General features: G+C 73.3%; 50 protein-coding genes and 1 pseudogene (1 of these 51 only partly in view). 25 read left to right on the forward strand and 26 right to left on the reverse strand.

All coding sequences use genetic code 11. From position 1 onward, the window contains the following. Positions 1–1346, forward strand: a pseudogene (locus A949_RS0127450) (hypothetical protein); the annotation flags it as partial. A 34-nt stretch (positions 1347–1380) separates the two neighbouring features. On the opposite strand, the gene A949_RS0127455 reads toward A949_RS0127450, so the two are convergent. Beyond that, a complete protein-coding gene (locus A949_RS0127455; RefSeq protein WP_019359264.1) occupies positions 1381–2973 on the reverse strand; it encodes a CocE/NonD family hydrolase in 1593 nt (530 codons plus the stop codon). A 239-nt stretch (positions 2974–3212) separates the two neighbouring features. Between A949_RS0127455 and A949_RS0127460 the strand changes: the two genes are divergently transcribed. The 4 genes from A949_RS0127460 (at position 3213) to A949_RS0127475 (ending at position 7884) form a co-directional block, all read left to right on the forward strand. After that, on the forward strand, positions 3213–4055 hold the full coding sequence (locus A949_RS0127460; protein WP_019359265.1) for a nitrilase-related carbon-nitrogen hydrolase: 843 nt from the start codon (positions 3213–3215) through the stop codon (positions 4053–4055). Further along, a complete protein-coding gene (locus A949_RS34775) occupies positions 4052–5413 on the forward strand; it encodes an aminotransferase class III-fold pyridoxal phosphate-dependent enzyme (protein WP_019359266.1) in 1362 nt (453 codons plus the stop codon). The genes A949_RS0127460 and A949_RS34775 overlap by 4 nt, the downstream gene beginning before the upstream one ends. Beyond that, a complete protein-coding gene (hydA, locus tag A949_RS0127470; protein WP_019359267.1) occupies positions 5410–6810 on the forward strand; it encodes a dihydropyrimidinase in 1401 nt (466 codons plus the stop codon). Before A949_RS34775 ends, hydA begins: the two co-directional genes overlap by 4 nt. Before the next feature lie 63 nt (positions 6811–6873). Next, positions 6874–7884: a TIGR03842 family LLM class F420-dependent oxidoreductase gene (locus A949_RS0127475; RefSeq protein ID WP_019359268.1), complete on the forward strand. Its 1011-nt coding sequence runs from the start codon at positions 6874–6876 to the stop codon at positions 7882–7884. Here the strand turns inward: A949_RS0127475 and A949_RS34780 are convergent. Both A949_RS34780 and A949_RS0127485 read right to left on the reverse strand, forming a co-directional pair. Continuing rightward, positions 7851–8222: a GNAT family N-acetyltransferase gene (locus A949_RS34780; RefSeq protein WP_019359269.1), complete on the reverse strand. Its 372-nt coding sequence runs from the start codon at positions 8220–8222 to the stop codon at positions 7851–7853. The two genes, A949_RS0127475 and A949_RS34780, sit on opposite strands and share 34 nt — an antisense overlap. A 92-nt stretch (positions 8223–8314) precedes the next feature. Continuing rightward, positions 8315–8917, reverse strand: coding sequence for a DsbA family protein (locus A949_RS0127485; RefSeq protein WP_019359270.1), 603 nt, complete (start codon positions 8915–8917; stop codon positions 8315–8317). Positions 8918–9130: 213 nt separating this feature from the next. Between A949_RS0127485 and A949_RS0127490 the strand changes: the two genes are divergently transcribed. Continuing rightward, a complete protein-coding gene (locus tag A949_RS0127490) occupies positions 9131–10000 on the forward strand; it encodes an NAD(P)H-binding protein (protein WP_237735921.1) in 870 nt (289 codons plus the stop codon). Continuing rightward, positions 9997–10413, forward strand: a complete 417-nt coding sequence (locus A949_RS36845; protein ID WP_158687642.1) for a DUF3237 family protein — start codon at positions 9997–9999, stop codon at positions 10411–10413. Before A949_RS0127490 ends, A949_RS36845 begins: the two co-directional genes overlap by 4 nt. A 34-nt stretch (positions 10414–10447) precedes the next feature. Here the strand turns inward: A949_RS36845 and A949_RS0127505 are convergent, their stop codons facing one another. The 4 genes from A949_RS0127505 to A949_RS0127520 all read right to left on the reverse strand — a co-directional run bounded on the left by A949_RS0127505 (position 10448) and on the right by A949_RS0127520 (position 13487). Continuing rightward, positions 10448–11503, reverse strand: a complete 1056-nt coding sequence (locus A949_RS0127505) for a lipoate--protein ligase family protein (protein WP_019359273.1) — start codon at positions 11501–11503, stop codon at positions 10448–10450. A gap of 51 nt (positions 11504–11554) precedes the next feature. Beyond that, entirely contained in the window at positions 11555–12022 is a 468-nt protein-coding gene (locus A949_RS0127510; RefSeq protein ID WP_019359274.1) for a hypothetical protein, read from the reverse strand. 46 nt (positions 12023–12068) lie between these two features. Further along, the gene (locus A949_RS0127515; protein WP_019359275.1) at positions 12069–12608 is read right to left on the reverse strand and encodes a COG4315 family predicted lipoprotein; all 540 of its coding nucleotides are present in this window, start codon (positions 12606–12608) and stop codon (positions 12069–12071) included. A 120-nt stretch (positions 12609–12728) separates the two neighbouring features. Further along, positions 12729–13487, reverse strand: coding sequence for an SDR family NAD(P)-dependent oxidoreductase (locus A949_RS0127520; protein ID WP_019359276.1), 759 nt, complete (start codon positions 13485–13487; stop codon positions 12729–12731). A gap of 231 nt (positions 13488–13718) precedes the next feature. Here A949_RS0127520 and A949_RS0127525 point away from each other — a divergent pair, with 231 nt between their 5' ends. Beyond that, a complete protein-coding gene (locus tag A949_RS0127525; protein WP_019359277.1) occupies positions 13719–14411 on the forward strand; it encodes a B3/B4 domain-containing protein in 693 nt (230 codons plus the stop codon). A gap of 43 nt (positions 14412–14454) precedes the next feature. Here A949_RS0127525 and A949_RS0127530 read toward each other — a convergent pair whose 3' ends face one another. Continuing rightward, positions 14455–15237 carry an SIR2 family NAD-dependent protein deacylase gene (locus A949_RS0127530; RefSeq protein WP_019359278.1) on the reverse strand — a complete coding sequence of 261 codons (783 nt, stop codon included), beginning with the start codon at positions 15235–15237 and terminating at the stop codon, positions 14455–14457. A gap of 52 nt (positions 15238–15289) precedes the next feature. Between A949_RS0127530 and A949_RS0127535 the strand changes: the two genes are divergently transcribed. From A949_RS0127535 to A949_RS0127545, 3 genes are all read left to right on the forward strand, one after another. Beyond that, entirely contained in the window at positions 15290–16129 is an 840-nt protein-coding gene (locus A949_RS0127535) for an inositol monophosphatase family protein (RefSeq protein WP_019359279.1), read from the forward strand. A 35-nt stretch (positions 16130–16164) separates the two neighbouring features. Beyond that, positions 16165–17595, forward strand: a complete 1431-nt coding sequence (locus tag A949_RS0127540; protein WP_019359280.1) for a phytoene desaturase family protein — start codon at positions 16165–16167, stop codon at positions 17593–17595. 177 nt (positions 17596–17772) lie between these two features. Next, positions 17773–18906, forward strand: coding sequence for a glycerate kinase (locus A949_RS0127545; RefSeq protein ID WP_175488511.1), 1134 nt, complete (start codon positions 17773–17775; stop codon positions 18904–18906). A gap of 525 nt (positions 18907–19431) precedes the next feature. Here the strand turns inward: A949_RS0127545 and pssA are convergent. The 10 genes from pssA to A949_RS0127595 all read right to left on the reverse strand — a co-directional run bounded on the left by pssA (position 19432) and on the right by A949_RS0127595 (position 32145). Beyond that, positions 19432–20352: a CDP-diacylglycerol--serine O-phosphatidyltransferase gene (gene pssA, locus A949_RS0127550; RefSeq protein ID WP_019359282.1), complete on the reverse strand. Its 921-nt coding sequence runs from the start codon at positions 20350–20352 to the stop codon at positions 19432–19434. Then, entirely contained in the window at positions 20339–21031 is a 693-nt protein-coding gene (locus A949_RS0127555) for a phosphatidylserine decarboxylase (RefSeq protein ID WP_019359283.1), read from the reverse strand. The genes pssA and A949_RS0127555 overlap by 14 nt, the downstream gene beginning before the upstream one ends. A 170-nt stretch (positions 21032–21201) precedes the next feature. Further along, positions 21202–22416, reverse strand: a complete 1215-nt coding sequence (locus A949_RS0127560) for an acyl-CoA dehydrogenase family protein (protein WP_019359284.1) — start codon at positions 22414–22416, stop codon at positions 21202–21204. Position 22417: 1 nt separating this feature from the next. After that, positions 22418–22942, reverse strand: a complete 525-nt coding sequence (locus A949_RS0127565) for a MaoC family dehydratase (protein WP_019359285.1) — start codon at positions 22940–22942, stop codon at positions 22418–22420. A 3-nt stretch (positions 22943–22945) separates the two neighbouring features. Further along, complete coding sequence (locus tag A949_RS0127570; protein ID WP_019359286.1) at positions 22946–23917, reverse strand: HpcH/HpaI aldolase/citrate lyase family protein; 972 nt, start codon at positions 23915–23917, stop codon at positions 22946–22948. Continuing rightward, positions 23914–26013 carry a protein meaA gene (locus A949_RS34790; RefSeq protein ID WP_051019659.1) on the reverse strand — a complete coding sequence of 700 codons (2100 nt, stop codon included), beginning with the start codon at positions 26011–26013 and terminating at the stop codon, positions 23914–23916. The genes A949_RS0127570 and A949_RS34790 overlap by 4 nt, the downstream gene beginning before the upstream one ends. 10 nt (positions 26014–26023) lie before the next feature. After that, positions 26024–27397: a crotonyl-CoA carboxylase/reductase gene (gene ccrA / locus A949_RS0127580; RefSeq protein WP_019359288.1), complete on the reverse strand. Its 1374-nt coding sequence runs from the start codon at positions 27395–27397 to the stop codon at positions 26024–26026. Between the two features lie 314 nt (positions 27398–27711). Continuing rightward, the gene (locus tag A949_RS0127585) at positions 27712–29235 is read right to left on the reverse strand and encodes an amino acid permease (RefSeq protein ID WP_051019660.1); all 1524 of its coding nucleotides are present in this window, start codon (positions 29233–29235) and stop codon (positions 27712–27714) included. A 232-nt stretch (positions 29236–29467) separates the two neighbouring features. Next, the gene (locus tag A949_RS0127590) at positions 29468–30259 is read right to left on the reverse strand and encodes a TetR family transcriptional regulator (RefSeq protein WP_051019665.1); all 792 of its coding nucleotides are present in this window, start codon (positions 30257–30259) and stop codon (positions 29468–29470) included. A gap of 101 nt (positions 30260–30360) precedes the next feature. Next, entirely contained in the window at positions 30361–32145 is a 1785-nt protein-coding gene (locus A949_RS0127595; RefSeq protein ID WP_019359291.1) for a 3-hydroxyacyl-CoA dehydrogenase family protein, read from the reverse strand. Between the two features lie 359 nt (positions 32146–32504). Between A949_RS0127595 and A949_RS0127600 the strand changes: the two genes are divergently transcribed. Further along, positions 32505–33089 carry a HEAT repeat domain-containing protein gene (locus A949_RS0127600; protein ID WP_019359292.1) on the forward strand — a complete coding sequence of 195 codons (585 nt, stop codon included), beginning with the start codon at positions 32505–32507 and terminating at the stop codon, positions 33087–33089. Between the two features lie 101 nt (positions 33090–33190). Here A949_RS0127600 and A949_RS0127605 read toward each other — a convergent pair whose 3' ends face one another. Beyond that, positions 33191–33775 carry a GNAT family N-acetyltransferase gene (locus A949_RS0127605; RefSeq protein ID WP_019359293.1) on the reverse strand — a complete coding sequence of 195 codons (585 nt, stop codon included), beginning with the start codon at positions 33773–33775 and terminating at the stop codon, positions 33191–33193. A 115-nt stretch (positions 33776–33890) separates the two neighbouring features. Here A949_RS0127605 and A949_RS0127610 point away from each other — a divergent pair, with 115 nt between their 5' ends. Next, positions 33891–34445, forward strand: a complete 555-nt coding sequence (locus A949_RS0127610) for a pyridoxamine 5'-phosphate oxidase family protein (RefSeq protein ID WP_019359294.1) — start codon at positions 33891–33893, stop codon at positions 34443–34445. A gap of 96 nt (positions 34446–34541) precedes the next feature. Here A949_RS0127610 and A949_RS0127615 read toward each other — a convergent pair whose 3' ends face one another. Both A949_RS0127615 and A949_RS0127620 read right to left on the reverse strand, forming a co-directional pair. Continuing rightward, positions 34542–34940, reverse strand: coding sequence for a RidA family protein (locus tag A949_RS0127615; protein WP_019359295.1), 399 nt, complete (start codon positions 34938–34940; stop codon positions 34542–34544). A gap of 12 nt (positions 34941–34952) precedes the next feature. Beyond that, a complete protein-coding gene (locus A949_RS0127620; RefSeq protein WP_019359296.1) occupies positions 34953–36080 on the reverse strand; it encodes an Rv2578c family radical SAM protein in 1128 nt (375 codons plus the stop codon). 172 nt (positions 36081–36252) lie between these two features. Between A949_RS0127620 and A949_RS0127625 the strand changes: the two genes are divergently transcribed. From A949_RS0127625 to A949_RS0127655, 7 genes are all read left to right on the forward strand, one after another. Then, positions 36253–36705: an SRPBCC family protein gene (locus A949_RS0127625; RefSeq protein WP_019359297.1), complete on the forward strand. Its 453-nt coding sequence runs from the start codon at positions 36253–36255 to the stop codon at positions 36703–36705. 324 nt (positions 36706–37029) lie between these two features. Further along, positions 37030–39747, forward strand: a complete 2718-nt coding sequence (locus A949_RS0127630) for an MFS transporter (protein ID WP_019359298.1) — start codon at positions 37030–37032, stop codon at positions 39745–39747. Positions 39748–39974: 227 nt separating this feature from the next. After that, positions 39975–40670, forward strand: coding sequence for a hypothetical protein (locus A949_RS0127635; protein ID WP_019359299.1), 696 nt, complete (start codon positions 39975–39977; stop codon positions 40668–40670). Positions 40671–40744: 74 nt separating this feature from the next. Beyond that, a complete protein-coding gene (locus tag A949_RS0127640) occupies positions 40745–41578 on the forward strand; it encodes a M55 family metallopeptidase (protein WP_019359300.1) in 834 nt (277 codons plus the stop codon). A gap of 25 nt (positions 41579–41603) precedes the next feature. Next, positions 41604–43049, forward strand: a complete 1446-nt coding sequence (locus tag A949_RS0127645) for a M20/M25/M40 family metallo-hydrolase (protein WP_237735925.1) — start codon at positions 41604–41606, stop codon at positions 43047–43049. 5 nt (positions 43050–43054) lie between these two features. Further along, on the forward strand, positions 43055–45079 hold the full coding sequence (locus A949_RS0127650; RefSeq protein WP_019359302.1) for a S9 family peptidase: 2025 nt from the start codon (positions 43055–43057) through the stop codon (positions 45077–45079). Further along, complete coding sequence (locus A949_RS0127655; protein ID WP_019359303.1) at positions 45076–45609, forward strand: DinB family protein; 534 nt, start codon at positions 45076–45078, stop codon at positions 45607–45609. The genes A949_RS0127650 and A949_RS0127655 overlap by 4 nt, the downstream gene beginning before the upstream one ends. A 155-nt stretch (positions 45610–45764) precedes the next feature. Here the strand turns inward: A949_RS0127655 and A949_RS0127660 are convergent, their stop codons facing one another. Further along, the gene (locus tag A949_RS0127660) at positions 45765–46709 is read right to left on the reverse strand and encodes an aminoglycoside phosphotransferase family protein (protein WP_019359304.1); all 945 of its coding nucleotides are present in this window, start codon (positions 46707–46709) and stop codon (positions 45765–45767) included. Positions 46710–46979: 270 nt separating this feature from the next. On the opposite strand from A949_RS0127660, the gene A949_RS0127665 reads away from it, so the two are divergent. After that, a complete protein-coding gene (locus A949_RS0127665) occupies positions 46980–47672 on the forward strand; it encodes a 4'-phosphopantetheinyl transferase family protein (protein ID WP_037707929.1) in 693 nt (230 codons plus the stop codon). Here A949_RS0127665 and A949_RS0127670 read toward each other — a convergent pair. After that, positions 47650–48912, reverse strand: coding sequence for an MFS transporter (locus A949_RS0127670; protein WP_019359306.1), 1263 nt, complete (start codon positions 48910–48912; stop codon positions 47650–47652). The genes A949_RS0127665 and A949_RS0127670 overlap by 23 nt on opposite strands. 26 nt (positions 48913–48938) lie before the next feature. Between A949_RS0127670 and A949_RS0127675 the strand changes: the two genes are divergently transcribed. Both A949_RS0127675 and A949_RS0127680 read left to right on the forward strand, forming a co-directional pair. After that, positions 48939–49796, forward strand: a complete 858-nt coding sequence (locus A949_RS0127675; RefSeq protein ID WP_237735922.1) for an AraC family transcriptional regulator — start codon at positions 48939–48941, stop codon at positions 49794–49796. A gap of 379 nt (positions 49797–50175) precedes the next feature. After that, positions 50176–52188: a DUF5107 domain-containing protein gene (locus A949_RS0127680; RefSeq protein WP_019359308.1), complete on the forward strand. Its 2013-nt coding sequence runs from the start codon at positions 50176–50178 to the stop codon at positions 52186–52188. A 78-nt stretch (positions 52189–52266) separates the two neighbouring features. On the opposite strand, the gene A949_RS0127685 is transcribed toward A949_RS0127680, so the two are convergent. The 3 genes from A949_RS0127685 to A949_RS34795 form a co-directional block, all read right to left on the reverse strand. Beyond that, on the reverse strand, positions 52267–52629 hold the full coding sequence (locus tag A949_RS0127685; RefSeq protein ID WP_019359309.1) for a VOC family protein: 363 nt from the start codon (positions 52627–52629) through the stop codon (positions 52267–52269). A gap of 94 nt (positions 52630–52723) precedes the next feature. After that, positions 52724–53533: a methyltransferase domain-containing protein gene (locus tag A949_RS0127690; protein WP_019359310.1), complete on the reverse strand. Its 810-nt coding sequence runs from the start codon at positions 53531–53533 to the stop codon at positions 52724–52726. A gap of 69 nt (positions 53534–53602) precedes the next feature. Then, on the reverse strand, positions 53603–54130 hold the full coding sequence (locus tag A949_RS34795) for a CBS domain-containing protein (RefSeq protein ID WP_019359311.1): 528 nt from the start codon (positions 54128–54130) through the stop codon (positions 53603–53605). Between the two features lie 537 nt (positions 54131–54667). On the opposite strand from A949_RS34795, the gene A949_RS0127700 reads away from it, so the two are divergent. Together A949_RS0127700 and A949_RS34805 are read left to right on the forward strand one after the other, a co-directional pair. Continuing rightward, a complete protein-coding gene (locus tag A949_RS0127700) occupies positions 54668–55954 on the forward strand; it encodes an aminotransferase class I/II-fold pyridoxal phosphate-dependent enzyme (protein ID WP_019359312.1) in 1287 nt (428 codons plus the stop codon). A gap of 351 nt (positions 55955–56305) precedes the next feature. Beyond that, on the forward strand, positions 56306–56586 hold the start of the coding sequence (locus A949_RS34805; protein ID WP_051019666.1) for an MBL fold metallo-hydrolase. Its footprint extends 754 nt past the window's final position; 281 of the gene's 1035 nt are visible here — the first part of the coding sequence; it begins with the start codon at positions 56306–56308; its stop codon lies off the right edge, out of view.

Raw genomic sequence — 56586 nt, forward strand, 5'->3', positions numbered from 1 at the left:
CGGCGCCGCCCGCCCCGGCCGTGCCGGACGCCGCGCCGCCGCAGGAGCACGCCACGAGGACGCACGGCACCGGCCCCGCGGCGGCCCCCGCTTCCGGTGTCCCCCGCGCTTCCGACGCCGCCCCCGATGACCCCGAGGGCGCCGGAGCCGACGGAAGTCCCGAAGCTGCCGAAGGCGCCCGCGCGCCGGGGGACATCGGGCCGCACCAGGACGCCGCGGTGCCCGGGAGCGGGGGAGCGGCCGCGGAGGGTGGCGAAGCCGCCTCCGGGACCGGGACGCCGCCCCCGGCGCCCGGCGAGGAGCAGATGCAGGGCATGCCGACCGTCACGGGGCCGCCGACGGCGCCCGCCGGCCCACATCCTCCGCACGGCGGCGCGCCCGCGGAGCCCGGCCCGCCCGCCACGCCGCCGTACGCCGTGCCCGTCCCGGCCGCGGTCCGGCCCGGGCGCGCGCACGGGCGCGGCATGCTGCTGGGGGCGCTCGGTGTGGTGCTGGCGCTGGTGTCCGGTCTCGGCACCTTCGTCGCGCTGCGCGTGTACGACGGCGGCGGGGACACCGAGCGGGAGCAGCCGGATGCCGCGGCGGAGGCGTCCCCCGGTGACGGGCCGCGGACTCCGTCGCCGGAGGACATCGGCAGCCCGGCTCCGGGCGGCGCGCTGCCCAAGGGGTATCTGGGCGCCTGGCAGGGCAGCGTCCAGGACGCCGACGGCTCCACCATCACCCGCCGGTTCGAGATCCGGCAGGGCGAGCAGGGCGAGGTCGTGGCCAGGACCGTCAACATCCGGGCCGACATGATGTGCGAGGGCGAGGCGACACTGGTGGCCTTCGAGGGCGCCGACAGGGGGCTGCGGATCACCAGCCGGATCACCGGCAGCCATCCCGCTTCCACGTCCTGCTCCCCCTACCAGGAGCAGACGCTGCGGCTGCGCACCGACGACACCCTCTCCTGGATCTATCCGAGCGGGTCGCTCTCGGCGAAGCTGCGCAGGGTGGGCGACCCCGCGGCTCCCGTGCCCCGCGGCATGGCGGGCGAGTGGCAGGGGACCACGGCGCAGGGCGAGGAGCGCACTCTCACCCTGCGCCGCGGCCGGGTCGGGACCGCCACCGTACGGCTGGCCGGGGAGCACGCGGGCGTGCCCTGCGTGTGGGAGAACACCCTCGGCGGTGCGGAGGAGGACACCCTGACGTACGGGCCGGACCGGGTGGACGGGGCCTCGGGTCCCGGGTGCGCGGCGTCGGCCGAGTCGCTGCGGATCACCGCGGTCGGCGACGACGCGATCCGGGTGGCCCCGGTCGGGGAGCCCGGCGGGGCGGGGCGCCTCTACCGCCGGGCCGGTTCGGACTGAGCCCCGCGGGGGCCGACCGGCCGGGCCCGGGCGGTCAGCGCCCGCCGCCCGTCGGCACCGTCAGCCGCGAGGGGTCGTGTGCGGGTGAGGTGAACTCCAGCCGGGCGCCGTCCGGGTTGTACTCGGCGTACAGCGGGTCGACCGTGTCGACGACGACGGCGAGCCGGTGGCCCCGGGGGACGTCGTACGCCGTGGAGAACAGTTCCAGATCCACCGGGAACGGCTTTCCGGGGGTGCGGTCGTGGAACGTGTAGGGCGCGTGGGTGATCAGCTTGCCGGTGCCCAGCGGGCCGACGTCGTAGAGGTAGGCGTAGTAGGTGCCGTTCGCGCTGGTGCTGGTCACGGTCGTGTGCAGGGTCGGGGTGCCGCGCACCGCGGTTTTCCCCGGGTAGCGCTCCGACTGCCATACGGCGGCCCGGGAGCGCGGCAGCAGCGGTACGTACACCAGGGGCGGCAGCTTGAGGAACTGGTCGAGGACCCCGGTGAGCAGTACCGTGCCGCCGTCGGCGCCGGAGTTCTTTCCGGTGGCCGGCTTCCTCGTCCCGTCGAGCGGGACGGTGCGGCTGCCGGTGGAGACCTCCCGCCAGCTTCCGAAGCCCTCGTAGCCGCCGCCGGAGCGGGACTTGAGCTGCACGGGGGCTTCGGTGGCGATGCCGTTGCGCTCGCCCTTCAGATAGCGGTCGAACCAGCGCCTGGCGTGCGACCAGGTGTCGTTGGGGAGTCCGAGCAGACCGGTCGCCTCGGCGGTGGCGTGGTCGCCGGGGCGGAACTCCAGCCGCTTGGGGCCGCGCAGCTTCTCGTAGAAGTCGGCGTACTGGTTCGGCGGGAAGATCGAGTCGTTCCAGGCGTTGCCGAGCATGATGGCGGCGCCGTTGTCGTTGATCCGGTCGAGATAGGTCGCGGGGGAGCGCTTCTTCCCCCAGGCGATCATCTCGTCCTCCTTGTCCAGGTCGGAGGAGAGGAAGTCAGCGAGGATCTCCCGCAGTTCGGCGCTGGGGCGGCCGGTGAGTCCGCCCGAGGCGCCGAGCAGCCCGGCCGCCTGGAGGTGCTGGGTGCGGCCGCTGTAGATGGCGCCGATCAGGTCGGCCCAGCCGCTGAGCGCGGTGACCGCCTTGATCCGCGGGTCGTGCCCGGCCGCCAGCAGGCTGATGCCGGCGCCGTAGGAGACTCCGCCCATGCCGACGCGGTCCTCGTCGGCCGGGGTGTGGGCCAGCGCCCAGTCGATGACGCGGGAGGCGTCGGCGATGTCCTTCGGTCCGCCGGTCTCGATCCGGCCGCCGGACTGCCAGAAGCCGCGCGAGTTGTAGGTGACCACCACATAGCCGGAGTCGGCGAGCTTGCGGGCCTGCGCGAAGTACTCGATCTGCGGGGTGGCCCAACTGGTGGGCAGCACGATCAGCGGGTACTGCCGGGTGCTTCCGGCGGAGGCGTCCGCGGGGAGGAGCACGTTGGCCTTGAGGGTGATGCCGCCGGCGCCCTCGATGTCGACGAACTCCGGCAGGGCGGCGGCCGCCGGGGTCCGCGCGGGCTGTGCGGCGGCGGTGGGCGCGGCGGCCAGCCCGGTGGCGGCGAGCGTTCCGGCGAGGAGGGCCGAGGCGGTACGCACGGAGGTGGGGGAGGGACGCATGCACTGCTCCAGATGTCGTGGGCGACCCGGGTGGGGGAAAGTGACTGGAGAGTAGGCGGGTTGGGCTACCGGGGGTAACCCGTCAGTAGGTTACGGACGGGTAAAGAGGTCGGGTGCTCGCCGCTCCGTACGGGTTCTTGCCAGCCGGGCAGAGGGGACTTACGGTCTCAACCTCACGTATATCTACGCGTGTCGAACAGGCTGCCGCCCCGAGAGAACACCTCGTGAAGGAGCTGCTCATGCCCGACCTCGTACGTGCCGCACTCGTGCAGGCGACCTGGACAGGCGACACCGAGTCGATGATCGCCAAGCACGAGGAGCACGCCCGGGAGGCCGCCCGCCGCGGTGCGCGGATCATCGGCTTCCAGGAGGTCTTCAACGCGCCCTACTTCTGCCAGGTCCAGGACCCCGAGCACTACCGCTGGGCCGAGCCGGTACCGGACGGGCCCACCACCCGGCGGATGTGCCGGCTGGCGCGGGAGACCGGCATGGTGATCGTCTCGCCCGTCTTCGAGACCGACGGCTCCGGCTTCTACTACAACACCGCCGCCGTCATCGACGCCGACGGCACCGTGCTGGGCACCTACCGCAAGCACCACATCCCGCAGGTCCAGGGGTTCTGGGAGAAGTACTACTTCCGCCCCGGCAACCTCGGTTGGCCGGTGTTCGACACCGCGGTCGGGAAGGTCGGCGTCTACATCTGCTACGACCGGCACTTCCCCGAGGGCTGGCGCGCGCTCGGTCTGGCCGGTGCGCAGCTCGTCTACAACCCGTCGGCCACCTCGCGCGGGCTGTCGGCCTACCTGTGGCAGCTCGAACAGCCGGCGGCCGCCGTCGCCAACGAGTACTTCGTCGCCGCCATCAACCGCGTGGGCACCGAGGAACTGGGCGACAACGACTTCTACGGCACGAGCTACTTCGTCGACCCGCGCGGCCGGTTCGTCGGCGACGTCGCCTCCGACAAGGACGAGGAGCTGCTGGTCCGCGACCTGGACCTGGGCCTGATCGACGAGGTGCGCCGGCAGTGGGCCTTCTACCGCGACCGCCGGCCGGACGCCTACCAGGGACTGGTGCAGCCGTGAGCCGCGCGGAAGCCGCCCCGGCCGCCGCGGAATCCGGCGCCCACCGCGCACTGCTCGCCCGCCACCGGGCCGTGCTGCCCGACTGGCTGGCCCTCTACTACGCCGAGCCGCTGGAGATCACCCACGGCGAGGGCCGCCATGTGTGGGACGCCGAGGGGCGCCGCTACCTCGACTTCTTCGGCGGCATCCTCACCACGATGACCGCGCACGCGCTGCCCGAGGTCACCAAGGCGGTCGCCGAGCAGGCCGGGCGCATCCTGCACACCTCCACCCTCTATCTCGACCGCCCGATGGTGGACCTCGCGGAGCGGATCGCCGCGCTCTCCGGCATCCCCGACGCGCGGGTCTTCTTCACCACCTCGGGCACCGAGGCCAACGACACCGCGCTGCTGCTGGCCACCGCGTACCGGCGGTCCAACCAGGTGCTGGCGATGCGCAACAGCTACCACGGCCGCTCCTTCTCCGCCGTCGGCATCACCGGCAACCGCTCCTGGTCGCCCACCTCGCTCTCGCCCCTCCAGACCCTCTACATCCACGGAGGCGTCCGCACCCGGGGGCCGTTCGCGCACCTGGAGGACGACGCGTTCACCGCCGCCTGCGTCGCCGACCTGGCCGACATGCTGGGCCAGGCCCGCGCGGACGTCGCCGCGCTGATCGCCGAACCCGTGCAGGGCGTCGGCGGATTCACCTCGCCGCCCGACGGGCTCTACGCGGCCTTCCGCGAAGTCCTGCGGCAGCACGGCATCCTGTGGATCAGCGACGAGGTGCAGACCGGCTGGGGCAGGACGGGCGACCACTTCTGGGGCTGGCAGGCGCACGCCGCAGCCGGCCCGCCGGACCTGCTCACCTTCGCCAAGGGCATCGGGAACGGCATGTCCGTCGGCGGCGTCGTCGCCCGCGCCGAGATCATGAACTGCCTGGACGCCAACTCGCTGTCCACCTTCGGTGGCAGTCCCGTGACGATGGCCGCCGCCAACGCCAACCTCGCCCACCTCCTCGACCACGACCTCCAGGGCAACGCGCGGCGCGTCGGCGGCCTGCTGCTGGAGCGGCTGCGGGCCGCCGCAGCCGGACTCGGGGTCGTCCGCGAGGTGCGCGGGCGCGGTCTGATGATCGGGATCGAACTCGTCGAACCCGGCACCGACACGCCCTCGCCCGAGGCCGCCTCGCTCGTACTGGAAGCCGCCCGGGAGGGCGGGCTCCTGCTCGGCAAGGGCGGCGGCCACGCCACCGGCGGCGTGCTGCGCATCGCGCCGCCGCTCACCCTGACCGTCGCCGAGGCCGAGGAGGGCGCCACCGTACTGGAGCACGCCCTGCGTACCGCCGAGTCCGCACTGGCAGGAGGGCAGACCGCATGACCTCGACCCTGATCAAGGGCGGCCTCGTCGTCACCGACGCCGAGGAGACCCAGGCCGACCTCCTCGTCCAGGACGGCCGGATCGCCGCCCTCGCCGCCCGCAACAGCACCGCCGCCGCGGCCTTCACCGCCGACCGGACCCTGGACGCCACCGGCAAGTACGTCATCCCGGGCGGTGTGGACGCCCACACCCACATGGACTTCCCCTTCGGCGGGACCTTCTCCAGCGACGACTTCGAGACCGGCACCCGGGCCGCCGCCTGGGGCGGCACCACGACCATCGTCGACTTCGCCGTGCAGACCAAGGGGCAGGCGCTCCGCGAGGGGCTGGACCGGTGGCACGCCAAGGCCGACGGCCGGTGCGCCGTCGACTACGGCTTCCACATGATTCTCTCCGACGTCGACGACGGCACGCTCCGGGAGATGGACACCCTGGTCGAGGAGGGGGTGACCTCGTTCAAGATGTTCATGGCCTACCCCGGTGTCTTCTACAGCGACGACGGCCAGATCCTCCGCGCCATGCAACGCACCGCGGACAACGGCGGCCTGACGATGATGCACGCCGAGAACGGCATCGCGATCGACGTCCTGGTCGAGCAGGCACTCGCGGCGGGCCGCACCGACCCGCGCCACCACGGCGAGGTCCGCAAGGCGCTGCTGGAGGCCGAGGCCACCCATCGGGCCATCCAGTTGGCCCGGGTCGCCGGGGCGCCGCTCTACGTCGTCCACGTGTCCGCCGCGGAAGCCGTCGAGCAACTGGCCCTCGCCCGGGCCAAGGACCTCCCGGTCTTCGGCGAGACCTGCCCGCAATACCTCTATCTGAGCACCGACAACCTCGCCGAGCCCGACTTCGGCGGTGCCAAGTACGTGTGCAGCACTCCGCTGCGGCCGCGCGAGCACCAGGCGGCACTGTGGCGGGGCCTGCGGACGAACGACCTCCAGGTCGTCTCCACCGACCACTGCCCCTTCTGCTTCACCGGCCAGAAGGAACTGGGCCGCGGCGACTTCTCCAGGATCCCCAACGGTATGCCCGGGGTCGAGCACCGGATGGACCTGCTCCACCAGGCCGTCGTCGACGGGCACCTCACCCGGCGCCGCTGGATCGACCTCGCCTGCGCCACCCCGGCGCGGATGTTCGGGCTGCACCCCAGGAAGGGGACGCTGGCCCCGGGCGCGGACGCCGACGTCGTCATCTACGACCCGCATGCCGAGCAGACCCTCTCCGCCGCGACGCATCACATGAACGTCGACTACTCCGCCTACGAGGGCAAGCGGCTCACCGGCCGTGTCGAGACGGTCCTCTCCCGCGGCGAGCCCGTGCTGGAGGGGGGCAGGTACACCGGCAGGGCGGGCCACGGCCGCTACGTCCCGCGCGGGACCTGCCAGCTCCTCGGCTGACGGCGCGCTTCCGACCATCCGCCGCGGCCGCGGCGGCACCACGTCGAACTGAGGGGAAACCGCATGGATTTCGGACTCGTCCTCCAGACCGATCCCCCCGGCGCCGCGACCGTCGGGCTGATGCGGCGCGCCGAGCGCAACGGGTTCCGCTACGGCTGGACCTTCGACTCGCCGGTGCTGTGGCAGGAGCCGTACGTCATCCACAGCAGGATCCTGGCGGAGACGGACCGGCTCACCGTCGGGCCCATGGTCACCAACCCGGGCACCCGCTCCTGGGAGGTCACCGCCTCCACCTTCGCCACCCTCAACGAGATGTACGGCAATCGCACTGTCTGCGGCATCGGGCGGGGCGACTCGGCGATGCGGGTCGCCGGGCGCCCGCCCACCACCCTGGCCCGGCTCGGGGAGGCCATGCGGACCATCCGCGAGCTGGCCGAGGGCCGCGAGACCGTGGTGGACGGCACCGCGCTGCGGCTGCCGTGGGTGGCGGGCGGCCGGCTCCCGGTGTGGATGGCCGCCTACGGGCCCAAGGCGCTGGCCCTGGCCGGACGGGAGGCGGACGGGTTCATCCTCCAGCTCGCCGACCCGCTGCTGACCGCCTGGATGGTGCGCGCGGTACGGGAGGCGGCGGCGGGCGCCGGCCGCGATCCGGCGGAGGTCAGCGTCTGCGTGGCCGCGCCCGCCTACGTGTGCGAGGACACCCCGGAAGCACTCGCGCACGCCCGCGAGCAGTGCCGATGGTTCGGCGGCATGGTCGGCAACCACGTCGCCGACCTCGTCGCCCGCTACGGCGAGCACTCCGGCGCCGTACCGGAGGAACTCACCTCCTACATCAAGGAGCGGGACGGCTACGACTACGCGCACCACGGTCGGGCCGGCAACCCCGACACCGCGTTCGTGCCCGACGGGATCGTCGACCGGTTCTGTCTGCTGGGGCCCGTCTCCGCGCAGCTGGTGCGGCTGCGGGAGCTCGCGGAGCTGGGGGTGGACCAGTTCGCCCTCTACGCCATGCACGACGCGAAGGAGGCGACCGTCGACGCCTACGGCGCCTCGGTCGTCCCGGAGCTGTCCTGAGGCGCCGAGCCGCCGGGCCCCGGGGACCGGGCGCCGTCCTGCTGCTTGTCGTAGACCAGCGGCTGGTAGTCGGGATGCCTGCGGATCCAGTTCGCCACGAACGGGCAGACCGGTGCCACCTTCTCACCCGCCTCCTGCGCGGACTCCAGGACGTGGTGTGCGAGGGCACCGCCCACCCCGCGGCCCTCGTAGGCGGGCTCGACCTCGGTGTGCGTCACCGCGAGCACGCCCGGGGCGCGCAGGTACTGCGCGACGCCCGCGAGGGCGCCGTCGATCCGGGCCTCGAAGCGGCCCTCGGCGGTGTTGTCGGAGATCTCGAACTGCTCGTCCACGGCCATCCCTCCTCGTTCTTGCCGGTGCTTCCGGCGGTTTCGGCAGTTCCGGCTCCGGCGCGGCAGCTTCCTGCCCCGGCCGTCCCGGCCGCGGGCCGTCAGCCGGCGGTCTCGCGGAGCTGTGCCAGAAACCGTCCCGGCTCCAGGGCCCGCCCCCGGTCGTCGAGCACGGCGACGGGCTCCCCGCGGAAGAGCACGGTCGGGGTGGCCGCGACGCCGCTCTCGTCGAAGGCGCGGCTGACCCGCCTGGCCCAGGTGCGGTACGCGCCCTCCAGCACCGCGTCGTCGAACGTGTGGCGGCGCAGCCCGGGGACGTCGTTGGCCAGCCCGAGCAGCATCCGGTCCTCGGCGAACCCGTCGTGGCTCTCGTGCGGCTGGTTGCGGAAGAGGGTGCGCAGATAGCCCAGGAACTGGGCCTGGCCCACGTCGGCCGCAGCTCCCGCGGCCGCCAGCGCGTGGTGTGAGCCCTGGCCGCCGAGTTGGTCGTCGAGGAACGTGCCGAAGTGGTGGTGCAGCACCACTTCGCCGTCGTCGGCGAGCTGCTGCAGCGTGCCGCCCAGCGTGTTCTCCGTGCGGGCGCAGTACGGGCAGCGCAGATCCAGGTAGAGGTCCAGCACCGGCGGCCCCGGCTCGGGAGTCTCGGGGCCGGTCCCGTAGACCACCGTCGTGCCGCCTGCGCCGATGGTGTTCGCCGGGATCATACGGCCAGCCTCGCCCTGTCGGCCGCACCCGGCAACGGAGGAGCGCCCATCGGAGTGGGCCGGTCCGTCCCGGCGGCCCGGGTGCCGTCGGCCTCGCCTTGACTTCAACCGCACTTCAACTCACAGGCTGGAGCCCTTCCGGCGCCCCGGCACCCGGCGGGACCGCGGCGCAGCCGTGATGTCCGTCCGCAGTCGGGACGTCCGTCCGCAGTCATGAAGGAGAAGCGCGTGTTCGTGGTCGTCGGAGCGACAGGCAAGGTCGGCGGACAGGTGGCGGCGCAGCTCGCCGCCCGGGGGGTCGGGGTGCGAGCACTCGTCCGGGACCCGGCGGCCGCCCGCCTCCCGGTCGGCGTGGAGGTTGTGCGCGGCGATCTGGCCGATCCCGCGAGCCTGACCCGTGCCCTCGCGGGAGCGGAGGTGGCCGGGGTCTTCCTGGTGTGGCCCCTGGCCGGTCCGCGCGGAGCGGCCGAGGCGGTCGGCGCCCTGGCCGCGCACACCAGCCGGATCGTCTACCTCTCCACCCGCGGGGTACCGGAGGACGACACGGCCGAGTCCGCGGAGGACATCCCCGGCACCCATGCGGCGCTGGAGCGCCTCGTGCGCGCCTCCGGAGCGGAGTGGACGCTGCTGCGGCCCGGCGGTTTCGCGGGCAACACCCTGATGTGGGCCCCGCAGATCCGCGCCGGGGCACCCGTGCGCACCGCCTCGCCGCAGGCGGCCCGCACGCTGGTGCACGAGGCCGACATCGCCGCCGCCGCGGTCCGCGCGCTGCTGACCGGGGACCTGGTCGGGGCTGCGCCCGAGCTGACGGGACCCGAACTGCTCACCCAGGCCGAGCAGATCGCCCTCATCGGCGAGGTGCTCGGCCGTTCCGTGCAGGTCGAGAAGGTCACGCGCGGGCAGGCCCGCGCCGACCTCGTCGCGGCGGGTCTGCCGGAGTCCTACGCGGACGGCATCCTCGACGCGCACGAGGCGATGGAGACCCGGCCCGAGACGGTCGCCCCCGGTGCCGCCGCGCTGTTGGGCCGCCCGCCCCGCGACTTCCGCCGCTGGGTCGCGGACCACGCCGCCGACTTCCGGTGACGGCGGGCGCGCCGCGCCGACGTCGTAAAGTCCCCCGAGCCCGCCGAGGGTGCCCCGTCCGCGCACGGCTTCCGCACCGCACACCTCTTCGACCGCGTCGTCGCGGCGACCGGGCGCTGTTCGGCCCGGACAGGACGACGACCCTGGACGTCCGGCCGGCCCTGCGCACCCGCGACGGGGCGCTGCTGCGCATGTCCTGCGGGCGCCGCCTGGTCACGCCGTCCGCGGTACGCGACGCGCTGGGCGACCCCGCCGCACGGCACCGTGCCGACCCGGCCGGCCACTACTTCCGGACCGACCCGCTGTTCGGGACCGGGGCCGAGCGCTACGCCCGGCTCGACGGCACCGTCGGCATCGGCTCGGGGCGCTGCATCGAGGGAGGGGTCCGCCACCGCGTCTGCGAGGTGCTGTAGCCGGCCGTCGGCGGCCGGGCCACCGCGGCGTTCCTCAGGGCACTCTGGCGGTCCACCCCTCGCTGCTGTACTTCGTGAGGGCGAGTTCCTCGGCACGGGCCGCCTCCTGCGGGGTCACCCGGCCCTCGGCGAGCCCGTGCCGGGTCCGGAACGAGTCGACCATGCGCGCGATGACGTCGCCGCGCGGCAGGCCGGTCTGCCGCCGCAGCGGGTCGACCCGCTTCTTTGCGCTCCTGGTGCCCTTGTCGGACATCTTCTCCTTGCCGATCCGCAGCACGTCCAGCATCTTCTCGGCGTCGATGTCGTAGGACATGGTCACGTGGTGCAGGACGGCACCGCCGCCGGCGGTGATCCGCTTCTGGGCGGCCCCGGCGATCTTGCCCTCCTTGGAGGCGATGTCGTTCAGCGGCTGGTACCAGGCCCGGATCCCCATGTCGGCCAGCGCGGTGAGCACCCAGTCGTCCAGATAGGCGTAGGAGTCCGCGAAGGACATGCCGGAGACCAGCGAGGCGGGCACCGAGAGGGAATAGGTGATGGTGTTCTCGGCCTCCACGAACATGGCGCCGCCTCCCGAGATGCGCCGTACGACGGTGACCCCGTGCCGTGCCGCGCCCTCGGGGTCCACCTCGTTGCGCAGCGACTGGAAGCTGCCGATGATCACGGCCGGGGAGTCCCACTCCCACACCCGGAGTGTGGGGGAGCGGCGTCCGGCGGCGACCTCCGCGGTCAGGACCTCGTCGAGAGCCATGTGCAGCGCCGGGGACTGCGGCGGTTCGTGGATGAGCTGCCAGCGGTGGTCGCTCCAGTCGGTGGCCCGGGTCAGCGCGCGGCGCACGCAGACGGCCACTCCCTCCGCGGTGAGGCCGTACATCGCGGTGCCCGGCGGCAGCGCCGCCTCGATCCGGGCGGTGAGGCCCGCCGTGTCGGTGTCCGAGGGGGCGCCTTCCAGCGCCCGGTCGATGGCGTCCAGCGCCTCGTCCGGTTCCAGGAAGAAGTCGCCCGCCACCCGGACATCGCGCAGCACGCCGTCCCGGTCGTCCAGGTCGACCACCACCAGCTTGCCGCCGGGGATCTTGTATTCGCCGTGCATGGAGCCGACCGCCCGTCCCAAACCGTCCGCAAACCGTCCCTGCCCGGCCGCTCAGCCTACGTCGGTGACCAGCCGCCGCGCGTGGCGGGTGTGACTGACCAGCAGGAACGTGGACATCACGAGCGTGATGCCCTGGGCCACCGCGGCGAGTCTCCTGTCGTCGAACCAGACCGGGTCGTACATGTTCGGGAACGGCCCCAGCTTCCCCACGTCGATGTAGAGGTAGACGAGCAGCAGCGCCAGCCCGCCGGCGGAGACCAGCCAGGCGAACGCGTCGGAGGGGATCCGCCACCAGGCCAGGACCAGCAGCGCGGCGAGCGACGCCAGCCCGGCCTCGACCCGGAAGAGGTCGCCCTGACTGATGGTGGCGCCCACCGCGTCGTACTGGTCGGCGAGGGCGGCGTGCAGGTAGGCGTTCACCACCAGTCCGCCCGCCGACAGCACCCGGGCGCCGCCCTGCACGATGCGGTAGGCGCCTCCGTGTGGTGCCGGTGGAGGCGTGGGTGTCTGCGCGGTCATGGCCGCTCCTCTCCTGCCGTCCGCATGTAGGGGGCGCCCACTCGCGTCAGTACCCGCCGTCGCTCTTCTGCGGTTTGCCGGAGGGCTTCTTCTTCCCGTGGGTGATCTTCTTGCCGGACGGGTCGAGCACGAACCACTTGGCGCCGAACTGGTCGAGCCCCTGCCCGGCGGTGTCGCCGGGCTTGTCGTCCCCCTGGTAGCGGTAGAGCGGATGGCCGTCGTAGGTGATCTGCCGGCTGCCGTCCTTCCGCTCGGTGGTGCCCAGCAGCCCGCTCTCGGCGCCGTCTCCCGCCTTGGGCCGGCCCTTCCCCTCGACCACGGCGGGAGGCCAGGCCGTTGCGCAGCCCCCCTCGCAGGTCGACTTGCCCGACGTGTCTGCCTCGAACAGGTAGAGGGTGCGGCCGGAGCCGTCGGCCAGGAACCTGCCCAGGCCGCCGGAGCGCACCTCGACGGTTCCCGCCTTCTGGGCGGACGAGGGGGAGGGCGAGGAGCCGCCGTTCCCGCCGCCGTCCGAGCAGCCGCCGAGCGCCGCGGCACACAGCACGGCAGTCCCGGCGTACACGGCTGTCCTGTTGGTCTTCCGCATGAAGGTCCTCCGGTCGCCCCGTGGTCCCGCGGCCCGCCGCAGGCCGCGCAACCAGCGCACCATGCGCCCGGGGGAGCGGCCACTCGGCGGGGGCCGTCCGCGCGGACGGCCCCCGCCGGGTCAGACCGCGAAGCCGCCGTCCACCGCGAGCAGCGCACCGGTGACGTACCGGGCGCCGTCGCCGACGAGGTGCGCCACCGAGTCGGCGACCTCCTGCGGCGTCCCGTACCGGCCCAGCAGGGTGGCTGCGGCCTGCGCCGCGCCGCTCTCCCCGTCCGCGGGGTTCAGGTCGGTGTCGACCGGACCCGGCGACACCTGGTTGACGGTGATGCCGCGTGGCGCCAGTTCGCGGGCCAGGGCCTTGGTGAGCCCGGTGACGGCCGCCTTGCTCATGGTGTAGAGCGCCATCCCGGGGAAGTGCGCGTGTGCCGACACGCAGCTGCCCATGTTGACGATCCGGCCGCCGTCGGCCATCCGGGAGGCCGCCGCCTGTGCCACGAGGTAGGCGCCCCGGACGTTGACCGCCAGCACCCGGTCCACCTCCGCCACGGGCACCGAAGCGAGTTCGCCCTGGCTGCCGGTCCCCGCGTTGTTCACGAGGATGTCCAGCCGCCCGAACGTCTCGGCCGCCCCGTCCGCGGCCGCCCGTACCGAGTCCGCGTCGTCCAGCGAGGTGCGCACGGTCCAGGCCCGGCCGCCGAGTTCCTCGATCCGCGCGGCCACGTCGCGGGCCCGTTCCGCGTTCGCCTCGTAGGTCAGTGCCACATCCGCGCCGTCCGCCGCCAGACGCAGGGCCACGGCCGCTCCGATGCCGCGGCTGCCGCCGGTGACGAGGGCAGCCCTGCCGCCGAGGGGCTTGTCCGGTGCGCTGCTGTGCATGGATGCATTCCGTCCGTCGTGTGGTGCTCCGGTTGACATGACTCGATCCTGGAGCCGTGCTCTCCGCGGTGCTGGCGCTCTTCGGACGGCACCTTTCAGGTCGCGTATGATGCACTGCGTAGTACGGTGAAATGAACCACTCGCCTCGGCCGCGCCTCGCGCCGGGACGCGGACCGCGTGCCGGGGACGGTGAGGCCGGTGAGGCCGGTGACGACGAGGAGCGACCCAGAGATGAGCACGACCGAGGACTGGCTGGCGGCCGCCCGGATCGATCCGTCGGTCGGCGCCCTGCGCCCCGACTACCGCGCCCTGCTGATCGTCGCGGAGGGGCTGGTCCCCGGGCCGAGTGACGCCGTCAGCGAAGAACTCCTCGCCAAGGCCGAGGCGACGGCCTGCGATCCCGAGCAGCACCCGCACACCGCGGCGTGGCGGGAGGCGTTCCGGGCCTTCGGCGCCAAGCCCAAGCGCACCCGGCCCAGCGTCGACGCGCTGCTGCGGCGCGCCCCCGAGGGCCTGCCCCGCATCGACCGGCTCACGGACATCTACAACGCGGTCTCCGTGGCGCACGTCGTCCCACTCGGCGGCGAGGACCTGGACCGCTACGCGGGGCCCCTCCGGCTCACCCGTGCCGACGGCACCGAGCCCTTCGAACTGATGTCGGGGGGTGAGCCGGTGACGGAGCACCCGCGGGCCGGGGAGGTGATCTGGCGCGACGACGAGGGCGTCACCTGCCGGCGCTGGAACTGGCGGCAGTGCGTCCGCACCCGGCTGACGACCGGGACCACCCGCGCCGTCTTCCTCCTCGACGCCCTCGGCCCGATGGACGACACCGCGCTGCGCGAGGCGGGCCGCGCCCTGACCGACGCGCTGTGCGCCACCGCCCCGGGAGCGGTGACCGCCTCCCGGCTGCTGCGCGCGGCCTGAGCCCCCGCCCGCGCCCCGGTCGCCGGGGCGCGGCGGCCCCGCCTCAGCGGTGCAGCGTGGCCAGCAGCCGGGGCAGAGCGGTGCCGATCGGCTCCCGCACCACCTCGTCAGCGAGCGGGTCGTAGGGCGTGGACTCGGCGTTCACGATGACGAGCCGGGCCCCGTGCTGGGCCGCCAGCCCGGCCAGCGACGCGGCGGGCTGCACCTGGAGACTGGTGCCCACGGCGAGGAAGACGTCGCAGGCCCGGGCCACCGCCACCGCCTCGGCCAGCACCTCCCCGTCGAGCTGCTGCCCGAACATGACCGTGGCCGACTTGAGCACGCCCCCGCACACCTCGCACGGCGGGTCCGGCTCGCCCGCCGCGACCCGCTCCAGCGCCCGCGCCATGGCCGAGCGCGCTCCGCACTCCGTGCACAGCACCGTACGGGCGTTCCCGTGCAGCTCCAGCACCTTGCGGTCCGGAACTCCCGCTGCCTGGTGCAGCCCGTCGACGTTCTGGGTGATGACCCGTACCGCGGTGCCGGAGCGCTCCAGCCGGGCCACCGCCTCGTGCGCCGCGTTGGGGACTGCCTCCCACACCGGGCTCTCGCCGCGCATCCGCCACGAGCGGCGCCGGATGTCGGGGTCCTCCATGTAGGAGTCGTAGGTGACCAGCTTCTCGGCCTCCGGATCGGTGCGCCACACCCCCCGCGGCCCGCGGTAGTCGGGGATGCCCGAGTCGGTGGAGATCCCGGCACCGCTGAGGATCGCCACCAGCGGCGTGCTGACCCCGGGCGCGCCGCCCCCGGGCTCGCCGTTCCGTGGCGTGCTGTCACCTTCGCCCATGCGGCCAGCCTAGTTCGCCTCCGCACCGGCGGACGCGTGCTTCCATGGTGGGGTGATCGACGACGAGCTGACGACAGCGGTGGAACAGGCGGTCCGCGAGGCCGTGGACGCGCAGGTCATGCCGCGCTGGCGGAAGCTCGCCGAGCACGAGATCACCACCAAGACCGGCAGCCACGACCTGGTCACCGTCGCCGACCGGGAGGCGGAGCGGCAACTGGGCGACACACTCCGCCGGTTGCTGCCCGGCTCCGTGGTGGTCGGCGAGGAGGGGGTGCACGCCGACCCGGCCTCCTACACGGCGCTCACCGGCCCGGACCCGGTGTGGATCATCGACCCCGTCGACGGCACGCGCCAGTTCGTCGCGGGCGGCGAGGGCTTCTGCACCATGGTCGCGCTCGCCCACCACGGCGAGACGCTGGCCGGATGGATCCGGGCGCCGGTCCTCGGCCTGGCCGCCACGGTGCGGCGCGGCGGCGGGGTGCTGCTCAACGGGGAGCCGGTGTACGCCGGTTCCCCCGAGGCGGGTGCTCCCCTGCGTGTCGCCGTCTCGCATCCGGACTACACGGACGAGTGGCAGGAGCGCTCGCTGCGCGGGCTGCACACCGCGGGGCTGCAGGTGCGGTCCACCGGCTCGGCGGGGCTGGAGTACCTCGCCATCGCCCGCGGGCGGCTGGACGCCGTCGCCTACACCTGGGAGGCCGCCTGGGACCATGCCGCGGGGCTGCTGGCGGTGGCCGAGGCGGGCGGCGCGGCCAGCACCGTCGAGGGCGTGCCCTTCCGCCTGGCGGGAGGCAACGCGCTGCCGTTCACCGCCGCGCGTGACGCGGACACGACCCGGCGTATGGTGGGGCTGCTGCGGGACAAGAGCGAGGACCGGAGCCGACCCCGCTGACCGGGGTCCGGCGAGTCGGGCGAGGGGAGCCGCAAGTGCCATCGATCCGGGACGCGGTCGTCGTGGGAGCCGGCCCCAACGGGCTGACGGCAGCCGTGGAACTGGCCCGGCGCGGCTTCCGGGTCGAGGTCTTCGAAGCGGGCGGCACCGTCGGCGGCGGGGCCCGTACCGAGGAGCTGACCCTGCCGGGCTTCCGGCACGACCCCTGCTCGGCCGTCCACCCGACCGGCGCCGGGTCACCCGCCTTCGGCTCGATGCCGCTGGAGCGGTACGGGCTGGAGTGGCTGCACCCCGAACTCCCGCTGGCGCACCCGTTCCCGGACGGCACCGCCGCCGTGCTGGCCCGGTCGGTCGGCCAGACGGCGGCCTCCCTCGGCCCGCGCGACGCGGGCGCCTACCGCCGCCTGGTCGGGCCCTATCTCGGCCGGTGGAACACGCTGGCGGAGGACTTCTTCGGCTACGGCTCCGCGTTCAACGGCCGGTTCCCCGCCGACCCGCTCCAGCTCGTGCGGTTCGGACTGACCGGGCTGCAGCCGGTCACCTGGGCCAGGGCGCGCTTCCGGGACGAGAAGGCGCGGGCGCTGCTCGCGGGCATGGCCGGGCATGTCATCGCCCCCCTGAACAACCTGTTCATGACGGCACCGGCCCTGGTCTTCGCGCTCGCCGCGCACGCGGTCGGCTGGCCGTTCCCGCGCGGCGGCTCGCAGGCGATCTCCGACGCGCTGGCCGGGTACCTGCGGGCGCTGGGCGGCACCATCCACACCGGCACCGAGGTCAAGCGCCTGGACGAGCTGCCGCCCGCCCGCGCCTACGTCTTCGACACCTCGCCGACCGCGCTCGCCCGGATCGCCGGGCTGGGCAGCGCCTACGACTCCGTCCGCTACGGCGCCGGCGTCTTCAAGCTCGACTACGCCCTGGACGGGCCCGTGCCGTGGACCTCTCCGGACGCGGCCCGGGCCGGGACGGTGCACATCGGGCCGACCCTGGGGGACATCGACACCGCGCTGCGCGACGCGGTGGTGCGCGGCCGCGCCCCCGAGCGGCCGTTCCTGATCACCGCCCAGCCCAGCCTGACCGATTCCACCCGGGCCCCGGAGGGCAAGCACGTCTTCTGGGCCTACGGCCATCTGCCCAACAACTGGCAGGGGGACGCGACCGAGGCGGTGGAACGCCAGATCGAGCGCTTCGCGCCGGGGTTCCGCGACCGGGTGCTGGCCCGGGCCGCCGCGGGGCCGCCGCAGCTCGCCGCACGCAACGCCAACTACGTCGGCGGCGACATCTCCTGCGGGTCGGCCGCCGGACTGCGGCTGCTGATCCGGCCCAAGCTCAAGCGCGTCCCGTACGAGACCGCGCACCCGTCCGTCTACCTGTGCTCCTCCGCCGCCCCGCCCGGCCCCGGAGTGCACGGGATGGCGGGCCATCACGCCGCCCGGGCCGTGTGGCGCCGCCTCCGCCGGGAGCGGTGAGGCCGGGGACCGTACGCCCTCCGGCCGCGCGGCGCGTAGGGTGCGGGTCGGCGCGTGCGCGGCGGAGGGGACGTGCCCCCGCGGCCATGGCGCCATGGTCGGGGGAGGCGTCGGACAGATAGGGTCCCCAAGGCGCGACTGCCTGTTCGAACAACAGAGAGACCCAGGGGCAGAACCATGACAACGACGGCGCGAACCACATCGGCGCGCGTGCTGATCGCCGCGGACAAGTTCAAGGGATCGCTGACGGCCGTCGAGGTCGCAGAGCATCTCACGGCGGGCATCCGGAAAGCGCGCCCGGAAGTGGACGTCGAAGCTCTGCCCGTGGCCGACGGCGGCGACGGCACCGTCGCGGCGGCGGTCGCCAACGGCTTCACCCGCCACGAGGTCGAGGTGACCGGACCCCTCGGCGCCTCCGTCACGGCCGCCTTCGCGCTCCGCGAGGGCACCGCGGTCGTGGAGATGGCCGAGGCGGCCGGCCTCCAGCACCTGCCGCCCGGGGTCTTCGTGCCGCTGACGGCCACCACCTACGGCGCGGGCGAGCTGCTGCTGGCCGCCGTCGAAGCGGGCGCGACCACGATCATCTTCGGCGTCGGCGGCTCCGCGACCACCGACGGCGGTGCCGGGATGCTCGACGCGCTGGGTGCCCGGCTGCTCGACGAGGACGGCGACTCCATCCCGTGGGGCGGCGGTGGACTGCGCGAACTCGTCTCCGCCGATCTGTCCGGTATGGACCCGCGGCTGAAGAACGTCGAGGTCGTCCTGGCCAGCGACGTCGACAACCCGCTGACGGGCCCGAAGGGCGCCGCCGCCGTCTACGGCCCGCAGAAGGGCGCCACGGACGAGGACGTGAAGCTGCTGGACGCCGCGCTCGCCCACTTCGCCGAGACCCTCGGTGAGCAGGACGCCGCCGCCTCGCCCGGGGCCGGAGCAGCGGGCGGCATCGGGTTCGGCGCGCTCGTCGGACTGCGCGCCCGGTTCCGGCCCGGCATCGAGATCCTGATGGAGGAGCTCGGCGTCGAGGCCGCCATCGGCCGGGCCTCCCTGGTGATCACCGGGGAGGGCTCGCTGGACGAGCAGACGCTGCACGGGAAGGCACCCGCCGGTGTCGCCGCCGCGGCGCGCGACGCGGGGAAGCCGGTGGTCGCCGTCTGCGGCCGGGTCGCCATCGGGAAGAAGGAGCTGGCCGCCGCCGGAATCGAGAAGGCGTACGCGCTCACCGACCTCGAGTCCGATGTCGAGCGCTGCATCGCCGAGGCCGGGTCCCTGCTGGAGACCCTCGGCGAACGCCTCGCGGCCGACCGCCTGTAGCGCGGCAGCGGAGGCCGGCGCCCGGGCGGCAGCGTCCTGGCGGGGGCCGGGGACCGCTGCCGGTGTCATCGCCGGGTGGGGCACCGGGAGCCTCGCCGACCGGTCCCCGGAGTCCTTGCCGTCTCCGGAAGGGGCTGCTGCGGCATTCCGGGTCCGCAGTCGCCCCCGGGGCGGTCGCGGGCTGCCGGGGGCTGCCGGTGCCCCGGTCGGCGCGCTCCCGCAGGGCCGCGCGGCGCCCCGGCGTGCCCGGTCCCGCCCGGGGGCCGCGCAAACGTCCCTCCCGAGGCGCTCCTACGCCCTCCGGAGGGCGTAGAAGGCCCGCAGACGAGTCCCCGGCCGTCCCAAGCGCTGGCAAGGGCCCCGGGTCGCCTCCGGAGCCCGAGGAGGCCCGAGAGGACACGGGAAGGCCCGGCATACGAGTGAGGGGCCCTGCACACGCGTGAGGGGCCCGCCACGTCTCGTGGCGGGCCCCTCATTGGCGTCGTCCCTCGGGAAGGGGCCCTGTCAGCCCCGGGCGGCGGCCGGTCAGCCCTGCGCGGCGGCCCGCGCTTCGCGGCGGTTGTCGCGGAAGGCGTTGACCCGGCGCGCGGTCGCGAACAGCGGAATCACCGCGCCGAGGACGACCTGGAGGGCGCAGCCGGTCTGCAGGAGCAGCTCGCCTCCGGGGGCGTCGAACGCCCAGGAGGCCAGCAGCCCCATGCTCAGCACGATCCAGCACAGCATGGCCACCGCGAGCCGGCCCCGCGGCTTGGGGTACTCGACGCGGCTGACCATCAGCCAGGCGACGCCGAGGATGCCGAGCGCCGTCGGCACGAAGGGCAGCTCCAGCAGCACCACGGAGACGACGGTCAGGGCGCCGAACGGCCCCGGCATGCCCTGGAACATTCCGTTCCGCATGGGCACGCAGGAGAACCGCGCAAGCCGCAGCACCACCGCCAGCAGGACCACGATCGCGGCCACCATGGAGATCCGCTGGTGCGCGTCGTCGGCCACCATGCCCCAGACGGCGACGAAGTAGGCCGGTGCCAGTCCGAAGCTGATCAGGTCGGAGAGGTTGTCCAGCTCGGCGCCCATGGCCGAGCTGCGCAGCTTGCGCGCGACCAGGCCGTCGAACAGGTCGAAGACGGCGGCCATCAGCATCAGCACCACGGCGGTGGCGGCGCTGTGCCGGGCCATGCCGCCGTCCTCGCTGCCCGTCAGATGCGGGATGAGGACGCCGGTGGTGGTGAAGTAGACCGCCATGAAGCCGCAGGTCGCGTTGCCCAGCGTGAGGGTGTCCGCGATGGACAGCCGGGTCGAGAGCGGCATCTCGTCGTCGGCGTCGTCCGCGTAGTCGTCGTCGGCGTACTCAGCGTACTCGGCGTAGTTCGGATAGCCGTCGCGGTCCGCGGAGCGCTCGGCTCCGGGGGCCCAGGCCGCCTGGGCGTCGGGATCAATCACGGTCAAGGCGAGTCACCCCCGCTGTCGTGGTCTGACCGACCTCCACGGCCGTCTCGACACCCTTGGGAAGGTAGACGTCCACGCGGGAGCCGAACCTGATCAGCCCGAGGCGCTCACCCTGCTCCACCTTGGCGCCGCTGGGCACGTACGGAACGATCCGCCGGGCCACTGCGCCGGCGATCTGGACCATCTCGATGTCGCCCAGCTCGGTCTCGAAGTGCCAGACGACGCGCTCGTTGTTCTCGCTCTCCTTGTTGAACGCCGGAACGAAGCCGCCGGGGATGTGCTCGACGGACGTCACCGTGCCCGCGAGCGGGGCGCGGTTGACGTGGACGTTCAGCGGGCTCATGAAGATGGCGACGCGGGTGCGGCCGTCCTGCCACGGCATGATGCTCTGCACCACGCCGTCGGCCGGGGAGATCACCCGGCCCTGGCCGATCTCCCGCTCCGGGTCCCGGAAGAACCACAGCATCCCGGCGGCGAGCGCCGTCGCGGGTACGGCGACCAGCGCGGCGCGCTTCGACCTGCGGGCGCGCGCCAGGCTGAGGGCCGCCGTCGCGACGGTCGGCGCGAGCCACGGCGAGGCGCCGCGCGCGAGGCGGACCCGGGGTCCGTGCGAGGTGCCGGATCCGGCCGACCCGGACGAGGGAGAGCCGCTGGGTGTGGTGGATGGGCTGTGGGGCATGAATGACCTTCGTAGCGGAGGGAGCCGCGTAGGTGACAGGGGGACGGCGGCTTTCCCGGGATGCTATCGGTTTCTGATGGCAACTGGGCAAGCCAGCCAGCCAGTCCGTGGCCGATGTCCCGGTTCGGGGTGTGATCTTGAAAGTCAAGAAAACACCCCGAAAAGGACATTCAGCCCTGGCTGCGATACTCCTCCAGGAGCCGTCGACCCACGATCATTTTCTGGATCTCCGCGGTTCCTTCGCCGATCAGGAGCATCGGCGCCTCCCGGTAGAGTCGCTCGATCTCGTATTCCTTGCTGAAACCGTACCCGCCGTGGATGCGGAAGGCGTCCTCCACGACCTCCTTGCAGTACTCGGAGGCGAGATATTTCGCCATTCCCGCTTCCAGGTCGTTGCGTTGGCCGGAGTCCTTCTTGCGCGCGGCACCCACCATCAGGGCGTGCGCCGCCTCGACCTTCGTGGCCATGTCGGCCAGTTTGAACTGAATGGCCTGATGCCCGGCGATGGGCTTCCCAAACGTGTGGCGCTGCTGTGCGTAGTCGATACCGAGCTCGAAAGCACGCTGTGCGACTCCGCAGCCACGCGCCGCGACATTCACCCGGCCGACTTCCACCCCGTCCATCATCTGGTAGAAGCCGCGCCCGGTGGTGCCGCCGAGCACCCGGTCGGCCGGAACGCGCAGGTCGTCCATGATCAGCTCGGTGGTGTCGACGCCCTTGTAGCCCATTTTGTCGATCTTGCCGGGGACGGTGAGCCCGGGCTTGACCTGGCCGAAACCGGGCTCCTTCTCCACCAGGAACGTCGTCATCGACTTGTGTGGAGCGGTTCCCTCCGGATGGCCCTCGTCCGTCCGGCACAGCACCGCCACCAGGGTGGCGGAGCCCCCGTTGGTCAGCCACATCTTCTGGCCGTTCAGCAGGAAGTCCCCGGAACCGTCCGCTGCGGGCGACCCCTTCGAGGTGATGGCCGAGACATCCGAGCCCAGCCCCGGCTCCGACATCGAGAAGGCGCCGCGGATCTCACCGGTGGCCATCCTCGGCAGGAAGTGGTCCTTCTGCTCCTGCGTCCCGTGCTGCTTGAGCATGTAGGCCACGATGAAGTGCGTGTTGATGATGCCCGACACGCTCATCCAGCCGCGGGCGATCTCCTCGACGCACAGCGCGTAGGTGAGCAGCGACTCACCCAGCCCGCCGTACTCCTCGGGGATCATCAGACCGAAGATCCCCAGCTCCTTGAGCCCCTCCACGATCTCGGTGGGGTACTCGTCCTTGTGCTCCAGCTCCGTGGCGACGGGCAGGATCTCCTTGTCGACGAAGCTGCGCACCGTCGAGAGGATCTCCCGCTGTATCTCCGTCAGACCCTCGGTCTGCGCCAGCCGGCCCATCTCACCTACCGCCCTTCGGCGCCGGCTCCCGCAGCTCGGGGCGGCCCGGCTGCTCCCCGCCGCGCTCGTTGACGTACGTCTCGGTGGGCACCATCACCTTGCGCCGGAAGACGCAGACCAGGGTGCCGTCCTGCTTGTAGCCCTTGGTCTCGACGTGCACGATCCCGCGGTCGTGCTTCGACCTGGACGGCGTCTTGTCCAGCACCGTCGTCTCGCCGTAGACCGTGTCGCCGTGGAAGGTCGGAGCCACGTGCCTGAGCGACTCGATCTCCAGGTTGGCGATGGCCTTCCCCGACACGTCCGGTACCGACATCCCCAGCAGCAGCGAGTAGATGTAGTTGCCCACCACCACGTTCCGGCCGAAGTCGGTGGTCGACTCGGCGTAGTGGCTGTCCAGGTGCAGCGGATGGTGGTTCATGGTCAGCAGGCAGAACATGTGGTCGTCGTACTCGGTGACCGTCTTGCCCGGCCAGTGCTTGTAGACGTCGCCGACCGTGAATTCCTCGTAGGTACGTCCGAACTGCATGGCTCAGCCCTCCGGAGGGGTGAAGGAAGTAGTGCGCCGCATGCCCGCCGCGCGGCCCTTGCCGGAGACGACCAGCGCCATCTTGCGGCTGGCCTCGTCGATCATCTCGTCGCCGAGCATCGCCGAACCCTTCTTGCCGCCGGCCTCGGAGGTGCAGTACTCGTACGCGTCCAGGATCATCTCCGCGTGGTCGTAGTCCTCCTGGGAGGGCGAGAAGATCTCGTTGGACGCCTCGACCTGGCCCGGGTGCAGCACCCACTTGCCGTCGAAGCCGAGCGCCGCGGCCCGCCGGGCCACCTCCCGGTAGCCGTCCACGTCGCGGATCTGCAGATAGGGCCCGTCGATCGCCTGGAGGTCGTGGGTGCGGGCCGCCATCAGGATCCGCATCAGGATGTAGTGATAGGCGTCGGCCGGGTAGCCGGGCGGCTGCTCGCCCACGACCAGCGACTTCATGTTGATGGACGCCATGAAGTCGGCCGGCCCGAAGACGATGGTCTCCATCCGCGGCGAGGCCGCGGCGATCTCGTCGACGTTCACCAGGCCCTTGGCGTTCTCGATCTGCGCCTCGATGCCGATCCGGCCGACCTCCAGGCCGACCGTCTTCTCGATCTGCGTCAGCAGCATGTCCAGCGCCTGCACCTGCGCCGCGTCCTGCACCTTGGGCAGCATCACGCAGTCCAGGTTGGCGCCGGCGCCCTCCACGACGGTCACCACGTCGCGGTAGGTCCACTCCGTGGTCCAGTCGTTGACCCGCACGACGCGGGTCTTGCCGCTCCAGTCGCCCTCGTTGAGGAACTTCACGATGGTGTGCCGGGCCTCCGGCTTGGCCAGCGGGGCGCAGGCGTCCTCCAGATCCAGGAAGACCTGGTCGGCGGGGAGGCCCTGGGCCTTCTCCAGGAACCGCGGGTTGCTGCCCGGCACCGCCAGGCAGGAACGGCGCGGGCGGAGCGCTCGCTGCCGGTTGTCGCTGTTCACGGGGTGACCTCCAGTGGTTCTCGCTGATCGCGCTCACCGCGCTCGTCGCGCGCTCGGAGCTTGTGCTGACTGCGGATCTCGTCGACGATACGGCCGATGATCCCGGTGATCCCGAAGTCCTTCGGGGTGAAGACGGCGGCGACTCCCGCCTCGCACAGCGCCCGCGCGTCCGCCGACGGGATGATCCCGCCCACGACCACGGGGACGTCTGCCGCGCCCGCCTTCCGCATCCGCTCCAGTACGTCCGGCACCAGCTCGGCGTGCGACCCGGAGAGGATGGACAGGCCCACGCAGTGCACGTCCTCGGCGAGGGCCGCCGCGACGATCTCCTCCGGCGTGAGCCTGATGCCTTGGTAGACCACCTCGAAGCCCGCGTCCCGGGCCCGCACGGCGATCTGCTCGGCGCCGTTGCTGTGGCCGTCCAGCCCCGGCTTGCCCACCAGCAGCCGCAGCTTGCCGACCCCCAGCTCCGCCGCGGTGTCCGCCGCCTTCCGCCGCACCGCGGCCAGCTCCGAGCCCTCCTCGGCGCTCACGGCGGCCGGCGCCGAGCTCACCCCGGTCGGTGCCCGGAACTCGCCGAACACCTCGCGCAGCGCACCCGCCCACTCCCCGGTGGTGACCCCGGCGCGGGCGCACTCCAGGGTGGCCTCCATCAGATTGGTGTCCCCGGCGGCTGCCTCCCGCAGTGCGGCGAGGGCCTGCCGCGCGCTGGGGTGGAGGCCAGGCTCCCGGTTTCCCTCGCGCCAGAACGGCTCGTCCCGGGTCTCCCGCCAGCGCTTGACCGCCGCCACGGTGGCCGCCTCGCCGGCCGGGTCCACCGTCAGGATCGCGGTGTCCAGGTCCGCGGTGAGCGGGCTCGGCTCGGTGGACTCGTAGCAGTTGACGCCGACGATCTTCTCCTCGCCCGACTCGATCCGGGCGCGGCGCTCCGCGTGCGAGGCGACGAGCTGCGACTTGAGGTAGCCGGACTCGACGGCGGCCATCGCCCCGCCCATCTCCTCGATCCGGGCCATCTCGGCCAGCGACTGCTCGACCAGGCTGTCCACCTCCGCCTCGATCACGTGCGAGCCGGCGAAGATGTCGTCGTACTCCAGCAGGTCGCTCTCGTGCGCCAGCACCTGCTGGACCCGCAGTGACCACTGCTGGTCCCAGGGGCGGGGCAGGCCCAGCGCCTCGTTCCAGGCGGGCAGCTGCACGGCGCGGGCCCTGGCGTCCTTGGAGAGGGTCACGGCCAGCATCTCCAGCACGATGCGCTGGACGTTGTTCTCGGGCTGCGCCTCGGTCAGCCCCAGCGAGTTGACCTGCACTCCGTACCGGAAGCGGCGCTGCTTGGGGTCGGTGATGCCGTAGCGCTCGCTGGTGACGCGGTCCCAGATGCGGGTGAAGGCCCGCATCTTGCACATCTCCTCGACGAACCGGACGCCCGCGTTCACGAAGAACGAGATCCGCGCCACGACCCGCCCGAACTCCTCGGCCGGCACCTGCCCGCTGTCCCGGACGGCGTCCAGCACCGCGATCGCCGTGGCCATCGCGTAGGAGATCTCCTGCACCGGTGTGGCTCCGGCCTCCTGCAGGTGGTAGCTGCAGATGTTGACCGGGTTCCACTTGGGCAGCCGGGCCACCGTGTAGGCGATCATGTCGGTGGTCAGCCGCAGCGAGGGCACCGGCGGGAAGACGTGCGTCCCGCGGGAGAGGTACTCCTTGACGATGTCGTTCTGCGTGGTGCCCTGGAGCTGCGACACGTCGGCGCCCTGCTCCTCCGCGACCACCTGGTAGAGCGCCAGCAGCCACATGGCGGTGGCGTTGATGGTCATGGAGGTGTTGGTCTTCTCCAGCGGGATGCCGTCGAAGAGCCTGCGCATGTCGCCCAGGTGGGAGACCGGGACCCCGACCCGGCCGACCTCGCCGCGGGCGAGCACGTGGTCGGGGTCGTATCCGGTCTGGGTGGGCAGGTCGAAGGCGACGGACAGCCCGGTCTGGCCCTTGGCGAGGTTGCGCCGGTACAGCTCGTTGGACGCCTCGGCCGTGGAGTGCCCGGCGTAGGTCCGCATCAGCCAGGGCCGGTCGCGCTTCCTGGGCTCCCGTTCATCAGTCATCGCGGGGGCCTCACGCGTTCCGGCTGTGCCCGTCGGTCCGCCCGCCTTCGGCGTCGCGGAAGGTGTTGATGGCGTCCAGGTGCCGGGCCCGCTTCTCGTGGTCGCGCACACCCAGCCCCTCCTCGGGCGCCAGCGCGAGGACGCCGACCTTGCCCTGGTGCAGGTTGCGGTGCACGTCGTAGGCCGCCTGGCCGGTCTCCTCCAGCGGGTAGCTCTTGGAGAGCGTGGGGTGGATCCTGCCCTTGGCTATCAGCCGGTTGGCCTCCCACGCCTCGCGGTAGTTGGCGAAGTGCGAGCCGATGATCCGCTTCAGCGACATCCACAGGTACCGGTTGTCGTAGCTGTGCTCGTAGCCGGAGGTGGAGGCGCAGGTGACGATGGTGCCGCCCTTGCGGGTGACGTAGACACTCGCGCCGAAGGTCTCCCGCCCCGGGTGCTCGAAGACGATGTCCACGTCCTCGCCGCCGGTCAGTTCGCGGATGCGCTTGCCGAAGCGCTTCCACTCCTTGGGGTCCTGGTTGTGCTCGTCTTTCCAGAACCGGTAGCCCTCGGCCTTGCGGTCGATGATGGCCTCGGCGCCCATCCGGCGGCAGATCTCGGCCTTGTCCTCGCTGGAGACCACGCAGATCGGGTTCGCGCCGCCGGCCAGCGCGAACTGGGTGGCGTACGAGCCCAGTCCGCCGCTGGCCCCCCAGATGAGGACGTTGTCGCCCTGCTTCATCCCGGCGCCGTTGCGGGAGACGAGCTGCCGGTAGGCGGTGGAGTTGACCAGGCCGGGGGCGGCTGCCTCCTCCCAGCTCAGATGGGCCGGCTTGGGCATCAGCTGGTTGGACTTGACCAGCGCGATCTCGGCGAGTCCGCCGAAGTTGGTCTCGAAGCCCCAGATCCGCTGCTGCGGGTCGAGCATCGTGTCGTTGTGCCCGTCGGCCGACTCCAGTTCGACGGAGAGGCAGTGCGCGACCACCTCGTCGCCCGGCTTCCAGGAGTTGACCCCCACGCCGGTGCGCAGCACGACGCCCGCCAGGTCGGAGCCGATGATGTGGTACGGCAGGTCGTGCCGCTTCGCCAGCGGCGAGACGCGGCCGTAGCGCTCCAGGAACCCGAAGGTGGACAGCGGCTCGAAGATCGAGGTCCAGACCGAGTTGTAGTTGACCGAGGAGGCCATCACGGCCACCAGGGCCTCGCCCGGGCCCAGTTCGGGCACGGGCACCTCGTCCAGGTGCAGCGACTTGCGCGGGTCCTTGTCCCGGGCCTCCAGCCCTTCGAACATTCCGGCCTCGTCCTTGTGGACGGTCACGGCCCGGTAGGACTCGGGCAGTGGCAGGGCGGCGAAGTCGTCCGGCGAGGTGTCGGACGCGAGGATCGCGTCGAGGATCTGGTTCACGGTATGCCTCCGGCGAAGCGTGGAGCGTGGCGTGGGGCCGCCTCCGGCTGCGGCCGGAGGAGCCCGTCGGGGGACGTCGGTGGTGAGGCAGCGCCGTCGGTTCGGCTGTTGCTGGTGCGCGAGGGTGCCGCGCGGTCGCTCGTGACGCCGAGCGGTCCGGGGCACACGGTTTCGGCCGCGGGGACAGCGCCCGGACTGCTGCCAACGTATGACACCCAGTGCCAGCACACAAGACACCGCGTGCCGTGAATTCTCACATGGCGTGGATCGTTCTCATCTGAGCGATGATCGATCAAATACGCCTGCCTTGCAGGTCAGGGCACCTGATGCGCCGACGGCTCGGCTCCCTTCCGCACCCGGCTGCGGCGCCGCCCGTACCCCGCGTAGAGCACGGCCCCCAGTGCCATCCACGCCGCGAACCGGGCCCAGGTCTCCGAGGGCAGGTTCAGCATCAGCCACAGCGAGGTCAGCACCGAGGCGATCGGCAGTGCGGGCACCAGCGGGGTGCGGAAGGCACGTGGCAGATCCGGCCTGGTGCGCCGCAGGATGATCACCCCCACCGCCACGACCACGAAGGCGAAGAGCGTCCCGATGTTCACCAGTTCGGCCAGCTCCGTGAGGCGGATGAAACCCGCCGCGACGGCGACGAGCACCCCCAGCAGCACCGTCGACCGGTAGGGCGTGCCGAACCGCGGGTGCACCCGGGCGAACAGCGGCGGCAGCAGCCGGTCCCGGCTCATCGCGAAGAACACCCGGGACTGGCCCAGCAGCAGGATCATGCACACCGTCGTCAGTCCCACGGCCGCACCGAAACTGATCAGCCCCGCCCAGAACGGCTCGCCGACGGCCTTGAACGCGTCGGCCAGCGGAGCGTCCACGGTCAGCTCGGTGTATTTGCGCATCCCGGTGACCACGATCGAGACCGCGATGTACAGCACCGTGCAGACGATCAGCGAGCCCAGGATGCCGCGCGGCATGTCGCGCTGCGGATTGCGGGTCTCCTCGGCCGTCGTGGCCACCACGTCGAAGCCGATGAACGCGAAGAAGACGACAGCGGCGCCGGTGAAGATGCCCATCACGCCGAACGTGGTGGGCGCGTAGCCGGACATCACCTGGATCAGCGGTGTCGCGAACCCGGAGGTGGAGTCCGCGGTTCCCTGCGCGGGCGGAATGAAGGGGTCGTAGTTCTCGGCCGTGACGAAGAACGCCCCGGCGACGATCACCAGCAGCACCACCCCCACCTTGATCGTCACAACGATGGAGGTGACCCGGGCCGACAGCTTCATACCGACCGTCAGGATGCCCGTCAGCAGCAGGACCAGGGCGCAGGCCAGCAGGTCGAAGCCGAAGCCGTCGGTGTCGCTGGTGCCCGAGAGCCAGTCGGGAAGCCGCCAGCCGATGCTGTCCAGCAGCGACCGCACGTATCCCGACCAGCCGACCGCCACCACCGCGCAGCCCAGCGCCAGTTCCAGCACCAGGTCCCAGCCGATGATCCAGGCGGGCAGCTCGCCCAGCGAGGCGTACGCGAAGGTGTAGGCCGAGCCGGCCACCGGCACCGTGGAGGCGAACTCCGCATAGCACAGCGCGGCCAGGGTGCACACCACTCCCGCGGCCGCGAAGGAGATGGCCACCGCCGGACCGGACGTCGTCCTGGCGACCTGGCCCGTCAGCACGAAGATACCGGTGCCGATGATCACACCGACCCCGAGGACCGTCAGGTCGCGCGCCGACAGCGAGCGGGGCAGCCCCTGCTCGGGGTCGTCCGTGTCGATGATCGACTCTTCGACGGACTTGGTCCGCAACCACTGCCTGGGGCTCTTCTCCCCGCCTGGCGCCATCGACACTGCCGCACCTCCACGTCGCCTTCGCGCCATGGTTTCCACTCGGCGGCCCGGCGGCGGGTACGCGCGGCGGGGCACGGGTGCAATTCACCCGACTCCCTCGCCCACGGGCCGGGGCCTGGCGACCATGGACGCGCCGGTGCGGAACCCCTCTCCGGGAGTGACGCCCGGCCGGAGCCGGCCCCCATCGGAGCCGCCCCGGGCCCGGATCCGCGGCGCGGGCGGCCGGTCAGTCCCGGGAGAGCGCGCGTTCGATGGTGGACATGATCTCGCCGAGGGGCGCGTCGGTGCGGGCGACGGTCACCAGTACCTCGTCCCGGCGCGCCACGGATGCCGCGGGCTGCTCGCCGGAGGGCCGGTGCGCGCCGAAACCGGTGCCGAACGTCCGCCGTACGATCGCGAAGGCGTGGTCGAGCTGCGTCATCACGTCGCCCTCGGCGCCCGAGCGCAGCCACCGCCGCAGCACATGGTTGTGCGCGGTGACCACCGCCGAGGCGGCCACCTCCGCGAGCAGCGGCTCGTCGTACCCGCTGACGCCGTCGCGGTGCGCCTCCTCGTCGAAATGGCCCAGCAGATAGCGGGTGAACAGCCGCTCGTACCGCGCCACCGAGGCGATCTCCCGCTCCCGCAGCGCGGGCACCTCGCGGGTGAGTTTGTACCGCTCGACGCTGCCCTTGGGGGAGGCGGCGTACATCTTCATGACTTCCTTGATGCCCCGGCACACCGTGTCCAGCGGGTGCTCGTGCGCGGGCGCGGCCTCCAGCACGGCCTGCGCGCGCACGAGGGTGTCGTCGTGGTCCGGGAAGATCGCCTCTTCCTTGGAGCGGAAGTGCCGGAAGAACGTGCGCCGGGCCACTCCCGCGGTGGCCGCGATCTCATCCACCGTGGTGGCCTCGTAACCCTTCGTGGCGAAGAGCTCCGTGGCGGCGGCGGCCAACTCACGGCGCACCCTCAGCCGCTGGGTGGCGGCGCCGCTCGCACGCTGGCCGGTCGTACGGGAGTTCTTCTCGGGCTCTGGCATGTGGTGAACGCTACACGCCGTGACGGGGTCGGGGGGCGGGCCGTGGGGCAGGCCGCCGGCCGACGGCTCCAACAGCCCGCCCCACCCGGCGATACCGCCGGTCACCGGCGTGCGTACTCGCGGAAGCCGCGCCCCGTCTTCCTGCCCAGACAGCCCGCGGCGACCAAGTGCTCCAGCAGCGGCGCGGGCGCCAGCCCGGGATCGCGGAACTCCTCGTGCAGCACCCGCTCGATCGCCAGCGAGACGTCCAGACCCACCACGTCCAGCAGCTCGAAGGGTCCCATCGGATAGCCCCCGCCGAGCTTCATCGCCGCGTCGATGTCGTCCAGCGAGGCGTAGTGCTCCTCGACCATCTTCACGGCGTTGTTCAGGTAGGGGAAGAGCAGCGCGTTGACGATGAAGCCCGCGCGGTCGCCGCAGTCCACCGGGTGCTTGCGGACCTTCCGGCACACCTCGCGGACGGTGGTGTGGGCCTGCGGGTCGGTCAGCACCGTGCTGACCACCTCGACCAGCTTCATGGCCGGCGCCGGGTTGAAGAAGTGCATCCCGATCACGTCCTGCGGCCGGGCCGTGGCGCGGGCGCAGGCCACCACGGGCAGCGAGGAGGTGGTGGTGGCCAGCACCGCCCCCTGCTTGCAGACCGCGTCCAGCCGCTCGAACAACCGCCGTTTGACCTCCAGGTCCTCGGCCACCGCTTCGACCACCAGGTCGGCCTCGCCCAGCGCGTCCAGCGAACCGGCCGGGGTGATCAGCGCCAGTGCGGTGTCCCGGTCCTCGGCCGTCATCCGGCCCTTGCGGACCGAGCGCTCCAGTGACCGGGCGACGCGCTCCTTGGCGGTCGCCGCCTTCTGCTCGCTGCGCGCCGCCAGCACCGTCGGGTAGCCGGCCTTGGCGAAGACCTCCGCGATACCCCCGGCCATCGTTCCCGAACCCACGACACCCACCGCCGCGACGGCACGGCCCGGCGCGCGCTCGGCCGCCGCGTCGGGGGTGAGCGCGTCGGGCAGCACCTTTGAGCTGCCGGGCGCCGCGTAGGTGTAGAAGCCGCGGCCCGCCTTGCGGCCGGTCAGCCCTGCCTCGCTCAACTGCCGCAGGATCGGCGCGGGAGCGTGCAGCCGGTCGTGCGACTGCTCGTACATCGCCGCCAGCACGGTGCGTGCGGTGTCGATCCCGATCAGATCGAGGAGGGCCAGCGGGCCCATCGGCAGACCGCATCCCAGCTGCATGGCGGAGTCGATGTCCTCGCGGGTGGCGTAGCGGGACTCGTACATCGCGGCGGCCTGGTTCAGATATCCGAACAGCAGCCCGTCGGCGACGAACCCGGGACGGTCACCGACCGCGATGGGATCCTTGCCCAGATCCCGGGCCAGCTCGGTGACCGCGGTGATCGCCTGCGGCGAGGTGAGCACCGAGGAGACGATCTCCACGAGCTTCATGGCGGGCGCCGGATTGAAGAAGTGCAGCCCCAGCACGCGTTCGGGCCGGTCGGAGTCGGCCGCCAGCCGCGTCACCGACAGCGCGTTGGTGCCGGTGGCCAGGACGGTGTCCGGCTTGACGACGGTGTCCAGCTCGGCGAACACCTGGCACTTGGTGTCGTAGTCCTCCGGCACCACCTCGATGACCAGGTCCGCCTCGGCAGCCGCCGCGACACCGGTGAAGGTGCGGAACCGCGCCAGCACGTCCCGGCGCTCGCTCTGCGTCATCCGCTCGCGCTCCACCGAGCGCGCCGTGGAGGACTCCAGTGCGGCGACGGCGTGCCGAGCGGCTGCTTCGTTCGTGTCGATGCCGATGACCTCACGCCCGGCGCGGGCGAGAATATCGGCGATGCCGGTACCCATCGTGCCGAGGCCGACGACGGCGATCGTGCGCAGCGGAGGACGGTCCATCAGGGGACTCCAGAGGGTGTGACACTGGCCCCTACAGGGGCACGGGTGATGAGGGTGAGGGTTTCGTGCACTACCGGGCGCGTGGGCGTACGTACGCGCGGGGCAGGGGAGTTACCGGTCACGCCCCGCTGCGCGGCCCTGTCCCGGGGCCCGGTCACGAGGCGGTCCGTACGGCTCCGACGCGCTCCTGCGCGTGCCGGGTCCGCTGCCGAACCGACGTCACTCTCGGCGGCTGCGTCACCAAACCGCCTGAGCGGGGATACCGCTCTGATGAGCACCTTAACTCGTGGGTAACCATAAAGCCAGGGGTAGGAACACTTCCACCGCTGGGGAACTCAGCATGTGAAGGGGGAGCCGGAGTGGCCGACGCGTTCCGAACGCTGATCGACCGTGTGCGGCCCGAGGCCGAGCCCGTCGAGTACGCACGCCTGGTCACGCTGGCCAGGCAGCGCAGCACGGAGGCGCGCGACCAGCTCGCCGCCGTCCTCGTGGAGAGCGAACGGCCCCTGTGGGCCCGCGAGATCGCGGCCTTCGCACTGGGCAGCGCGGGGGACCGGAGGGCCTTCGAGACCCTCGTCTTCATGCTCAACTACCGGGACCCGGTGTGCTGCGCCAGCGCCGCCCAGGCCCTGGAACGGCTGCGCGACCCCCGCACGGCCAAAGCCGCGGCGGCCCTGGCCACCAACGAACTGCGCACCGCCTACGCGCTCTACCCGGTCCGGCTGCTGACGGCGCTGCGCGCCCCGGAGTCGGTGCCCACCCTGATCAATGTGCTCCAGCGCCTCCTGATCGGGCCCCTGCACTACTGGCCGATCGCCGAGGCGTGCGTCGTCGGCCTCGGCGCCCTGGGCGACAAGCGCGCCATCCCCGTACTCGAAGCCGCCGCCCGGCACCACCGGCTGTCCCCCTCCGCCAAGGCGGCGCTGGCACGGATCCCCGGCTGAGCCGCCGCGGGGCGGGACCGGACCCCGCTCCGGCCGGCTGTGTCCCCGGCGGCCCCGGTGTCCCCGGCGCCCGGCGGCCCGGACCGTCGCGGACGGCACACCTACCCGTGGTCCCGTCGTCCGGGCCCCGCTTCCGGCTCCCGGCCCCCGCCGAGGACGGTGAGGTAGCGCACCTCGGGGACCTTCGCACCCCCCACCTCGAACGCCGAGGTGAGCCCGTCCGCGGCGAAGCCTGCCCGCTCGTAGAAGCGGCGCGCACGGGAGTTGCCCTCCAGCACCCACAGGAACATCCGCGGGCAGCCCCGTGCGACGGCGTCCTCCAGCACCGCCGCCATGAGCAGCCGGCCCACCCCGGTGCCGATGTGGTCCGGGTGGACGTACAGCGCGTAGAGCTCCTCGTCACCGCCGGGCGGCCCGGGGCGCGGGGTGTCGCCATGGGTGCGCCGGGGCCCGGCCGCCGCCCATCCCGTGACCTGCCCGCCTCCGGCTCCGTCCGCGGCCATTAGGTTCCGCACCACTCCGCGGCCGGCCGTGAAGAAGCGCCGCCGCCGCGCCGCCTCCGCCGCAGGTGACATCGCGTCCAGATACGGTTGCGGCACCAGCCCCCGGTACGCGCTCCGCCAACCGCGCACCCGCACCTCCGCCACGGCTTCGATGTCGTCCTCGGTCATCTCCCGTACATACATGTGCCGAGGGTGCTCCCACGGCCCCCGGGGCCGCACCGCCTTTTCCCGCCGCCTCATTCCGCCCGCCGTCGAATACCCGACAGCTGATGTCCGGTTGCCTCGCCAGAGTGGGCGCATGACGACGACACACACCGCCACGGAAGCCTCCTCCGGTCCCGGTACGAGCTGGGCCGTATTCGAACAGGCGGAGCCCGGTCTCGCGAGTACCGTGCGCCGGCGGTTCGGGCAGTACCGCCACCACGTCCTGGCCACCCTGCGCGCCGACGGCTCGCCACGGCTGACCGGGCTGGAAGCGGACTTCCGGGAGGGCGAGCTGTGGCTGGGGATGATGCCGAACTCGCGGAAAGCCCTCGATCTGCGGCGCGACCCGCGCTTCGCGCTCTTCGCCAACCCCGGTTCCGGGACGGGGATGGGCGGGGGAGACGTCCGGGTCTCCGGGCGCGCGGAGGAGGTGACGGATCCGGCCGGACTCGCCCGCTGGGCCGCCGGTGCACCGGACGGAGAGCTGCCCGCAGCGTTCCACCTCTTCCGGGCGGTGGTTGCGGAGGTCGTGCACATCACCGTCGAGAGCGAGGAGATGCTCCTCCGTACCTGGCGCCCCGGGCGGCGGTCGCGCACCGTCAGGCGCGGCGACGACGACGCCCCGCCGCGCGTGGAACCGGCCGGTTGATGTCGCCGCAGCCTGTTGGCGCTCCGCACCGGTGCTCCGGCGCCCGGTCGTCCGCGCCCGGCGCGCGGGCGTGCCCGTGCGCCCGGCGCGGACGGGTCAGGACGAGGACACGGCGAGCGCCTCGATCTCGATGAGCAGTTCCGGCCGTACGAGCCCGGTGACCTGCACGGCGCTGCACGCGGGGAGCCGCCCGGGGTCGAGGTACCGGTCGCGCACGGTGCGCAGTGCGGGCATGACGGCCAGGTCGGTCACGAAGAAGGTGAACTTCACGACGTCGCCGAAGCCGGCTCCGGCCGCCTCCAGGCAGCGCCGCAGATTGCCGAACACCTGCTCCGCCTGTGCCTCGGGGTCGCCCGCACCGACGACCTCGCCGTCCGCGTCGAGCGCCACCTGGCCGGAGACGGCGATGAACCTGCCCTCTCCGAGGACGACATGGCTGTAGCCGTTCCCGGGCGCGAGGCCCTCGGGGGCGGTGATGTGGGTGAGCGATGACATCCCGGCATGCTCTCAGAGCAGGGTGAGCTGAGTGCAGCGGTTTTCCACCGCCGGCTCCCCGGGGGCGTCCCCGCTGCCGTCGCCGTCGCCGTCGCCGTCGCCGTCGCCGTCGCCGTCGCCGTCCCCGCCACTGCCGCCGTCCGCCGGAGCGGGCGGCCCCGTCCGCCGGGCGGTGCCGGGGCCCGCGGGGCCCACACCGTACTCGGCGGCGAGTTCGTGCACCTGCCGGGTGATGCGGCGCTGATACCACTTGGGCGCGTACGCACCGTCCGCGTAGAGCGCCTCGTAGTGCCGCACCAGCCGCGGGTGGTGCTGGTGCAGCCAGCGGAAGTACCACTCGCGCGCCCCGGGCCGCAGGTGCAGCGCGAGCGGTGTGACGGAGGTCGCCCCGGCGGCGGCCAGCGCCCGCACCGTGGTCCGGAGCTGTGCGGGGGAGTCGCCGAGGAAGGGGATCACCGGTGCCATCAGCACCCCGCACGGGATGCCGTGCTCCGTGAGCCGCCGTACGACATCCAGCCGCCGCTGCGGTGCCGGGGTGCCCGGCTCGACGGTGCGCCACAGTTCCTCGTCGGTGAATCCGACCGACACCGAGACGCCGACGTCCGTGACAGCCGCGGCCGAGCGCAGCAGGTCGAGGTCGCGCAGGACGAGGGTGCCCTTGGTGAGCAGGGAGAAGGGGTTGGCGTGGTCGCGCAGGGCCGTGAGGATGCCCGGCATCAACCGGTACCGCCCCTCGGCCCGCTGGTAGCAGTCCACGTTCGTGCCCATGGCGATGTGCTGGCCCCGCCAGCGGGGGCTGCTGAGTTCCTTCCGCAGCAGTTCGGGTGCGTTCACCTTGACCACGATCTGGGTGTCGAAACCCTCGCCGGGGTCGAGGTCCAGGTAGCTGTGGGTCCGGCGGGCGAAGCAGTAGACGCAGGCGTGCGAGCAGCCGCGGTAGGGGTTCACCGTCCATTCGAACGGCATGCGCGAGGCGCCGGGCACCTTGTTCACCAGGGTGCGGGCCCGGATCTCGTGGAAGGTCATCCCCCGGAACTCGGGGGTGTCGAAGGTGCGGCGGGTGACGGCGGAAGCGCCGAAGAGGGCGGGCGCCGCGTCCCGGCTGTGCTCGTCGGTGTCCTTGAGCTCGTCCCAGCGCATGCGCGGCCTCCTCGGTGGTGGTGTCGCGTCCTTCTTGCTCCACTGTCGCTCTCCCCGGTCCCAGAATAGAACACGCGTTCGTACGGAAAGTGTCAAGCTCGATTTGGGGAGCCGACCCGGGGGTGATTGGCTGGCCACCCCGATCACAGGCCGTCCAGTCACAGGAGGAGTCATGGCGCAGGTCGAAGCGACCACGCAGCGGGAGATCGCGGCCGGACCCGACGAGGTGTTCGACGCGCTCGCCGACTACAGCGGGACCCGGGCCGAACTGCTCCCCGCCCCCTTCAGCGAGTACGAGGTCAAGGAGGGCGGCGACGGCGAGGGCACGCTCGTGCACTGGAAGCTCCAGGCGACCAGCAAGCGCGTCCGGGACTGCCTGCTCGACGTCACCGAGCCCGCCGACGGGGAGTTGGTGGAGACCGACCGCAACTCCTCGATGGTGACCACCTGGCGGGTGACCCCCGGCAGCGGGGAGAAGACCGCCCGGGTCACGGTGACCACGGTCTGGAACGGCGCGGGCGGCATCGGCGGCTTCTTCGAGCGGACCTTCGCGCCCAAGGGGCTCGCCCGCATCTACGACGACGTCCTCCAGCGGCTGGCCGCCAGGACGGAGCAGGGCGGCTGACCTCCGCCGTCCCGGAAAGACGCGCGGCGCGCCCTCACTGGATCGGGTGGTTTCCGGTGGGGGTGCCGCTGCCGCAGGCGGCGGCCCGCCGCGGGGAAAACCCCTGATCGGCAGCCCGACAGGCGCCCCGGGCAACCGAATTGAGTCCCATCCGTCCCACGGCGCGCACCTGAACCGTGCTTGAACGCGCTTGTCGTGCAATGCGAGAAATACTCCCCCAGAAGCAGCGGCAAGGGGAGTGGGATGGGCGGTACCGGCGGGGCGACCCTCGACACCAGGGGTGACGGAAACCCCGTAACCGGCAGGGGACTTCATCCCGGGCCCGTGGCCGCCGCGGCTCCGGCCGCGGTCGAGGTCACCGTGGAACTGCCCGGCCGGGCGGAGGCCCCGGCAGCGGCGACGCCGGTGGCGGCGCCCGCGCCGGGCCCCGCCGACCCGCTGACGAGCCCGGGCGCCGCCCGGTCCGGGGTCGTTCCGGCGGAGTACGAACCGATGCGCTCCGACGTGCCGGGGCCCGGAGCGGTCCCGTCCGCCGCCTCCCAGCCCGGGTGCGGCCCGCACGACCTCCGGGCGGCGTACCCGGCACAGCGGATCCCGCAGGATGCCGCGTCGGCCGCCGCGGCACAGGACGCAGCGTGGGCCGGAACCCAGGACGTCGCGCAGGGCGCCGCCGGGCAGGAGGCCGCGGCGCCGGACGGCGGCCCGCCGCAGACGCCGCTGTCACCGCGCCGCCTCCGGCTCGTCTTCGGCGCGCTGATGCTGGCCATGCTGCTGGCCGCGCTCGAACAGACCATCGTGGCCACGGCGCTGCCCAAGATCGTGGGCGAACTCGACGGCCTGCGCCGGATGTCCTGGGCCGTCACCGCCTACCTCCTGGCCGCGACCATCGTGCTGCCCGTCTACGGCAAGCTCGGCGACCTCTTCGGCCGCAAGGGCCTCTTCCTCTTCGCCATCGGCGTCTTCACCGTCGGCTCGGCCCTGGCCGGATGGTCCGGTTCCATGGAGGAGCTGATCGTCTACCGCGCCGTGCAGGGCACCGGAGCCGGCGGACTGATGATCGGAGTGCAGGCGATCATCGCGGACGTCGTACCGGCCCGCGACCGCGGCCGCTACATGGGCCTGATCGGCGCCGCCTTCGGGCTCGCCTCGGTGGCCGGGCCGCTGCTGGGCGGCTGGTTCACCGACGACCTGTCCTGGCGCTGGTGCTTCTGGTTCAACGTACCGGTGGGCCTGCTCACCCTCCTGGTGACCTCGCTCGCCCTCACCCTGCCCAGGCCCCGGGCGCGACCCCGGCTCGACATCCTCGGTGCGCTGCTGATGGCGGCCTTCTCCACCTGCCTGGTCCTGCTCACCAGTTGGGGCGGCACGACCTACGACTGGGGCGACCGCGTCATCCTCGGTCTGGCCGCCGGTGCGCTGGTCAGCGGCGGGCTCTTCCTCGTCGCCGAGCACTACGCACCCGAACCCGTGCTTCCGCTGCGACTGTTCCGGGACTCCGTCTTCAACGTCACCGGTCTGGTGGGCGCGGCCATCGGCATCGCGCTCTTCGGCGCCGCCAGCTACCTGCCCAGCTTCCTGCAGATGGTCGAGGGCGTCAGCGCCACGACCTCGGGGCTGCTGATGCTGCCGCTGATGTCCGGGGTCGTCGTCTCCTCCCTGCTCTCCGGCCAGCTCATCACCCGCACCGGGCACTACAAGATCTTCCCCGTGCTGGGCTGCGCCCTCTCCGCGGAAGGGATGTGGCTGCTCTCCAAACTGGACGCGGACACCTCGCGCCAGATGTTCGGCATCTGGTCGGGCATCCTCGGCCTGGGGATCGGCTTCGTGCTGCCCGTGCTGGTGCTGGCCGTGCAGAACTCGGTCCGATCCACCGACATCGGCGCGGCCACCAGCGCCAACAACTACTTCCGGCAGATCGGCGGCAGCATCGGTGCCGCACTGTTCGGCACCCTGCTCGCGCACCGGCTCGCGGACGCGCTCGCCCGGAAGCTCCCCAGCGACCAGGGCGCGTTGCCCGACCCCGACTCCCTGACTCCGCAACTCGTGCGCGCACTGCCCGCACCGCTGCGCGACGGCTATGTCGAGGCGTACGCGGAAGCGATGCCGCGGATCTTCCTCTACCTCGTTCCGGTGCTCGTCCTCGGGCTGGCACTGTCCCTCTTCCTCAAGGAGAAACCACTCGTGTCCCAGCACACGTCCGTGCCCCCGGCTCGCAGCGCCGAAGCACCCGCAGCACCCGCGCCCGACGGGGCCGCGCCGCAGCCGCAGCCTGCGCCCTACGCCGCCGGTGTCCCGGTCTGCGGTGCCGTGCGGCACCACGACGGAACCGCGGTACCCCGCGCGGCGCTCACCCTGGTGGACACCGCCGGGCGGCAGATCGGGCGGGGGGCCACCGGCGACGACGGGCGGTACGCGCTGAGCACCCCCGGCGAGGGCTCCTACGTACTGATCGCTTCGGCGGGCGGGCACCAGCCGCGCGCGGTCAGCGTGAGTGTGGGCGAACGGCCCGTCGACCTCGATGTGGTGCTCGGCGGGGCGGGCCGGCTGGCGGGCAGTGTGCTGACCGCCGACGGCAACCCCGTCAAGGACGCCATCGTCACGCTCACCGACGTGCGCGGCGAGGTCGTCGCCACCACCCGCAGCAGCCGGGAGGGCGGCTACGTCATCTCCGAACTCGTCGCCGGCGAGTACACGCTGGCGGCCAGCGCCCCCGTCTACCGACCCGCCGCCCTCCCGGTCTCCGTACAGGCGTCCCGCGAGACCCGGCAGGACGTCGAACTCGCCGGTGGCGCCGTGCTCCGCGGCACCGTCCGGGCCTCCGGCGGGCGTCCCGTGGAGGACGCGCGGGTCACCCTGCTGGACGCCGCCGGAAACGTCGTCGACACCGCGACGACCGGTGCCGACGGCATCTTCCGCTTCGTCGACCTGGCCTCGGGCGAGTACACGGTGGTGGCTGCGGGTTATCCGCCGGTCGCGACCGTGCTGCAGATCGCGGGTGGCGGGCGCACCGAACGCGACCTGCAACTGGGCCACGAGGACTGACCCTCCGGACGGTCCGGGGCCCCCGGGCGGACCGGGCCGGCCGGGCGGGCCCCGGCGTGGTGTCACGGCGTGCCGGGGGCTTCCGGCGGTGCGGTCGACGCGCTGACCGCGCCCCCTCGCGTCCCCCGTTCGGGCGTTGCCCCTCCTGCCGTTCCCGTCCGGCTCTACGGTGGTGAAGGCTGCCCGGCGTGGCGGGACCGGCCGCCGCCGGAAGAGAGGACTGGTTCATGGGAAGCGAGCCGGACGCTGACCGTGGGATCCGCCGGACCGGTCCCTGCGCGGTGGAGACGCTGGTCGCCGTCCGCGGATGCCTTCCGCTCGCGGCGGTCGGCATCGGCGCGCGCGGCACCGTCGTGCACTGGGGCAGCGGTGCGAGCGCACTGTTCGGACGCCGCCGCAAGCACGTCCTCGGCGCCCCGGCGGCCGACATCCTGCCGGTGACGGGTGCGTTGAACGCTTCCGCGCGCGCGGGCGACCACCACTGGCTCGACGGCGCCGGAGACCTGACGGGGGCCGGTACCGCCATGGCGGGGCGGGCCCGCGTTCCGGTGCCCGGTCGGGGCCGCGCCGATGTGCTGTGGTGGAGCTATCCGCTGGCCACTCCCGCGCCCGTCCGGCTGCTGGTCCTCGCCACCGGTACGGCCCGGCTGCAGCGGCAGCGGGCGCTGCGGGGGACGAGGATCGTGCCCTCGTTCGGCCACCACCGCTGGTTTCCGGAGGCGGCCGAGCTGGGCGCGCGCCTGCCGCGGCTCCTCGGCCGCCAGACCCGCGCGGCGGCGGCGCCGGCGGTCTCCCGGATCCGGGAACTGGGCTGTCCCGTGGTGGAGGTGCATCGGCCCGCCGGCCAGGACGATCCGGCGCTCGTGGCGTGGAACGCGCAGGTCAGCGGTGGATGTGGGGAGGATCCTCGCCTGCCCGGGTGAAATCAGGTGGTGTGGACCAGTGGAGTTATCCACAGGGGTGTCCTGGCGGTTGGCCACCGCGTAACGTGCCGGTCATGAAGATCCTCATCAGCGCCGACATGGAGGGCGCAACGGGAGTCACCTGGCCGGCGGACGTGCTGCCGGGAACCCCGCAGTGGGAGCGCTGCCGCTCGATGTTCACCTCGGACGTGGACGCCGCCGTCCGGGGGTTCTTCGAGGCAGGCGCTGACGAGGTGCTCATCAACGAGGCCCACTGGACGATGCGCAACCTCCTGCTGGAACAGCTGGACGAGCGGGCCGAGATGATCACCGGTCGGCACAAGGCGTTGTCGATGGTCGAAGGCATTCAGCACGGCGACGTGGACGGCGTCGCCTACATCGGCTACCACACCGGTGCCGGCAGCGAGGGCGTCCTCGCCCACACCTATCTCGCCAACTCCCTGACAGGCGTGTGGGCCGACGGGGTGCGGGCCGGCGAGGGCTTCCTCAACACCCTGGTGGCCGCCGAGTTCGGCGTCCCCGTCGTGCTGGTGACGGGTGACGACCGCACCGTCGAGGACGCCAAGGGCTATGCGCCCGAGGCGCTGGGCGTCGCCGTCAAGGACTACGTGTCGCGGTACGCCGCGGTGTGCCGTCCTCCCGCCCGTACCGCGGCCGAGATCCGGGACGCCGCCCGGCGTGCCGTCCCGCTGGCCGGGCGGCGCGTCCCGCCGGAGCCCGAACCGCACACCGTGGAGCTGGAGTTCGACGCCGAGCACCTGGTGGGTGCCGCCACGGTCGTGCCCGGTGTCGAGCGCTCCGGCGAGCGCCGCGTGGCCTTCACCTCGGCCGGGGCCTACGACATGATCCGCTGCTTCAAGGCCGTCACGACCGTCGTCTCCGCGGCGGTGGAGGAGCAGTATGGCTGAGCGGGCGGCACGGGAGGACAGCGGTATGACTGCTCCGGAGGACGGCGGACACCTCGACGCGCAGGTCTTCGAGGAGGTGGTGCGGGCGACCTCCGAACTGATCCGGATCGACACCACCAACCATGGCGCGGGAGAGGGCGACGAACGCCCCGCCGCCGAGTACGTCGCCGCGGGGCTGGCCGACGCGGGCATCGAACCCCGGTTGCTGGAGAAGAAGTCCGGCCGGACCAACGTGGTGGCCAGGATCGAGGGCACCGATCCGACAGCGGGGGCGCTGCTGCTGCACGGCCATCTCGACGTGGTCCCGGCCGAGCCCGCCGACTGGACGGTGCACCCCTTCTCCGGGGAGATCCGCGACGGCGTGGTGTGGGGCCGCGGTGCCATCGACATGAAGAACGCCGACGCCATGGCCCTCTCGCTGGCCCGCGCCTGGGCCCGGGCCGGGGTGCGGCCGCCGCGCGACATCGTCCTGGCCTTCACCGCCGACGAGGAGGACAGCGCCGAGTTCGGCTCCGACTTCCTGGTGCGGGAGCATCCGGAACTCTTCGAGGGCTGCACTGAGGGCATCAGCGAGTCCGGCGCCTTCACCTTCCACGCCGGCCCCGGAATGCGGCTCTACCCCGTGGCGGCCGGCGAACGCGGAACGGCCTGGCTCAAGCTGACCGCCCACGGCCGGGCGGGGCACGGCTCCAAGGTCAACCACGCCAACGCCGTCAGCCGGCTCGCCGCCGCCGTCCACCGCATCGGCGAGCACGAGTGGCCGGTGCGGCTGACCCCCACCGTGCGGGCGGCGCTCGTCCGCCTCGCCGAACTGCACGAGCTGCGCCCGCTCCGCCCCGACGCACCGGACGCCGAGGTGGACGCCCTGCTCGCCGAACTCGGCCCGGTCGCCGCGCTGGTCGAGCCGGTCGTGCGCAACAGCGCCAACCCCACGGTGCTGGAGGCCGGTTACAAGGTCAACGTGATCCCGGGGACGGCCACGGCGCGCGTGGACGGCCGCATGCTGCCGGGCGCCGAGGAGGAGTTCCACGCCACGCTCGACGCGCTCACCGGCCCCCAGGTGGACTGGGAGTTCCAGCACCGGGAGATCCCGCTCCAGGCACCGGTGGACTCCCCGCTGTTCGCCGCCATGGGCGAGGCACTGGAGCACTTCGACCCGGGAGCGCACGCGGTGCCGCACTGCATGTCCGGCGGCACCGACGCCAAGCAGTTCTCCCGGCTCGGTATCGCGGGCTACGGCTTCACCCCGCTCAAGCTCCCCGAAGGCTTCGACTACCAGGCGCTGTTCCACGGCGTGGACGAACGTGTGCCCGTGGAGGCGCTGCACTTCGGCATCCGCGTCCTGGACCGCACCCTGCTCGGCACCGCAGCGCGGTCCGGCGACCCCTCCCGCACTTCCGCCACCGGCGGCGAACCGGCCGACGGTGACCGCATCGCCGGCCGGGACGCCACGACCCCGTCAGGAGGCTGACCCCCATGCCCGTCCAGGCCCCCTACGGCACCTGGCCCTCGCCGATCGACGCCGGACTCGTCGCCGCGCACGACGGGCGGCCCGACTTCCTCGGATCCGTCGGCGGCGAGCTGTGGTGGACCGAACCGCGTCCCGAGGAAGGCGGGCGCCGCGCGCTGCTGCGGCTGCCGGCCGACGCCGGGCAGGCCCCGGTCAGCGTGCTGCCCGCACCCTGGAACGTACGCAACCGGGTGATCGAGTACGGCGGTCTGCCCTGGGCCGGTGCGGCCCGCGGCAGCGGTGGGCCGCTGATCGTCTTCACGCACTTCGCCGACCAGCGGCTCTACGCGATCGAGCCCGACGCCCCCGACTCCGCGCCCCGCCCGCTGACCCCGCTCTCCGACGTCACCGAGGACGGACTGCGCTGGTGCGATCCGGTGGTGCTGGTCGAGCGCGGCGAGGTGTGGTGCGTACTGGAGGAGTTCACCGGCGAGGGCCCCACCGAACTGCGCAGGGTGCTGGCGGCCGTCCCGCTGGACGGTTCGGCCGCCGCCGACCGCGGCCGGGTCCGGGAGCTGACCGGGGACGGCGACCGGTTCCTGAGCGGTCCGCGGCTCTCCCCGGACGGCGAGCGGCTGGTCTGGCTGGCGTGGAACCACCCCGCGATGCCGTGGGACGGCACCCGCGTGATGACGGCACGGATCAGCGCTGACGGCAGCCTCGAGCGGCCGCGTGCGGTCGCGGGCGGCCCCGAGGAGTCGGTGGCGCAGGCGGAGTTCGCCTCCGACGGCACGCTGCTGATCGCCTCCGACGCGAGCGGCTGGTGGAACCTCCGCCGGGTGGCTGCGGAGGCCGCCGAAACGGACGGTTCCGCACCCCGGGGAGTGCCGTTGTGCCCGCGCGAGGAGGAGTTCGCGGGCGCCGCCTGGAAGATCGGGCAGCGCTGGTTCGCACCGCTGCCCGGCGGACTCGTGGCCACGCTGCACGGGCGGGGCGCGCAGCGGCTGGGTGTGCTCGACCCGGAGACGGGCGAACTGGTCGACGCCGCCGGGCCGTGGACCGAGTGGGCGCCCTCGCTCGCGGTCGTCGACTCCCGCGTCGCCGGGGTCGCGGCGAGCCCCCGCACCTCCTACGAGATCGTCGAACTGGACACCCGCACCGGCCACACGGTCGCCGTGGCCGCGCACCACGAGGACCAGGTGGACCCGGCCCACTATCCGCAGCCGCAGAGCCGTACCTTCACCGGGCCCGACGGCCGCGACGTCCACGCCCACCTGTACCCCCCGCACCATCCCGACCACACCGCACCCGCGGGGGAACTGCCGCCCTACGTGGTGTGGGTGCACGGCGGACCCACCAGCCGCTCCCCCCTGGTGCTCGATCTGGAGATCGCCTACTTCACCTCGCGCGGCATCGGTGTGGCGGAGGTCAACTACGGCGGCTCCACCGGCTACGGACGTGCGTACCGCAACCGCCTCCGGCAGCAGTGGGGCGTCGTCGACGTCGAGGACTGTGCCGCCGTGGCCCGCACCCTCGCGGCGGAGGGCACTGCCGATCCGGCGCGGCTCGCCATCCGGGGCGGCAGCGCGGGCGGCTGGACCAGCGCCGCGTCGCTCACCTCCCCGCTCGCGGAGGGCCTGTACGCCTGCGGCACCGTCACCTATCCCATCCTCGACCTGACGGGGTGGGCCACGGGCGAGACCCACGATTTCGAGTCCCAGTATCTGGAGTCCCTGGTCGGCCCCCTCGCCGAGGTGCCGGACCGGTACCGCGAGCGCTCTCCGTTGCAGCACGCGGACCGGACGGCGGCACCTTTCCTGCTGCTCCAGGGGCTGGACGACGTGATCTGTCCGCCGGTGCAGTGCGAGCGCTTCCTGGAGCAGGTCAAGGGGAGGGGGGTACCGCACGCCTATCTCGCCTTCGAGGGCGAGGGGCACGGCTTCCGCCGGGCCGGGACGATCGTGCGCGCGGTGGAGGCCGAACTCTCGCTGTACTGCCAGACCTTCGGGCTGGTGCGGGAGGACATCACCCCGGTGGAGCTGCGGCCGTGAGCATTCCGCCGCTGCCCGAGGGAGAGCCGGCCCCCGCCTCGGCCGATCCGCACGGCCTGCTGGAGGGCTATCTCGACTACTACCGCGCCACCTTGCTCCGCAAGGCCGCCGAGCTCCCGGAGGAGGAGTTGCGCGCTGCCCGCCTCCCCTCGGGCTGGACACCGCTGGAGCTGATCCGGCACCTCCAGCACGTCGAACAGCGCTGGCTGAACTGGGGCTTCATGGCCGAGCCCGTACCTCGCCCCTGGGGCGATCTCGGCACGGGCGAAGCCGCGGACCGCTGGCAGGTGCCGGAGGGGACGAGCACCCGGGAGGTGCTCGACGCGTACTCGGCGCAGTGCGACCGTTCCCGGCAGGTCACGGCCGCCGGGCGGCTGGACCGGCGCGCGGCGACAGGTGGCCGGTTTCCCACTGAGGCGGAGGCACCCACGCTCGCCTGGATCCTCTTCCACCTGCTCCAGGAATATGCGCGCCACGTCGGGCAGCTCGACGTGGTGGTGGAGCTGGCGGGCGGCGGAACGGGGGAGTAGCGCTGCTCCCGAGCCGGACCGCGGGGCAGCGCCCCGCGCGGACCGCCCCAGGGGGCCGGCCGGAGCGGGCCGGTCCGTACGGCCTTCTCGTCCGCGATCCGGGGCGGCGCCCGCCGCGGGTCCGGCCCGCCCGCACCGAGGCTGGGGCCGCGGTGCTAGAGACCGGCCAGATCGGCGAGGATCCGGGCCTGCCGCAGCAGAGCGATGCTGTTCTCCAGGTTCTCGTCCTCGTCCACCGACCACAGGACGTACTCGACATGGCGCGCCACGGACCAGGCGCGTATCCGGTCGGCGTCCTCCCCCAGCGCCTCCGCCAGCAGCGCCGTGCGGTGCCGCAGCACCCGGTGCGGATCCGAGTGTGCGAAGGGGTCGTCGACCTGTTCCAGCAGCGGCCAGGGGTCGAAGGCGGGGTCGCCGGTCATCGGTTTGGCGTCGATGGCGAGCCAGGGGGAGCGTCGTGCGGACAGCAGATTGCCGGGGTTGAAGTCCCCGTGCACCACCACTTCCCGGCACGCCGAGCGGGGCAGTTCCCGCAGCAGCCGTGCGGCCAGTCGGAAGAGTCCCGCATCGAGTGCCGGAGGCCAGCTGCGGGCTGCCTGCCGCTCCGCCACCTCGGCCCAGTGCGCGGCCGTGTCGGCCACCCGGCCCATGCCCGATGCGGTCGCCGCGGCAGGGTCCGCCGCCCACAGTTCGCGCAGCACGTCCGCCGCTGCCAGCAGCCGTTCCTCAGCCGGGAGGTGCCTGGCGCGGCCCAGTTCGACGCCGGGTTCCACCCGTTCCAGCAGCAGTGCGAAGGCAGCCGCGTCCTGTGCGAGGACGCGTACCGCGCCGCGCCCGTCCCACAGCCGGAGCGCGGCACCCTCGGTGCGGGCCTCGGGGTGGGGCCAGGTCAGTTTGAGCACGGCCCGGGTGCCGTCGGGCAGTTCGGCGGGTGCCGCCCAGGAACAGCTTCCGCCGTGGAAGGGTGCGGCCAGCCGCAGCTGCCAGCGCTCGCGCAGCTGCTCCACCAGCGCGGGCAGCCGGGCCAGCCATCCGCGGCCGTCGGCGGTGCGGCCCATCATGGTGAGCACGGGCAGGGTGGGTGGGAAGAGGTCGGTCATGTCACGTCCGGGTGGCTGTCTGCGGTGGCGGCCGGTCGGGTCCGCACCACGGTAGGGCGCGCTCCGCCTAGTTGCCGAGCGGCTTTTCGCGGAACGCCGGGCCGCTCGCCGCGGAGCTCTCCGCACCTGTCGCGTCGGCCGGTGCGGCTCCGGCTCCTGTGCCCGTATCGGATCCCGTTTCGGTCTGCCGTGTGGTTCCGCGGCCCGGTGCGGGGCTCCGGTGGCTCGAAGGAGCAGCGCCGCACTCGTCTGTTCGGGTACGGTCACGGCATGACGAGCGTCGCACCCGGTATCGATGGTCCCGCCAGCTCTCCGGCCGTTCATGTGCTCCGGGTCTCGGAGCAGGCCGCCGCGACCAGGGTGCCCGGTGCGCTCGCCGCGCTGTCCGAGGAGGAGCGGGAGCGGGCCGCGGCCTTCGTCCGGCCCGTGGACCGCGACCGTTACCTCGTCGCGCATCTTGCGCTGCGCAGGGAACTGGGTGCGCTGCTCGGTCTGGAGCCGGCGGAAGTGCGGTTGGCCCGTGCGGACTGCCCCGTGTGCGAGGGCCCGCACGGGCGGCCGATCGTCCCCGGCAATCCGGTGCACTTCTCCCTCTCGCACGCGGGTGATGTGGTGCTGCTGGCCTTCGCGGCCGTGCCCGTCGGTGCGGACGTGGAGGAGTTCCCCTCCGCCGGGACGGCGCGCGAGACGATGACCGCTCTCCACCCCCGGGAGCAGGCCGAACTGGCGGCGGTCGCGGACACCGCGGCACTGCCGTCCGTGTTCGCGCGCTGCTGGACCCGGAAGGAGGCGTATCTGAAGGGCACCGGGACGGGGCTGGGCGAGGACCCTTCGATCACCTACGTCAGCGCGCTGGAGGATCCGGCCCCGGTGCCGGGGTGGCGGCTCGCGGATCTTCCGGCGCCGCCCGGCTACGCCGCCGCGAGTGCGCTGCGGCAGCTCACCGCTCACGAGGTCGGGTGAGCGCTCGCTCCGTGCGGGGCACGGCCGGCCTCCACCGGTCGCCGCCGGGCAGGACCGCGACGAGCAGGCCCAGGGCGCTGAACGACGAGCCCACCGCGACGACGGCGGGCCAGGCGCCGGCCGCCCAGGCGAGTGAGCCGGCCAGTGAGCCGAGTGCGATGCCCGCGAAACGCGCGGTGAACCAGACGGTGTTGAGGCGGCTGTGCAGGCCGCGGTCGAGAGTGAACAGCACGGTCTGACTGGCCGCCTGGCTGCCCCACACCCCGATGTCGAGCAGCACCACGCCGGGGACCAGCCACCAGGGCGAAACTCCGCCGGGCAGCAGCACCAGCCATCCCGCCAGGACGAGCGCGAGGAGCGCCGCGGTCGCGCCGCGGCGTCCCATTCGCTCCGCGGCCCGCCCGGCCCACGGCGAGGCCGGGGCACTGGCCGCGGCCACCAGCCCGAAGAGGCCGATCCGGGCCGGTCCGTAGTGGTAGTGCCCGCCGAGGAGGAAGGTCAGGCTGGTCCAGAATGCGCCGAAGGCGACGCCGACCAGCGCCCCGGACAGCACGATCCGGAATACCATCGGGTGTGCCGCGAGCCGGGGCAGGGAAGCCAGCGCGGCGCGGTAGCCCGGCACCTGGGAGGAAGCGGCGGACGGCACGGGCGGCGCGGGCGGCAGCGCCGAGCGCAGCAGAGCGACCAGCGCCAGGGTCAGCCCGCAGGAGCACAGATGGACGCCGCGCCACCCGACGGCCTCCGCGAGCACCCCGGAGTAGGCACGGGAGGCCAGCACCCCCACGAGCTGTCCTGCCTGCACACCGCCGACCACCTGTCCCACCGCGCCCCTACGCCCCTCCGCGAGGGCGACCGCGAGTGGCGTCACCAGTTGGGGCACCGGCGAGCACAGGCCGAGCGCGAAGCCCGCGGCGAGCAGGAACTCCGCGGTGGGGGCCAGCGCGCAGGCCGCCAGCGCCAGCGAGGAGAGGGTGCCCAGTGTCAGGATCAGGCGGCGCCGGTCGTGGCTGTCGCCTGCCGGCACCAGCAGCAGGATGCCGGCGGCGTAGCCGAGCTGGGTGGCGGTGGGGACGGCTCCCAGCAGAGCGGCACCGCCGCCCAGCGACCGGGCGATGCCCTCCAGCAGGGGCTGGCTGAGGTACACGTTGGCTGCGGTGACGGCGCTGGTGACCGCCAGCAGCAGCATCCGGCGGCGGAAGCGGCCGGACGGTTCGGCGGGGACCGGGGAGGAGTGGTTCACGGGCAACGAGGCTAGGGACGCGCGGCGTGGCAGACTTTCGCCCGTACGCCAGCAACTGTCGAGAGTGCGCCAACCCGGAGCTGCGGGCGTCGGCGCCGCGGGGAGCCATGTACGGCAAGAGCGAGGACCGGGACGACTACCAGGAGGTTCCCCGGCCGGTCGCGGCGATGGCGCGGGATCTGCCCGACGGCCATCACATCCCGCCGCACCGGCACCGGCGTGCCCAGCTGATCTACGGCACCACGGGCGCCATCACGGTGGTCACCGGCCACGGCACCTGGGTGGTTCCGGCGACCCGGGGCGCGTGGGTGCCGGCGGGGCTCACCCACGAGATGCGGTGCGCCGGACCGGTGGCGATGCGCACCCTCTACCTCGATCCGGCCGCCGCGGTGGAGCTGCCGGACGTCCCCACCGTCGTCTCCGTCCCGCCGCTGCTGCGGGAACTGATCGACGAGGCGACCCAGCTGCCGGTGGAGTACGAGGCCGAGGGCCGGGACGGACACGTGATGGCCCTGCTGCTGCGGGAGCTGACGCCGCATCCCGTGGCGGCGCTGCATCTGCCGGCCCCGGACAGCCCGCGGCTGGCGGCGCTCTGCGACGCGGTACGGCGGTCTCCGGCGGATTCCTGGACCACCGGCCGGGCGGCGGCCTTCGCGCATCTGAGCCCCCGGACCTTGCAGCGTGACTTCACCGCCGCGACCGGGATGAGCCTGGCCCGCTGGGTGCAGCAGGCGCGGCTCGTGCACGCGGTGACGCTGCTCGCGCGGGGCTCTTCCGTCACCGCGGTGGCGGGCGCCGTCGGGTATGCCACGCCCAGCGCCTTCACCGCCATGTTCCGGCGCGCGCTCGGCACCACCCCCCGGGACTACTTCGCCCCCTGGTGAGCGCGGCACGGCCGGAGTCCCGCGAGTCCGGTCGCCCGGGGTCCGGTCGCCCGGGGTCCGGTCGCCCGGGGGCCGGGTGCCGCGGGTCCGTAGTCCCGGGGGCCGGGTGTCGTGGCGGTCCGGGGAAGGGGAGGCCCGAGTGCGAGGGGTGGCGGCGGCCCGCCGGAAGCGCGGCCCGCCGCGGAGCCGCCCACCGGAAGGCCGCGCCACGCGTGCCCCCGGAGTCCCGGCCGTCCCGGGCGTGCCGACGGTCCCGCCGGTGCCGGGGCATCGCCGCGGAAGGGATCTGGCGTGCGGCCGACGGAGCGTGTTCCATGGTCATCGGGGGGTCCCGGTCAGGCGGCGGCGCCCGTGGACGTATGGAAGAAACGAGGTTGCCGTGGCCACGACCGTACGACGCAGCACCCGGACCCTGCCCGCCGCGCCGCTCGGTCCCGAGAACCCGCTGCCCGCGCTGCTGCCGCGGGACGAGGCCCACGTCCTGGACGGAGCCGAACGTGCCGCGCTGCCGCCGGAGATGGCACGGCAGGTGGGCTACGCCCCGCTGCGGTCGGTGCTGCCCACCCGCGTGCTGGACGGCTACGGACGGCAGCGCACCCCGACCGCGCTGGAGACGATCGTCCTGGAGAACGCGCGACTCCGCGCCACCGTCCACCCGGGCCTCGGCGGCCGCCTCGCCTCCCTGTTCCACAAGCCGACCGGGCGTGAACTGCTGTATGCGAACCCGGTCTTCCAGCCCGCCGACTTCGCGCTCAACGGAGCCTGGTTCTCCGGGGGCGTCGAGTGGAACATCGGTGCCACCGGCCATACGACGCTCTCCTGCGCACCTCTGCACGCCGCCCGGGTGCCCGCACCGGGTGGAGACGGCGCGATGGTGCGGCTGTGGGAGTGGGAGCGGCTGCGGGACACCCCGTTCCAGGTCGACCTGTGGCTGCCGGAGGACTCGGACTTCCTCTACGTCGGCGCCCGGATCCGCAACCCGCACCACCGCACCGTGCCGGTCTACTGGTGGTCCAACATCGCGGTCCCCGAGAGCCCGGGGACGCGGGTGCTCGCCCCGGCCGAGGAGAGCTGGTACTTCGCCTACGAGCGCACCCTGCGCCGGATACCGGTGCCCGAGTGGGAGGGCGTCGATCTGACCTATCCGCTGGGCAGCCGGTTCCCCGCCGACTACTTCCACGAGGTGCCCGCACCGGCGCGCAAGTGGATCGCAGCCCTCGACGGGACGGGGCAGGGCCTGGTGCAGACCTCGACCGACCTGCTGCGCGGCCGCAAGCTGTTCGTCTGGGGCGCCGGGCCGGGCGGCAGACGCTGGCAGGAGTGGCTGACCGAGCCGGGCACGCCCGGGTACGTGGAGATCCAGGCGGGGCTGGCCCGCACCCAGCTGGAACATCTGCCGCTGGAACCGGGCGGCGAGTTCGCCTGGCTGGAGGCCTACGGTCCGCTCGACGCCGATCCGGAGACGGTGCACGGCGCGGACTGGGCGGCTGCCCGCGCGCACACCGAGGAGCGGCTGGAGAGCGCACTGCCGCGCGGCACGGTGGAGGAGGCATACGCGGCCTGGCGACGGTGCGCGGACACGGCCCCCGAGGGCGAACCGGCCGACGGCTGGCTGGCGTCGGGTTCGGGCTGGGGGGCGCTGGAGGTGGAGCGCGGCGGTTTCACCCTCCCGGGTACACCGTTCCCGCCGGAGACCATGGGCGAGCAGCAGCGGCCGTGGACCGCGCTGCTGCACACCGGCACCCTGCCCGGCGGCCCGGAACACCTTCCGCCGGGCCCCACGCTGGTCGCGCCGGAGTGGCGCGAACTGCTGGAGTCCGCCGACGCGGATCCGGGCTCCGCCACGGCGGGCCTCGCCTCGCGACGCGAGGTGGACTACCACCTGGGCGTCGCACAGTGGCACGCCGGTGACCGCTCGCAGGCGGTGCGCAGTTGGGAGCGGTCCCTCGAACAGGGGGCGCGCTGGCCCGCGTTGCGCTGCCTGGCCGTCGCCGACCGGCAGGAGGGCAACGGCGCCCGTGCGGCGGAGCGCTGGCTGGCTGCCGTGCACGACGCACGCGAGCGGCTCGATCCGGGCGCCCCCGCCACCGACGCTGCACTCACAGCGCTCGCGGTGGAGGCGGTCGAAGCGCTGCTGGCCGAGGACCGGGCGCAGGACGCCGAGCAGCTGCTGGCGGGCCTGTCCCGGCAGCAGCGACAGCGCGGCCGCTGCCGACTGCTGCGTGCCCGGGTTCTGCTGGCGCAGGGCGACACCGCGGGTGCACGTGCGCTGTTCGAGGCCGGTTTCGAGGTCGAGGACCTGCGGGAGGGCGAGGAGGCGCTGAGCGAGACCTGGGCGGCGCTCACCTCCGACCCGCTCCCGGCCCGCTACGACTTCCGGATGCGGCCGTAGAGGGCGGAGGAGCGGACGAGGCTGCCGCACGGCGCTCCCGGTGGAAACCGCCCCGGGAGCGCGGCGCGGCCCTTGCTGCTACTGCGCGGGGGAGTCCTGCTTGCGGTCCACGTACTCGAACACGCTGCCGTCCGGATGGCGGGCGACCAGATTGCGGCCGATCGGGGTGGCCTTGGGTCCCGCGATGATCTGCGCCCCCACGGTGTGCAGGTCCGCGAGCGCGTCGTCCACGTCCTTCACCGCGAGGGTCGCCTTGACCTTGCTGAGCACATCGAGATGCTCCTCGGGGCCGCTCATCAGGAAGAAGGGGCCGACCGCCGCGACCTCGACGGGGCCGTTCCGGAAGCGCATCGCCTCCGCACTGGCCAGCCTCTCGTACACCGGCACGGCCGTGTCCAGATCGTCGACGCAGATACGCAGCGAGGTCCCCAGGATATCCATGGGACCACCCTAGAACGGGATCGCCCGCCGCGCCGAACCACAGGACGGGAACGCGCAGTTGCCCCGGAGTGCCCGCCGCCGCGCCCGCGTCCGTTCACGCGCGGCAGAGGATCTCGCCGTGCACCACGGTGAACCAGCCGTCCTCCTGCTGCCCCCAGGTCCGCCACGCCTCCGCGATCCCGCGCAGCTCGTCCTCGTCGGCCAGGCTGCCCTCGACGGCGAGTGCCGCGTAGTCGGAGGCGACGGTGCGGTCCGCCCACAGTCCGCTCCACCAGGCACGTTCGTCCGGCGTGCTGAAGCACCAGGTGCTCGTGGTGACGGTGATGTCGCTGAAGCCGGCTGCGCGAGCCCATGTGTGCAGCTGCCGCCCGGCATCCGGGGTGCCGCCGTTGGCGTGCGCGACCCGCCGGTAGAGATCCAGCCAGGCGTCCATGCCGGGGGACTGCGGGTACCAGAACATGCCTCCGTAGTCCGCGTCCCGGACCGCCACCACTCCGCCGGGCGCGCACACCCGGCGCATCTCGCGCAGTGCGCCCACCGGATCGCCCACGTGCTGCAGTGTCTGGTGGGCGTGCACCACGTCGAAGTCGCCGGTGGCGAAGTCGAGCGCGTGCACGTCGCCGGTGGTGAAGGCGGTGTTGGCCAGCCCGCGTTCCCGCGCGGCGGCGCGGGCCTGGTCCAGGATTCCGGATGCCGCGTCGAGTCCGGTGACCGAGCCCTGCGGCACACGCGCGGCCAGATCCGCCGTGATGGTGCCGGGTCCGCAGCCGATGTCCAGGACCCGGTGGTCCGGGCGCAGCTCGTCGAGGAGGTAGGCGGCGGAGTTGGCGGCGGTGCGCCACTTGTGCGAGCGCAGGACGGACTCGTGGTGGCCGTGGGTGTACACGGCGGTCTCGTGTGCCATGCGGGCACTGTAGCTGGGTGTCTCGTCATGCGAGCAACGGTATTCCGTAATGTGGACTCCTCGGCCCGCTCACCCGGAGTGCGGCCGGCGGTCCTCCTGCTCGGCGCGCGGTCCCGCCCCCGCGCCGTGCGGTGTTTCGGTGCCCTGTTCCGGTGCCGCGCCGATGTCGGGCGCAGGTCCGGAGTCCGGCACGGCACGGCTGATGTGGGCCAGGACCGAGTCCGGATCGCTCTCCCGCACCAGGTCGCCGATGCTGACCATCCCCGCGAGCCGGCCGCCGTCCAGCACCGGCAGTCTGCGCACCACGTGGGTACGCATCAGCTCCACCGCGGTGCGCAGTTCCGTGTCCGGCGAGACGGTCACCGGGTCGGGGGTGCAGGCCGAGAGGCAGTTCACGCTCAGTGGGTCCACCGCGTCGGCGACCGCACGCAGGGTGATGTCCCGATCGGTGAGCAGTCCCAGCAGTCTGCCGTCCTTCACCACCAGCACGTCCCCGATGTCCTGCGCGCGCATCAACTGGGCGGCCTCCACCAGGGACGCGTCAGGACGGACGGTCGTCGCCGCGGGCGTCATGATGTCTCGCACCAACCGCGCCATGTCCCTGCCCTCTTCTCCGGGTTGCCTCGTCCGCGCCGTCTGCTCCCTCACCCCCGTGGAACAGCACGGCGTACCCGTCCGCGCGCCGCCGACACCCCCGCGCTGGAAGGGGGTTGGGGCCCACCGACCCGATGTCGCCGTCGTCCGACGCCGGTCCGCCGCCCCCGCGGGCGAGCAGCCGTGCTCCGGGGCGGTCCGGGCCGCTCGGTGTGCACCACGCATGTCGGCCGCCCGCACGTCCGCCCTCCGGCGCCGCCGTCCGGCCCGCCTCGCACTGCCCGCTGCCGTCGGCCGCCCTGCCGTCCGCCCCGCCACCGTCCGGCTCTGCCCCGGCCCGTGGCCCCTTCCCGACCCCGCGGACCCGGTACCGCCCGAGCCGGGCCCGGCGTGCGCCGTACGACAGGGCGGGCGCCCGCGCACAGGGCGCCGCGCGGGCGCCCGCCTCCGGGCGAAACCGTACGTGTCGGCGCTGCCGGTGCCATCGCCTTCTGCCAAGGTGTACGCAAGAAAGGTTGTCCGATAAGCGGCGGAGGCCACATGATGCGGCGCACGGACCAGGCCGGGGGAGGTCCGGAGCTGCTCGCCGTCCCGTCCGTGGCCGCCGTCCGCGAGGCCGCCTGCGCATACTGGCAGCGCCGTGGCCTGCCGACCGACCCTCCGCAGGTCGCCGTGGCCCCCGGCGCTCCGCTGTTGCTGCTCGCCGTGCTGGCGGCAGCCGCCGGTGCGCCCGACGGCGGCGGCGAAGGGCTGCGGGCGCCCGGCAGTGTGCTGCTTCCGCATCCGTGTCCGCCCTGGCACGCGGCGCAGGCGCGACTGCTCGGCCGGACGGTGCACACCGTTCCGGTGCCCGCGGAGTGCGGTGGCGTCCCGGACCCGTTCACGCTGCTGGAGGCGGTGCGCAGGTCCCGCGAGGCCGGGGAGTTCCCGCACGCGCTGGTGCTCTCCGTCGCCGACGACATCACCGGTACCGCCGTGCCGCCCGAACTGCTGCACGAGGTGTGCGAGGCCGCCGTCGCCGAGGGACTGCTGATCGTCAGCGACGAGACCTGGCGCGACAGCTCGCACGACCCGCACGACACCGTCGTCGTCAGCCCGGCCGAGATGCTCACCGAGGCGGGCCGGGCCGACCACGTGGTGGTGCTCGCCGGACTCGGCGCGACGGACGAAGTCGCGGCGGAGGGCTCCGGTCCCGGTTCCGGTCCTGGTCCCGGTGAGGCGCCCCCGGGGCCGTCCCCGGGGATCGCCCGGTTCGCCGCCACGGAGCGCGGCCGGACGTTCGGCGCACGTGTGCACCACCTGCTGGCCGAGCTCGGCGCCGGGCTGTCCGGCCCGGCCGCGGCGGCGGCCGCCACGACACTGCGGGAGCCTCCCGAGCTGCTGTCCGGGCGGGCCGAGGCGGCCCGGGTGCACGGCGAGCTGGCCCGCGCGCTGCACCGGGCCGTCACCGCGGCGGGCGCGGTGTGCCGCCCGCCGCATCTGGGCCGTCATCTGTACGTCGACCTCGACCCGTTCCGGCCCCGGCTGGCCGCGCGTGGTGTCACCGACGCGGCACGGCTGGAGGCCGAGCTGGTGCGGCGGCTGGGCCCGTACGCGAGGGGCGGGCACCGCTTCGGCGACGACCCGGGAGAGCTGCGGGTGCGGCTGGCCGCGGACCTCCTGTCCGGTGCGGCGCGGCCCACCGGGCGGGGCCGGGGCGAGCCGGTGGCCGCGGGTGCGGCCGGACCGGCCGCGCGGCCGCTTCCGCAGGAATGGCCGGGAGCGGCGGAGACGTTGGCACAGGTGCAGTCGGTGCTGGTCGACCTCACGGATGGGAGTTGTCAGTAGATGACAGAACGGACCGGGCAGCGTTCCGAGGGCTCTCCCTCCTCTTCCCGGCCGGACGGGGCCGCCGCGCCGGAGCCCGCCGGGCCGGGCCGGCCCGCCCCGGCCCGGTCCCCGTCAGCCGGAGGCCCGGCCGGAACCCCCGCCGAGCCCGCCGGGGGGCTGGCAGGGACGCCTCCGGGGACGCCCGCGGCCGGGGCATCCGGCACGTCCGGGCCCGAGCCGTCCGGGGACGCAGCGCCGCCCGATGCCGCGGGCGACGCCGCACCCGAGGGCGTCCACCCGGCCGCCGGAGGAGGCGCGGCCCCGCCCTGCGCCGGGGGAGGCACCCGGCCCGGTCCCACCGACGTACTCCTGCAGCCGCCCCCGCCCGCGCTCTCCCCGCCACGCCCGGTCGGTGCCCGGCGGGTGTGGCCCCGCTCCTTCGCACACCGGCTCACCTCGCCGCTGCCCGGAGTCCGGGCACTGGCCAGGCTCGCCCGCGAGGGCGCCATGCGGCCGGTCGCATCGGCCCTCGCCGAGGAGATCCCGCAACTGCCCTTCGCGCCGGGCCCGCTCCCCGAACCCGGCCCCGACGGCGTGTCGGTCACCTGGGCCGGGCACGCCAGCTGGGTGGTGCGGATCGGCGGCCTCAC

It is taken from the genome of Streptomyces sp. AA1529 (assembly GCF_000280905.1).
GTDB lineage: Bacteria > Actinomycetota > Actinomycetes > Streptomycetales > Streptomycetaceae > Streptomyces.

What these genes read in the sequence shown, in the direction of transcription:
- A949_RS0127455 (WP_019359264.1), bottom strand. Translation starts at nt 2,973, where the DNA reads ATGCGTCCCTCCCCCACCTCCGTGCGTACCGCCTCGGCCCTCCTCGCC.
- A949_RS0127460 (WP_019359265.1), top strand. Translation starts at nt 3,213, where the DNA reads ATGCCCGACCTCGTACGTGCCGCACTCGTGCAGGCGACCTGGACAGGC.
- hydA (WP_019359267.1), top strand. Translation starts at nt 5,410, where the DNA reads ATGACCTCGACCCTGATCAAGGGCGGCCTCGTCGTCACCGACGCCGAG.
- A949_RS0127475 (WP_019359268.1), top strand. Translation starts at nt 6,874, where the DNA reads ATGGATTTCGGACTCGTCCTCCAGACCGATCCCCCCGGCGCCGCGACC.
- A949_RS34780 (WP_019359269.1), bottom strand. Translation starts at nt 8,222, where the DNA reads ATGGCCGTGGACGAGCAGTTCGAGATCTCCGACAACACCGCCGAGGGC.
- A949_RS0127485 (WP_019359270.1), bottom strand. Translation starts at nt 8,917, where the DNA reads ATGATCCCGGCGAACACCATCGGCGCAGGCGGCACGACGGTGGTCTAC.
- A949_RS0127490 (WP_237735921.1), top strand. Translation starts at nt 9,131, where the DNA reads ATGAAGGAGAAGCGCGTGTTCGTGGTCGTCGGAGCGACAGGCAAGGTC.
- A949_RS0127505 (WP_019359273.1), bottom strand. Translation starts at nt 11,503, where the DNA reads ATGCACGGCGAATACAAGATCCCCGGCGGCAAGCTGGTGGTGGTCGAC.
- A949_RS0127510 (WP_019359274.1), bottom strand. Translation starts at nt 12,022, where the DNA reads ATGACCGCGCAGACACCCACGCCTCCACCGGCACCACACGGAGGCGCC.
- A949_RS0127515 (WP_019359275.1), bottom strand. Translation starts at nt 12,608, where the DNA reads ATGCGGAAGACCAACAGGACAGCCGTGTACGCCGGGACTGCCGTGCTG.
- A949_RS0127520 (WP_019359276.1), bottom strand. Translation starts at nt 13,487, where the DNA reads ATGCACAGCAGCGCACCGGACAAGCCCCTCGGCGGCAGGGCTGCCCTC.
- A949_RS0127525 (WP_019359277.1), top strand. Translation starts at nt 13,719, where the DNA reads ATGAGCACGACCGAGGACTGGCTGGCGGCCGCCCGGATCGATCCGTCG.
- A949_RS0127530 (WP_019359278.1), bottom strand. Translation starts at nt 15,237, where the DNA reads ATGGGCGAAGGTGACAGCACGCCACGGAACGGCGAGCCCGGGGGCGGC.
- A949_RS0127545 (WP_175488511.1), top strand. Translation starts at nt 17,773, where the DNA reads ATGACAACGACGGCGCGAACCACATCGGCGCGCGTGCTGATCGCCGCG.
- A949_RS0127555 (WP_019359283.1), bottom strand. Translation starts at nt 21,031, where the DNA reads ATGCCCCACAGCCCATCCACCACACCCAGCGGCTCTCCCTCGTCCGGG.
- A949_RS0127560 (WP_019359284.1), bottom strand. Translation starts at nt 22,416, where the DNA reads ATGGGCCGGCTGGCGCAGACCGAGGGTCTGACGGAGATACAGCGGGAG.
- A949_RS0127565 (WP_019359285.1), bottom strand. Translation starts at nt 22,942, where the DNA reads ATGCAGTTCGGACGTACCTACGAGGAATTCACGGTCGGCGACGTCTAC.
- A949_RS34790 (WP_051019659.1), bottom strand. Translation starts at nt 26,013, where the DNA reads ATGACTGATGAACGGGAGCCCAGGAAGCGCGACCGGCCCTGGCTGATG.
- A949_RS0127585 (WP_051019660.1), bottom strand. Translation starts at nt 29,235, where the DNA reads ATGGCGCCAGGCGGGGAGAAGAGCCCCAGGCAGTGGTTGCGGACCAAG.
- A949_RS0127590 (WP_051019665.1), bottom strand. Translation starts at nt 30,259, where the DNA reads ATGCCAGAGCCCGAGAAGAACTCCCGTACGACCGGCCAGCGTGCGAGC.
- A949_RS0127595 (WP_019359291.1), bottom strand. Translation starts at nt 32,145, where the DNA reads ATGGACCGTCCTCCGCTGCGCACGATCGCCGTCGTCGGCCTCGGCACG.
- A949_RS0127605 (WP_019359293.1), bottom strand. Translation starts at nt 33,775, where the DNA reads ATGTATGTACGGGAGATGACCGAGGACGACATCGAAGCCGTGGCGGAG.
- A949_RS0127610 (WP_019359294.1), top strand. Translation starts at nt 33,891, where the DNA reads ATGACGACGACACACACCGCCACGGAAGCCTCCTCCGGTCCCGGTACG.
- A949_RS0127615 (WP_019359295.1), bottom strand. Translation starts at nt 34,940, where the DNA reads ATGTCATCGCTCACCCACATCACCGCCCCCGAGGGCCTCGCGCCCGGG.
- A949_RS0127620 (WP_019359296.1), bottom strand. Translation starts at nt 36,080, where the DNA reads ATGCGCTGGGACGAGCTCAAGGACACCGACGAGCACAGCCGGGACGCG.
- A949_RS0127625 (WP_019359297.1), top strand. Translation starts at nt 36,253, where the DNA reads ATGGCGCAGGTCGAAGCGACCACGCAGCGGGAGATCGCGGCCGGACCC.
- A949_RS0127635 (WP_019359299.1), top strand. Translation starts at nt 39,975, where the DNA reads ATGGGAAGCGAGCCGGACGCTGACCGTGGGATCCGCCGGACCGGTCCC.
- A949_RS0127640 (WP_019359300.1), top strand. Translation starts at nt 40,745, where the DNA reads ATGAAGATCCTCATCAGCGCCGACATGGAGGGCGCAACGGGAGTCACC.
- A949_RS0127645 (WP_237735925.1), top strand. Translation starts at nt 41,604, where the DNA reads ATGACTGCTCCGGAGGACGGCGGACACCTCGACGCGCAGGTCTTCGAG.
- A949_RS0127650 (WP_019359302.1), top strand. Translation starts at nt 43,055, where the DNA reads ATGCCCGTCCAGGCCCCCTACGGCACCTGGCCCTCGCCGATCGACGCC.
- A949_RS0127660 (WP_019359304.1), bottom strand. Translation starts at nt 46,709, where the DNA reads ATGACCGACCTCTTCCCACCCACCCTGCCCGTGCTCACCATGATGGGC.
- A949_RS0127665 (WP_037707929.1), top strand. Translation starts at nt 46,980, where the DNA reads ATGACGAGCGTCGCACCCGGTATCGATGGTCCCGCCAGCTCTCCGGCC.
- A949_RS0127685 (WP_019359309.1), bottom strand. Translation starts at nt 52,629, where the DNA reads ATGGATATCCTGGGGACCTCGCTGCGTATCTGCGTCGACGATCTGGAC.
- A949_RS0127690 (WP_019359310.1), bottom strand. Translation starts at nt 53,533, where the DNA reads ATGGCACACGAGACCGCCGTGTACACCCACGGCCACCACGAGTCCGTC.
- A949_RS34795 (WP_019359311.1), bottom strand. Translation starts at nt 54,130, where the DNA reads ATGGCGCGGTTGGTGCGAGACATCATGACGCCCGCGGCGACGACCGTC.
- A949_RS0127700 (WP_019359312.1), top strand. Translation starts at nt 54,668, where the DNA reads ATGATGCGGCGCACGGACCAGGCCGGGGGAGGTCCGGAGCTGCTCGCC.